Genomic DNA, 55,586 nt, shown 5'->3' with positions numbered 1-55,586 from the left:
GATCTGTCCGGCGCGGTCCGTGGCGATGGAGCCGCCTTCGGTCCGGACCGCCTTGGCGATGTTGGTCCGGTTCAGCGGCTCGTTCGCGGTCCGGAGCCGGTCCAGCGCGGTCCGTTCCAGGTCCGTGAGGGTGATGACCGTGCGGTCCGGACCGTTTTCCTCCTTCGGGTCCGGACCGCTTGCGCTGTCCGGGGCTGCTTCGCGGTCCGGTCCGGTCCGGTCCGGCTCCCGCGGTCCGGCAGTGGTGTCGGCGGTCCGGACCGTCACCCCGTGTGTGGCCGCCGTGTTCTGGGTGGCGGGCACGGTGCGAGGGCCCCGGTCCGGACCGGGGCCGGTCAGCAGGTCAGCGCTGTGCGGTCCGGCCGGACCGGACAGCAGGGCGAGCGCCGGTCCGCCGGTGCGGTCCGCGGCTCCTGCGGTCCGGACCGGGCCGTGGACCGCGTTGCGGTCGTCCGGACCGGAGCGGACCGCGTGCCCGCCGTACTGGACCGGGCGGACCGCAGCGGGGCTTTCCAGCGGTCCGTGCCGGTCCGGGCGGGTCAGGGTGAGGACGGCGGGGATGGCGGCCGGTCCGTGATCCTTGGCCGCGACCCGGGGGACGACGACCCGGTGCAGGGCCCGGCCGGTCCGGACCGCCTTGCGGTCCGCGAGCTGTGCACCGGCTGCGGTCCACGCCCGGTCCAGCGTGGTCAGGCGCGGGTCCGTGATCGCCAGGGACCAGGCGGCGAAGCTGTGGACCGGGTAGCGCAGCCAGCGGACCGCCCCGATGGACGGGCGGGCCTTGGCGACCCGGCCGTCCTCGCGGAGCTTGCGGCGGTGGATCAGGGAGGCGTACAGCTCCCACAGCACCATGCCCACGATCGACATCGCGGCGAACGCCACCGCCTTCGGGGTGAAGTGCCAGTAGGTGATCTGCTCCGTCCACGCCTGCGCCTTGTCGTCCCAGGCCCGGCTGCCGGGCACCGGCTCACCCGAGGCGTGCCAGAAGTTCATGGCCGCGGCGCCCAGGGCGAAGATCCAGGTGGAGATCCGGTAGAGGGTTCCGGCGTCGCCGCCCTGGCGGGCCTGGTGGTACATCCAGCCCACGAACGCCGTCGACAGCTCCCACGCGGCGGCGAACAGGATCGTGAACGGCGCGACCCAGCCGAGGATGTCCTCGGCGAACCCGGCCTGCCCGGTCCACGCGACGGCCATCGGCGCGGTGATCGGACCGACCACCATCAGGCGTTCCGCGTTGACCTTCACGAACCTCTTGACCCGGTCGGCCACAGCCGGCTTGCCGGCGCGGGACGCGGCCCGCAGCTCACGGGCCTTCACCTGCCGGGCCTCCTTCGCCTGCCTGCGCTCCTGGCTGGCCTGGAGCTTGAGGCGCTTGCGTTCCAGTGCCTGCTCGGTGCGGTCGGTGGCACGCTTCATCCGGGCGGCGGCCTCCGCCGCCATGCCGTCGGCGGCCTTCAGCGTGACCTGCGCATCCGCTTCCCGCAGCCGGGCCTCGGCCAGGGCCTGCTCGGCTTCCTTCAACTGCGTCTCCCGCTGGGTGCGGGCCGCGGCCAGGATCCGGTCGGCTTCCTCGCGCGCGGTGCGGGTCAGGCGTTCGGCGTCCTCGGCCGCCGTGGCCCGCAGCCGGCCGATGTCCTCCTTGGCCAGCGCCCGCGCACGGGCGGCATCCGCACGGGATGCCTCCCGATCACGGGCGGCGTCCTCCCGCAGCTCGGCGGCCGCCTTCTCCGCTGCGGCCCGTACCTGTGCGGCCTGGCCGTCCGCGCTCTCGCGCATCCGGCCGGCCTCACCCCGCGCCTGCTCCAGGAGCTGGTCGGCGTCGGTGGCGGCCCGGGTGCGGGTCTCAGCTGCGGTGCGCTCCGCACCGGCCAGCAGTTCCGTGCGCACACTCTCCGCGTCGGCGAGGACCTTCGCGGCGGCCTGCGCGGCCTCGGTGCGGACCTGCTCCGCCTGCGCGGCCGCCGTGGTAGTGACCTCCTGCGCCTGGCGGCGCGCGTCGGCGAGCAGCCGCTCACCAGCCGCCTTGGCCTGCGCGAGGACCTGCTCGGCCTCACCGGCCGCCGTCGCCGCGACGGTGCCGGCCTCAAGGCGCGCGGCGACGAGCAGCTGCTCCGCCTCCGCGTCAGCAGCGGCGCGGACCTGGCCGGCGTCGGCGGCCGCCGTGGTGGCGGCCGCCGTGCGGACCCGGTCGGCTTCCTCGATCGCGTCGGCGAGGATCTGTGCCTGCTCGGCGTTGCACGCCTCGGTGTACGAGGCGGCCTGCGTACGGGCGCCTTCCATCAGTTCGTCGGCGAATGCCTGGCCGTCGGCGAGGATGCGGGCCGCGTCGTCGACGGCCAGGTCCCTCAGGTCGGCGGCGCGGTCGGCGGCGTCGGCCAGGACCGGGTCGGCCTGCGGACACACCAGCGGCACGACGGTCTCGCGGGTCTGGGCGGGAAGGGAGGCCGGCGTCGCCGGTGCCTTGGCTCGCCCGGTGTTGCGGGGCTTGGTGTTCGCCGCGGACTGGCGCCTGCGGCGGGCGGCGGGCTTGGTGGCCACGGGGTTCCTCTCGTGCGGGCGCCTCCGTGCAAAGGGGCACCGTGGATCTACGGCGGTAGGTAAGGTCATGACCAGGCCCTCCGGGGCCCCGGCAGCTTGAATGCCGGGGGCTCGGAGGGCCGTCTGTGTGGAGCAGGTGGTCAGCGCGGGGCGGGCAGCGTGCTGCTGTCCTGGGCGAGGTGCTGGCGCAGCCAGGCGACGGCGGCCGGGGTCATCGCCCCGGTGTCCGGCTCGCTCAGCGGCGCGGTGTCGATGTCGTGCATCGCGTCGGCCGGCGGGAGCGGCCGCATGTAGTCGGGGTCGATCCCGGCGCGGTGGCGGTTGCTGCTCAGCTCGGTCAGGTCGTACAGGCGCTTGCCGTTGAGGACGTTCGTCCAGGACCGCTCCACCCGGCCGACGAAGGTGTGGCCGGGCAGCCCGAGCCAGAACCGCTCGACGTCGCGGAACAGGACCATGTCGCCCTTGGTGTAGGTCGTCTGCGGTCGTACCGCCTGTGCCTGCGGCTGCTGTGTCATGGGCTCTCCCTGGATCGCGTTGACCGGCGCGGGGCCGGCTGGTCCGGACTGTCCGGCCCCCCGCCGCCCTGCCCGCGCCGTCTGGTTCGACGGTCCGGGCAGGGGAGGCAGTCGGCAGGCGGCGCGTCAGTGCACCCAGCGGCCGTCCTTGATGACCTGGCGGCCGTCCTTGAGCGTGAGGTTGGTGATGAAGGCCGACGGGGTGGTGCCGTCCAGCGCGCGGCGGGTGTAGTCGGTCGCCCACACCTCTTCGCCGTCCCGGCGACCCATCAGGTGCACCCGGGTCTCATAGGCGGGCTCCAGCGCGGCGGCGGCGTTCTCGGCCCGGGACTGGCTGGGCAGCACGATCGAGCCGCAGCTGTCGTTGATCCCGATCAGGAACAAGTCGTGCAGCGCGAACCCTCGCACGTCGAGGATGCTCAGCACGGGTTCCAGCAAGCCGTGGGTGTGGACGTTGCCCGGGTGGGTCTTGACCCAGCGGCCGCCACCGAACTTGCTCATGTCGAAGGCCATCAAAAACTCCCGTCGTAAGGGTCGTCCGGGCTGTCCGGCTCCCCGTCACCGCCCGCCCCGACCGCCGTCATTCAGCAGTCGGGGCGGGCGGATCAGGCAGCCGCCAGTCAGGCCGTGGGGAGCGCCGCCGAATCCGCGATCGCGAAGCCACCGCCCGGACCGTCGCTGCCGCGTCCGCCAACCGACGCCGACGGCAACGCGGCGGGCCTGCGGGCCTCCAGGGCCCGGTAGTACGCCTCGATCGCCGCGGCCTGCGGCGGGTCCGGCAGCGGTGGCAGTGTGCGTGCCGCGTGCCACCAGCCGACGGTCGGGTCGGCGCCTTCCCGCGGCGTCCACGTCATCAGGTCCGGCACCGTGGGGTCGGCTTGGCGTACGGCCTGCCCGGCGGCCTTCTTCGAGCGGTGCACGCTGTGCAGACGCGCGTCACGGATCAGCATGTGCACGGGCTGGGCGACGGCAGCGGTGTAGTAGTCGAGCGCGCCCTCCAACAGGGTCCGGATACGGCGCAGCTCCCGGACCTCGGCCGCGGCACGGTCCAGGTCCGCGTCGAAGTGCTGCGCGCGGGCCTTCTCCGTGGCCAAGGCGCGCTCGAGCCGGTCGACGCGGTCGGCCAGCGAACCGGCGACGATGAGAGCGGCGGCAGCCGCGGCCGTCGTCCGGTCCCGGTCGCTCTTGACGCGGGCCAGCCGGCCCTGGACCGCCTGGACGCGCGCGGCGTGCTGGGCACGCTCGGCGTTCCGGCGCTTGCTGGACCAGAACATGAGAAACCCCCTGGTGCGATCGGTCCGGACTGTCCGGCTCCCGTCACCGCCCGACCCGGCCGCCGTCGTTCAGCGGCCGGGTCGGGCGGCTCAGGCAGCCGTCAGGCCGCGGTCGCGAGGGGCCGGTGCGGGGCGATGACCTGGCCGTCGGGGAGCAGCTCGCCGGTGTCCTCGAACAGCAGGACGGCGTTGCACAGCAGGCTCCAGCCCTGTTCCGGGTGGCTGGCCACGACGTGGGCGGCCTCGCGGTCCGGGCTGTCGGCGGTTGGGCACGGCGGCGTGTGCTGGCACAGCGACTCCGGGAGCCGCGGGGCCGTGCCGGGGGTGGTCGTGGTGTCGAACGAGGTGGTCGGCATGAGCTCTCCTGGCGGGAGGGGAAGCCCGGGGCGTGCCCGGGCCAAAGGCGTGCGGAAGGCTGGCCGCCCGTCGGGCGGCCAGCCTGGTGGAGCGGCGTGGCGCGGGCGGGGAGTTGGGGTCCGCCCCGCACCGCCGTCACGTACGCTGCTGTTTCTGCCAGCGGAGGTAGGCGTCCTGTAGTCGGATGAACGACTCGTGCAGACGCCGGCCGGAGTCGCACCGCGCGTCCGGCGAGCACCTGGTGCAGGTCTCGCCGTGCGCCCGGTGGGCGGCCGCGGCCTTCATGTAGCGGTCGTACAGGGACTCAGCCATGAGCACGGCGGCCGAAGTCGTGATCGGAGTTGGTCCGGCGCAACGCGTCCTCCAGGCGCTGCCGGTCCTGCTCGTTCACGTCGCCTTCGCCTTCTTGTTCGCGGCCCGGTTGCGGACGGCACGGCGTTTCATCGCCTGCCGTTCATCCTCCGAGAGCCCGCCCCAGACGCCGGAGTCCTGCCCGGCCTCCAGCGCCCACTGCAGGCACTGCTCCATGACCGGGCAGCGGCGGCACACGGTCTTGGCCTCCTCGATCTGCACCAGGGCCGGGCCGGTGTTGCCAACGGGGAAGAACAGCTCCGGGTCCTCTGCACGGCACACCGCGCGGTGACGCCAGTCCATCAGCGCGTCCCTCCCTCACGGACCAGGAAGTCCGACACCGTCCAGACCGACCCGACGGCGAACGGCTCCGCACCCGGGCGCAGCACGTCCTTCACGATCAGCGCCCACTGCGCGCAGCGGCGCTTGAGCAGCTCACGGGCCCGCTGCGGGTCACGGGTCAGCGCGATCACCTCGAAAGCGCCGTCGCCGTTCTGGTAGATCGCACCCGGCTTCCTCGGGCCGATCTGGTCGTCGACGACCCGGCGCAGCGCCTCCAGGGTCATCGCGTCGGGCACCACTGCCGGTGCGGCCGGCGGCTGTGCGATGCTGACAGTCATCAGGTCCTCCACTCAGGTCCTGGACAGCCCCGGGGATTGCGCCCCCGGGGCTGTCGCTCATACGGAGGGGCGGGCTGCCCGGCTCCCCGTCACCGCTCGCCCGGCATGCCGGGCGAGCGGTGACGGGGAGCCGTCAGACGTCACGCCGCTGCCGCGACCGGCCGCGGCACGGCAGCCGACGGCATAGCCGGGGACGGTTCGGCCGCGACCTGGCGCAGCAACGCCTGCTGCCCCTGGTCGGCGAGGATGCGGTGCCAGTGCTCCGGCCAGCTGCCGCTGGGGCCGAGCAACTGGGTCAGCCACTCCCCGTCGTCGGACCGGTCCGACGCTGCCTGCGGTGCGGTGTGGTGGTGAATGGCCAGCGCGGCGGCGCGGGCGATCCAGCCCGGCAGGCCCTCAGCGTCCGTTCCCTCCCGGCGCGTGGCGGGCTCCGACAGTGCCCGCAGCCACGTCTCCTGTGTCAGGTCCTCGACCGTGTGCTGGTCGGCGCCGGGCAGCCGGGCGGCGATGTAGTCGGTGAGCTGGGCCTGGTGGCCGATGAACAAAGACTCGATCAACGAGTAGCGGCGGGCGGCCGGTACAACGGTACGTGCGGGCATCGCGAACTCCTCTGAAGATGGGGCGGTGCAAGAAGGCGGACCCGGGCGAAAGCCCGGGGCCGCGGTCACGCAGACGAAGTGGTCCAGGTCAGGCGACTGCCAGGCCGGGTTCCTCGCGCGTACTGCTGTGCCAGTTCAGCCTGGCGCCGCGCGCGGGCAGTTCCGGGTGGGGGAACCAGCTGCCGTACGGACAGCCACAGCCCGGCCACCCCGATCGCAGGGTGGCCGGGCCGTGTTCGTTCGTCCGGAGCGAGTTAGCTCGCGCGGCGCTCGGGATGCAGCGTCTTCAGCGGTACCGGCGGCGCACCCAGCGGCGCGTCCCCCTCGGGCAGCTCCGCCCGCCGGGTGTCGGCGTCGCGGACCGCAGACTCAGTCGACGCCCACTTCATCTCGCGCAGCAGCCACAGGGGCCGGCCGTCGCCGGAGTCGTCGTCCGTCGCCGGAGTCTGCTTCTGCGCAGCGATCTGGCTGACGGCCGGGACAACCGTGACCTTGGGCTTGCGCCGCACGGTGGTCCGGCGGCGGTGCACGGTCTCCGAGTTGCCGTCCGTCAGGCGCTCCGCCCACTCCCTGACCGTGACGTCGACGGTGACCAGGCGGCTGCTGCCCAGGCGGCAGCGGACGCCGGTGTCCCTGCCCGCGCGGCCGGTGTCGTGCGGCACGAGCTTGGGCCTGTGGGTCTGGAGGCCGGTGATCGGCACCCAGGTCTCGCAATCAGGGCAGATCAGCGACGCACAGGCGGGGCGCAGGTCGTACTGGTGGAGCTTGAGGGTGGAGAGGGCGAGCGCCGGGCGGGCGTTGACGGTACGGGAGCGGGTCCGGCTCCGGCGGGTGCGGGCGGTGCGCTCAAGGGTCGAAGCGGACATCTGGACTCCTTACGGGCGGAGTGGGAGGGAGCGCGTCGCGATGCTCTCCCTGCCCTCCGGGCCGCACGGCATGAGGCCGGCGTCCCGCAGGACAGGCAGCGCACAGCGCTGCGACGTGCACGCAGTTGTCGTGGCCGTCAGGCTCCGGAGGAGTTCGATGGTGCTCTCGCGTCCTCAGTGAGCTGAGGACTACTCCGGCCGCCCCGAAGGGCGGACGACTACTGCGGTGGTGCTCCTGAGGGCCGACCACGCCGACCCCTCGTCCCACCCGTTACGGGTGGCGACGACTGCTAGCTTGAAGTCTTCTAGAAGACTTGTCAAGACTTCTAGAATGGAGTTCACTGGCTAGTGGGTACCCCTTACGAAGGAGCCGCCGTGCCTTCCTCGCCGCGCAAACGGCCACCCAAGTGGCGCCAGATCGCTGACGAGATCGCGTCTCAGATCACCGAGGGCATCTATGCGCCTGACGACCGCCTTCCGTCCGTGCAGACCTTGGTTGAACAGGGAAAGGGGGCAACGGCAACCGTCCATCGCGCGTACCAGGCACTGGAGGCTGAGGGGCTCGTGCGCACCACGCAGGGCAGCGGAACTGTGGTGCTGGGGCCCGACAACTCCCCGAACGTCCTGACTGGCGCAGCCCGCCTTGAACGTCTGCGTCGGACAGGTCGCCCTCTTGCTCCACGAGAGACTTACGTGAACACACGATCGCTGCTTCGCTCGTGCGCAGACGAGCAGATCGCGAGCCTCCTGGGGGTCGACCTCTACGATGAAATCGTCGTCAGGAGCCGAACTTTCTTGCGCGGAAGCAAGCCCACCGTCCTGGCCCTGAACTTCATTCACATGAGGGCGCTGGTTCCGCTCCCGGAATTGCTCCAGGACGAGCCGATGGAGAAGTTTCGCCACGATCTCTATGCCGAGCGCACAGGAAAGACTGTCACCGCGGGCCCCGAGCGAAGCACCGCCCGACTCGCGTCCGACAACGAGCTTGCTGAGTTCGGCATTGATGTACCGCCGGACGTGCCAGTCCCCGTACTCGTTCTGCGCACCCTTTACTCCGACGAGGACGGACCTCTGGAGGTATGGGAGGACATCCTCCGGCCAGGCATGTGGCATACCAGCTACGCCTAGCTGCCTTGAGTCTGGGACGGACCTTCTGCTCGCACGCACTGTGGCCCCCTTGTTGTTCAGGGGGCCATCACACCGGCAACGGTGGAATCGGGACATCACAGCGGCTTGTCGAAGCCCATACGCGCCCACGTTCACGTGTTTTCAACAACGACGTATACACGGGATTGGGGGCCCGGGTCCTAGGCTCGCGGCCATGACGATGACGGAGGCACAGAGGGTGGGAAAGCAGCGTGCGGGGTGGAGGCCGGATCGGCTGCGCGAGCAGCGGGAAGCCCACGGCCTGACTCTGGAGAAGGCCGGTGAGCGTCTCCGAGAGGTTGCGGAGCAGGCCAAGCTCAAGGGCATTCCTGCCGCGAATCCCCAGACTTTGTGGCAGCACGAACAAGGCGAGGTTTTCCCCGGCCCGCACTACCGGCGCGCGTACTGCCTCCTGTACCGGGCCACCGAGCCCGACCTCGGCTTCCGCACCGCTTTGCCAGGTGAGGAGACCTCTTTCAAGCTCACGCCGACGGACGATCGCCTCAACGGCGCGCATGTCCTGGCCGTTGAGCGGGCGATTCACCGCATCGCGCCCGGGTCAGGGGAAGCCCACCACTTCAATTTGCAGCAGCGCATCATTGACGCGTGGAAGCGCAGGCACACGGGCGGCGACCCACACCGTCCGGCGCTCATCCTGGTCGGTGGGTTCGCCGGCAGCGGGAAGACCGAGCTCGCCCGCTTCTTCGTCCAGCTCACCGGCTGGCCGCTGCTCGACAAGGACCCGCTCACCCGGCCGCTCGTGGAGCGCCTCCTGATCGCTCTGGGGGGCGACGCGAACGACAGGCACACCAATCTCTACCGGGAGAAGGTCCGACCGGTGGAGTACGACTGCCTGATGCAGTCGGCTATGGCCAACATCAAGTGCGGCATCTCCACGGTGTTGACCGCGCCGTTCATCGCGGAGATGACAGACCCGGCCTGGATGCAGCGCCTGGCCAACCGGGCTGGGTCGATGGGGGTCGACGTCTTTCCCGTGTGGGTTCGCTGCGACGAAGAATCGATGCGCGAATACATCGGGTTCCGCTCCGCGGCCCGGGACGCGTGGAAGCTCCAGCGGTGGGACGAGTACATGGCCACGATCGACCTGGAGCTGCGTCCCGCAGTGCCGCACCTCATCGTCGACAACCGGCTGGGGACCGCGGTGACACTCGCAGACCAGGCCCGGCAGGCCATGGGAGCGATGTACTCGTGAAAGCGAAGCAGGGGGTGATCCTGTACGGCCCGCCAGCGTCGGGCAAGGACACTGTCACCGCGGCGCTCGCCACGCTCGATGCCCGCTACGTGCAGTTCGCACGGCTAAAAGTCGGGACGGGAAAGTGCACCAGCTACCGGATGGGCACGGTGGAGCAGCTGCGCGAGCTGGAGGCCGCAGGCGATGTTGTCTACGCGAACACGCGGTACGACAACACGTACGTGATGGACCGGCCGGGGCTGGATGCGGCTTTCGCGGCCGGGGTGCCCGTGGTACACCTCGGGCAGGTCGACGGCATCCGGGCCCTGGTTGACGGCTACCCGGCGAGTTGGGCCGTGGTGCTGCTGTGGTGCCCCCGTGAGGCGACCGCAGAGCGATCGGTGAGCCGAGGTGACAGCGACACTGCGGCGCGCCTGGCGGCGTGGGACGCGACTCGCGAGGACTTGGACGCCCACCCGAGCGCGGTCTGGAACCTGACCGTGGACACCATGGCGATGTCGCCGTGGGAGTCGGCGCGGCTCATCGACCAGCTACTGGCGCAGCGGGCGGGGGCGGCGACGAAATGAGCGCGGGCTACGGCTGGGCGAGTCGGTCCAGGGCGTCGGTGAGCGTGAGCTCGCTGTCCTTGGCATCGTTCCACCGTGCCAGCGTGGACGCGGCCGCGCGCAGCATCTCTGGCGGAAGGCCGGCGGCCGCGAGCACGTCGGCAGCTTCCTCCAGCTCCGGGCCCCAGCGCCAAGCGCGGGAGGCCGTCTTGGCCACGTACTCGGGCTCTGCGAGGTACGAGTCGGTCCGCCGGGAAGCAACCTCAACGAGCTCCTGGTCGACGCCGTGCTCTCGCGCCATGCCGACCGCGAGCGCCACCAGCACGCGCGAGGTCTTCTGGAACGAGGCGTACGACAACTTGAGCGCGGAGGCCTTGCCGACCTCGGCGCCGAGCGTCTTCGTACGGAGCGCCGTGCCCGCGAAGAGCTCGGTGATCCGGGCGGTCGCGCCGGTCGGTCCGGACAGGAACAGCGTCGCGGCCTTGCCGTTTGCGGGCGGGGAGCCGACGACGCCTCCGTCCACGACGGTCGTGTCCGGTCCGAGCAGGTCGGCGAGCCGCACGGTCCGCTCGGGGTTGATGGCGTTCGCCTCCACATACACCCCGCCGTACCCGCACGCGGCGACGTCGCGGGCCAGGTCCTCGGCGGCGGCGGGCGGGCAGAGGCTGAGGACGATGTCGCTGCGGTCGAGCAACTCCCGCAGTGTGGCCACCGGCGTCAGCCCGGCCTGCTCGGCCCGGGCCTTCGATGCCGGGCTACGCCCTTCCGTGCACCACAGGACCTCGGCCGCATTCGTCACCGCGCAGGCGGCGACGGCGGCCCCCATGCTGCCCGGATGCAAGATGCCAACGGTGGTCCGGTTCGTGTCCATGGGGTTACTCCCGTTCGTTCAGCAGAATGGCGATGGCGTCGGTGATGTCATCGACGGTGTGGTCCGCCGCGGCGAGCTCCTCGGGCCAGGGACGGCCACGCAGCCAGATGGTGCGCAGTCCGGCCTGGTGGCCGCCGCCGATGTCCCCGACCGGATCGTCGCCGATCATCCACCCGCCATCAGCAAGCCTCCGGCCGCAGCGGTCGGAGGCGAGTGCGAGCAGGCGCCGATCCGGTTTGCGCACCCCGTGGTCGCCGGACACCGCCATGCCGTCGACCATGCCGGCGAGCCCGGTCGCAGCGACCTTGGCGCGCTGGACATCACCGGCGCCATTGGAAACGATGCCAATCGTCCACGCCGCAGCGCGAAGGCGCGCCAGGCCCTCGAGGACGTCTGGTCGGCATGTGGCAGCAGTGGCAATCAGATCGACATACTCCTGCCACAGCTGCCCGGCAAGCTCGCGCAGGCCGAAGCGGTTGCGCAGTCGGGTGAAGTCGTCGCGGTTAGCACGTTCGACCAGCTCGATGCGCAGCCACTGCTGGATGTGCGGGCCGAAGGCGTGGTTACGGCAGAGTTCGGTCACGGCGTCGCTGAACGCGGTCTGCCGGTCGATCAGCGTGCCGTCCAGGTCGAAGAGCACGAAATGGAGCACGGTCCTGGACTGTATCGGCCGCTGGTGCTGCGCTTCCGGCCAGCCAAGGACTTGGCGCTACGTCCGGCGCGGAAGCGCGGTGAAAGAATCGGTGAGGTGCGCGGGCCTCGGAATCCTCGTGCCCTCGGCCTCCTGAGGGTTTTCGCCTCCCAAGGCGTGGAGGGCGGCTTGCAGGGTGGGTTCGCTGGGCGACCAGTCTCTCGGGATGGTGAGGCGGAGTCGCTGGTGCGGGTCCTGTCCGATGCGTTTGGGGCGGCAGTCGAGGACGGGTACCAGGCCGTGTTCCATGCTGTGCAGGAGGACCGGGCGGCCGGCGCTGACCATGGTGATCAGTTCTTGGCGGGCGACGGGGCCGAGCGTCTGCTCGCGGGTGCGGCGTTCTTCTCGGCGGCGTCCGGTGAGGACCAGGCCGTCGAGGGTGTCGGCGAGCGGCGGCCACTGCGCGAAGTAGTCGCCGTCGGGGTCGAATGCGGTCTTGTAGTGGAGCAGTTCCACGCGGTTGGGCAGTTGCTGCTGGAGGACGCTGAGCCGTCGTTCCCAGTTGGGCCGGTCCGACAGCCCGGGTGGCGTGCTGAAGTACACCCGTACGGGGCCGTCCCTGCGCTCGGCGGCGATCTGGTGCATCGCCTTGATGAACCCGCGGCGCCGGGCCGGCGGCGCGTAGCTGGTGATCGGCTGGTCGGGCGCATCCATGGTGATCATCATGCCGTGTGGGAACGTGCGGTCGCCAAGGGGACTTCGCCTGCCTGTCGGTGTGTCAGGAGCGCTGGAAACGCTGGCGACACGATATGCGACGGGGTGCCTCCGGGAAGTGCCGCACGAGGTAGAGTGATCGCGAAATACCTCTATACAGATGTGACCCCCGCGAGGTGGCTCTCCGGGGGGAACGGCCGACGACCTACTTGGGAAGGTCTCGACATGATGCAGGGTACCCGTACCCGCCAACAGGCACACAACAAGGCACCCGCCGTAGCAGCGACGTCTCGCGCGTCGCTCCGGCTGGGTGCCTTCTTTGCTCTTCCGCACTGGTCCGGGTGCGGGCGCACCGCTTCCGCGGAGGTTGAGATGGATTAGCTCTGATCGCTGGGGCGGTTCTGCCCGCCCCGCGGCCGCTGGTGCGCCAACACCTGCGGCCTGATGCCACCGCTACCGAGCGCCAACTCGGTCGGCGGGCCTGATCCCGGCGCCAACCGGATCGATCAGGCGAAGTAACTGCCTCCCAGCAGTCGCCCCAGAGGGGCTTTGTCGTACCCGCTTCTCTCGAAGAAGGTAGACCCCATCATGCAGCATCGTGCTGCCTTCTGTCAGCTGTCCCATGCCCGGATGGCGTGTAATGTGCCACTCCAGCTGACACTGCGCCCGTTTTGTCCGCTCGTGTGGTCGGTTTTCGCTGCGGCTCCGCGCGTGGCAGCGGTACGGGCTGCGGCCGGGTTCCGTCGGCGTGGATGGTGCGGTCGATGCCTGCGGGCGGCGGCTCGGCCGGCCGGTCCGGCGGCGGCCCCGGTGTCGCGGTTTTCCCGCCTGACGGACCGGGTTCGCAAGGTGGTGGCTCGTAGGGCGGGAGCGGCGGCTCGCGGAAATCTATCCACAGGCGTTTCGGGTGAAGGTCGGCAGATGGCGATCTTCTTTCCTGCTCTGACCTTGTGCGCCGGGCATCGTCCGGCGGCCGTACGCCTGTCCGTTGTGGCGGGGGTGTGCCGGTGAGCGCGGCTGCGGCGGTGGCCGCGTTCGAGTTCCGTGTGCCGGAGCCGCGGCGTACGCGTCTGGGGCCTGTTCCGGCTCAGGGCAGGCCGGCATCGAAGCGTGAGGCGGGGCATCCGTTGGCGCTGGGCAGGCACGCGCGTGCGCGGCTGCGGGGCGCGGTACGCGCGCTGCTGGACGTGACCGGCCTGGAGGGTACGTCGGATGCGGTGCGCCTAGCGGTGCTGGTGCTGGCGTCGCGGACCCCGTCGGAGACCGGCGTGGTGGAGATCCGTACATCGGAGCTGGGCCGGTGGCTGGGGCTGTCCGCGTCGTACGTCGCCTCCGAGGTGCTGCCGGTGCTGCGCCGCTCAGGCGTGGTCTCCGTCGACACGGCGGAGGGCGAGTTCGGCCAGGACGACGGCTTGGAGTGCCGGGTGCTGCCGCTGTGGGCGGCGCAGGACGTGGTCGGGCATCCGCTGAACCTGTCGAAGAAGGAGTACGCGACGCTGCTGCGGCTGCTGGAGGCCGTGATGGCGCCGGGCTGGACACACCGGGACGGCCGGGTGACGCCGGCCGGGCTGCTCGGTTCGCGTACCGGCCGGGGCGCGGCGACGGACCGTCTGGCGCTGCTGCTGCTGGTGCTGGAGGCGCGGGAGACCGGGCGGGTGCGGCAGTGCGGCGGTGCGGTGGACACCCGGCGCGGCCGGGCGGCGGCGACGGTGGCGCGGCTGCTGGGCTGCACGGCGTCGGCGGGGGAGCGGGTGCTGGAGCGTCTGGAGGCCCGGGGGCTGGTGTGCCGGGTGCGGGTGCAGACCGCATCCGATCTCGCTCACCGTACGCGGCTGGTGGTGCCGGCGGTCGCCGCCGCGCACGGCCGCACGGCGGCCGGCGTCGTCCGGGAGGACCGTGCGGAGGCCCGGAAGTCCGACTCTTCAGACCCCGACGTTGCGGCAGGGGCAGGTGGGACACCGGAGACGGAGACGGATTCGCAGGTCAGCGGCGCGCCTGTGGTGGATGAGGCTGGTGTTGCAGAGCCCGACGCTGCGGCAACCCTTCACACTGACCACCCTGGTGTGGCTAGTGCGGTGGGGGAAAGTGCAGGTGTTGGTGGGTTTTCCGGCGAAGGCCGTGGTGGGTCCGGTGACCGGCCGGAGCGCGCGGGTGCGTGCGACGAGCCGCCGCCGTCGGCGGGTCTCCCTCGGCCTCGGTGCACGTCTCCCTCGGTGCGGGGGAGCGCGCTTCGCGCGGAACAGCCCACCCCTTCTTCTCGCCCTGTCCTTTTCCCGTGCTTGGGTCCGGTTCTCAGCCGCCGTGTCCCGCAGGTGGCCGGGTTGCTCGACAGCATCGTTCCGTCGCCCAACGGCTACCAGCGCGAGCGGCTGGCCCGTGTGGTGCGGGGTCTGCTGGCCGGGGGCGAGGACGACGCGATGATCGCGTTCCGCCTGCGGGAGCGGTTGGAACCGCTGGCCACCGGTGACGCGGACCGGCCCTACGCGTTTCGCCGTGACGGCCTGTCGTGGGCGCTGACCGTCGGCCTGCCCTACACGCCCGGCGGCCTGACGACGCTGCCGTGCTCCCGCCGCAGCTGCCAGGGCACGGTGAGGGCCAGGCCCGCCGACACCGTCCGGTGCGACGACTGCGAGCTGACGGCGGTGGAACGGGAGCGCGCCCGTGCCCGGCGGGAGGCAGCGGCAACGCCGCGGCCCAAGACGCCCTGCGACCGATGCGGCGAGCCGGCTTCCGCCGGGCTGTGCGGGGTGTGCTGGGCCAATGAGGAGACCGAGACCCTGATCACGCAGGCCGTCGCGCTCGCGGCCGCCGGCTGCGGTGATCCCGACGACCCCGCGATGACCGCGGCGTTGGCCGGCATGGCCGAGCAGGAGGCCCGTTCCCGTATCCAGGACGCCTGCGCCCGCCTCGCCTCCGCCGGCGGAACCGACGAGGTGGTCGCCCTTCAGGCCCGGCTGACCGCGCAGTCCGTCGTCCACGAATTCCGGGCGACCGCCCTGCTGGCCCTCGGCACCAGCAGCCCCCAGGCCGAAGCCGAGGCCCGCAGTGCCTGTGCCGCGCAGCTGCGGCGACGCCACCTTCACCCCAGCGCCGAAGCAGCCCGGCAGGCCGCCCAGGAGGCCGGGGAGGAGGCCCGCCACCGTACGGCCGAGTACCTGCTGACCCAGCGCAGCAATGCCTGGCTCGCCGTCCGCGCTTCAGCGGCCGCGGCGCCGGTGCCCGCGGCGCGTTGCGCCGCCTATGAAGCCGGTGCGGCCCGGGCCCGCGCCGCCGGCGCCCCGCGTCCGGCCCGGGACGGCCGTGCCGGACGGCCCGCGGGCGCCGGCCACCTCCTGGTCCGTCCGGAGGCGGATGCGCTGCAGGCTGCCGCCGACGCCGAGGAGACCGCCCGGCTGCGGGCGCAGATTGCCGCCGAGATGCCCGGCCTGGCCGCCGTCACCGTCGCCCACCACGGCACCGTCTACGACATGCCGCCCCGCCCGGGCACCGGCCAGCTTGTCCCTCAGGGGTGCCAGGATGAGGGCGATGCGCAGAGGGGAATGCCGGTATGAGACTGGAGCCTCTGCCAAGTCCTCGACGTCCTTCAGACCCTGCTCAGGTGCTGGACCGGCATCTGCACCACCTGCGGCCGCCCCCTGCCGACCAGCAGAACCAGAACCTAACGAAGCGCTACTAGCTATTCAGTCAGGTTAATTGGTTATCAGCCAATCTCAGTCCCACCCGTCCGGTTCTCAGCGTCACTTGGTAGAACTGAGCGCACATTCGGTCTGGTTCGTGGTGTATGCGACGGGGGGAGCGGCATGGACCCGCTGAGTTTTCCAGTCCTTACAGGGGCAGCGCTCACGCAAGCCTTCACCTTCCTGTACGGGCGGCTGAGCGCAGCGCTCGACCGACGAGCGGAGGCCCGAGACAGGGTTGCGGTCCCCGACGTACTTCAAGGCGAGCTCCGCTTCCCTCTGTCGCCTGACGAGCGGGAAGTCACCAACCGTGAAGAGGCGCTGATCGCGATACGTGACGCTCTGGAGGTCTTCAACGATCAGGGGCAGGCACATCTTCTCGACGGCAGCAACGAGGGTGTGCGCAGGAGCTTGGCGCGCCTACGAGGAGCCCTGGAGGCGGTTTACGGGCAACGCATCACCTTCGTAGGCGAAGAGCGACCCGCGACTGGCTCTCCGGTCGTGGACCAGCGCCTGGGCACCGTCAGGGGCAAGGTGACCGGAATGGACGCCGAGGAGGTCAGCGGTCGCGCTCAGGTGATCCAGGACGCCCGCACCGTTGAGGTCGATGCTGAAGTCATCGGTATCAAGAGCAAGCGCATCATCGGCGGTTGACTTCGGCCGTCCGCGTCTCCTGCGATCAATCCCGCGAACAAGCAGCAACGGCCGTACCCACAGGGGGAAGCACGAGCATGGATCAGCCAGACGCGACCGGCATGGGGAACCCGGAGAACGAGCCGGGCGGGCGCACCCCACCGGAGACAGCAGGCAAGCTCGAAGCAGTCACCGACCCACCTCCCACACCGGCCCCGGAGCCGAGTGAGGGAACGGCTGGTCCGTCCCACCCCGCCAGCACCGATACACCGGAGCAGGACCCGTCGCAGCTGGCAGACGAGCTTGTCGGTGACGAGGAGCTGGAGGACTGGGAAGACGAAGATGAAAGCGACGGCGCATCTCCCCGCGCGATCCAGCGCATAGGTACAAATCACGGCACCGTCATCGGTAATTTGCACCAGACGGTAAGCCGTCTCGTACAGGCCCGCACGCTGACGAACGAGTGGATCGACGAATGTCTGACCGGCTTTGTCGAGCCCAAGAATATCGATGCGGCGCGGCAGAAACTTGCCGAACATCGCATCGTCGTCCTGGTAGGGGAACGAGGAATCGGCAGGTACACGACTGCGGTATACCTGCTCCACCAACGCCCAGAGCTACGGCCTCGCCAGGTTCGGCGCGAACCGAATGACAGCTTCAATCTCGATCAACTGAAAGACCAGCGCGGTGCCTGGCTGCTGGACCTCCGAAGCGAGGAGCAAAAGGTCGGTGAAGACTTCGGCCAGAACCTGCTCGCTGATAAAGCAGTCTTGGAAGAGAGCCAGTCGATCCTTGTCGTGGCCGTGCGGCCCAGCTTGTGGCAGGTCGCAGGGCGCGGCGCGGATGATCTCGCGCTTCCTCTAGAACACCCGGAAGCAACTGCGATCGTCCGTGCTCGCCTGCAGCAACAACAACCCATTGTTCCGGCAGACGAATGGCTGACCGACGAAGGAATCATCAAAAAGCTCGGCGGGCGGAAGCCCGATGATGCGGTTCGCTGGGCGAACGCCATCCGGGCTGAACACTTCGCCCCAGCACTCGAAGAAGATCTCAAGGCGGCCGACAGTGGAAAGACAACTCCCGCCCAAATCAAGATAAATAACGTCCTGGAGGCCCTGGGTAGTTGGCGCACCCATTTGCGTGCGTGGCATATAGAGAATGCGGACAGCGATCGCCGGAATTTCCTCCTCGCTGCAGCATTGCTCGAGGGGTCACCCGTCGGAGATATTTTCGAGGCGGCCGCCAACCTCTCGCAGAAACTCAAAGACGAGACGAACCATCGCGGCGGGCAAAGTGGTCCGGGAATCATCGAATTGGCTTGGAGTATCGGCGCCACGCTGACGCGCCAGGATACGCTTCGATTTCAGCGGCCGGACTATGCCGACGCCGTCTTGGAATACTTCTGGGTCGACCGCATGCCTCTCACCGACATCGTCGTACCCTGGATGGTCAATCTTCCGGTTACCTACCCAGAGCATGCGGAACGAATCACCAACCGTCTCGGCCAGTATGTGCTGCGCTACAGCGCACACCATAAGTCCCTCAAGCTGCTTCAGGACGTGGCCACTCAATGGTCCAGCCGTAACTCCCTAAAGGATCATGCTCGGGACCTGATTACTGCTGGCGCTCTACACCCAGTGATCGGTCGAGCTATGCGCGACCGGCTGAAGAAGTGGGCGCAGGACGAGAAAGGCAAGTTCACCGAGGACTTGAAGGTAGCTGTCGCTCGTGCATGCGGTGGACCACTTGCGGGCGAGTACCCAAAAATGATGCTCTACCGTCTGAGCTTCCTTGCTGCGGCCCCCTCAGACAAAGTTGCCGAGGCAGTCGGTGAGTCGATGCAGAAGCTGTGGCATCAACCGAATGTACAGGGACAGGTACGCTCCAACTTGTCCACTTGGTGCGCCAGCGACAATCCGGCACTCCGGGAAGCCGGCCGCAGATCGTTCATGGCCTTGGCCCAAGAACGCAATACAGCAGGCACTCCACTGCTGCTCTCGGCTGCCCCCGGAGGAGATATCCCACCCAGTGATAAAACCTTCGTCATAGGCGGGTGGCGCTCTGGACTCGACTCCCCGCCCTCGGATGAGACCTCTGCATCCGCCTTCAAACTCTGGATGGACACCGCCCTCCAAATGCCGTCGCTAAGAAGGCCGGTCATTGAGGTCTTCACGTGTGCCGTCCACAACCCAGCAGCCGACCGCGGACAGTACATCGCGGATAGGTTCCTCAGGCTCGCGCACTTCGCATACAACTGGGCCCCGGCTGCACTGCCTGATCCGCAAGACGGCCGTAGCGCACTCCGTGAATCCCTCCTGGCTTCTGCGCGTGAGGCCGATCCTGCATACCAGCTCCGCACCCCCCACACCGAGAGCTGATGCGCAGATACCGCCACAAACCACGCACGGGTCGCGCTGGATTCTCCGCACAATTAGCCAGCGCGAACCCGGACTTCTTTTTCCATGTCGATCTAACCCTGGCCTGGGAGGAGATTTCACCGACTCCAACGCATCACGACCCACAGGCGATGGCGTGCGACTACGTGAGAGGCGTGGCCGAATCCGTGGCCGAAAAACGCCTGTTGAACCAAGCGGAAATAGTCGAACACCGAGTCAATACCCTCCTCGGCGTACCCCGCGACCTCGAAGATCAAGCGGTTCGGATTACATGGGGTCACGTGCAGATCACAGCGGATCCAACGGATATAGTTGACGCAACCGCAGAGCGACGCCGCCAACGTGAGTCGCGACTCAAGGCCGAGGAGCAAGAGCGGGAGATCGCTCGCGTCGAAGCCTTCCGATACCGCGTGCTCAGCGATCCCGGAATGGCACTCGCTCATTCATTCATGAGCAACCCTGGGAGTTGTGATAAGCAAGCAATCACCCGCATCGAAACCCTTGCCCGAAGGGTTGCCGTTTATGACCCGCAAAACGCGTGGGTAGTCATATCTCACATACTCCAAGAGTTCATATCTGAACTATCCCCTGATGTCCGCACGGAAATGATCAGTGCACTCCCTTGGTGGTTTGCTCGATACAGAAAATCAGAGTTCACGCAGCGCCTACGTAAAGAAATGGAGCTCCGCAACATCCCTCTCCATTTTGATGAGGCGGAAGAGGGCTGAGAGGTACGGCGCTGCCTTACGTCACGACTGCCAGTCATGCAGGCGCTGGAGCCTCTGGCGCCCGGTTGCCCGAACGGCCACCAGGGCGGCCAAGTTTGTTGCCGCCATGCATTGCTCCTGGTGGGCGACGCGCACGAGCGTCCGCTGGCGGCCCTGCTCGCCGCGTACGGGAAGCACACGCTCCAGCGCCTCCTGCGCGCCGCGTTCGGCATCAAGGCGACCACGACCCGCGACCCGACCGCATCTTCGCCTTCTCCCGGCAGCAGTAGGAGGAGAACGGCGAGCCCTCACTAAGGGTGATGGAGGCGCGGGCAGAGAAAGGGCCCTGGAGTACGCCCCGCTCTCCCGGATGACTGCCTGGCGCCTTCGAGGGCGGAAGCAGCCCGTGTCCTCGCTCAACCACCTATACGCCTACCTGACCGCATGCGATGTCGCAGAGGAAGGTTCGCGGCATGGGGCCAGACGTGTCACCGGGTCGGCTGTCATGAAGAGCCGGTGCTGTGGCGTACTGCGGCACCGGCTTCGGTTGACCGATACCATGGGACCTGGATGAGACGGCCCGCGACTCTGATTCGGAAGGCTGGGCTTGTGGCGGTCGCTCCCGTTCCTGGTCCGGAGGCGCCCTGGGCTGCTCGGTGCCGACCGTGCGGAAAGCTCAGCCGCTTCGTCTTCGCTGACGTGCTGGAAGGGGTAACCAGGTGCCCGGTCTGCCGACGCCCCTCATGGTCCCGGCGGTCGAGCAGGAGCCGTCCGGGTGACTGCCTCCGACAGGATTGGGCTTGAGGCCCAATCCTCGTAAGAGGCGTGGGGGTGGCGCACAATCCCCACTACCCCCGCTTGGTCTTTGCTCACCAACGGCCCTTCGTCTCCACGGCAGTTGCCCTCCGTCAGTAAGCAGTGGAGGACTCAGCCCTCGCAGCCGCATTCACCACGCTGTACAGCGGCGCCTTCCTCCGCATCAAAGGCGAAGACGGCTGGTGAGTGGCAGCTACCGGTCGCACAGCCACACCCGCTGCACTCGGAACAGATCTGTGACTCCGTCCACATGCATCCTCCGCAAACGATGGTGCGCTCCATCTCAAGCACCCGTTTTGCTACGGTGCTTGCGACGGTCACCGGGAGGTCAGGCTTCTCTGAGAGGAGCCTCTTGGCGATCTCAAGCTGCAGCGGATCATCGATCTTGTGCAGCTCGATGGCTTCGTGGCGCTTACCACGTCCGGCACGTTGACCCCTGAGCTCACGCTGGATGAGGTGCAGATCCGTCTTGCGTCCGTGATTCCTCGGCATGGCCCACCCTTCTGGCGCTGGCGATCCCATGACTCGCCGCGTGAAAAGGGACGGTGAAGTGGTGCGACAGACGGCCTGGCGCGCGATGCACCTGCGTGGTGGGTACCGGTCATGGGCCGGGTTTGCACGACCTGGGCGTGCGCGAGCAGCAGCGGCGCCAGTTCGTCGCCGGCGCCGTCGAATGGGCCGACCGGCTGCGTGAGGAGTTCGACCAGGCCTTCCCCGACGAGATCGCCCCCTCGGAGCGCACATCGGGAGCCGACGCCGCGTGATCCTGCACATCGACGTCTCCTGGCTCCTGGACGTCCAAGAACACGCCACCCCCGAAGACGTGAGCGTCGCGGACTACTCGGTCCTCGTGGCCGCCGTCGCCCGGCACAAAACCCGCCTGCCCACCCTGGCCGGCGCTGACCCCGACACGGCATGGCGCGCCGCAGCCCTGCTGCACACCATCGTCCGCCTCGAACCGCTGCCCCACCGCAACGCCCTGTTCGCGGCGATCGTCGCCGCGCAGTACATGGGCCAGTCCGGAGAAGGCATCGACCCGCCGTACGGCGCGCTGTCCGACCTGGTCCGCGAGGTCCGCGACGGACAGATCAAGTTGCCCGCGGTCGCGGACCGCCTGCGCTCCTGGCGCATCTGACCGGGCGAAACGAACGGTTCAGCGCCGACGGCCGAACGGCCACCAGTTCCGGCGCGCGCGTGGGGGCGGGGAAGCAGGCCGTGGCGGTGCCGAGGGCCGCGGCGGCACAGGCGGCGGGGCCAGACGTGCGGGCTCAGAAGCTGCCGTGTCCGGTACGGCCGGGCCGGACGAGGGGATCGATGTTGGCGGATCGAAGGAGACTGCAGGCGTCGGCACCGTGGTCGTCGGTGGGAGATCCGGAGATGAAGTGGCCGGTGGCGGTGCGGCGGACGTAGGCGGTGTGGTGGGGTGCGACGGCCCAGGCGGGCGTGCCGGGGGCACAACCTCATGAGGTACCGCGTCCGGTACGGCCGGACCAGGTGTGGGCCCCGGCGTCGACAATGCGGCAGGGGCTGCTGTCGTCGGCATCTCCGGCGCCTTCGGCGGCGGTGCCGGAGACGGGGCGGTTGGTGACGGCGCGGCGGGCTTCGGTGGGCCGCTGAGGCGCGGTTTGGGGGTGGTTCGTGTCGGCCGTCCGGGGTTGGGTTTGCGGGTGGCGGTCGCCGTACGGAACTCGTTGAGCGTGCGTTGTGCGAGAGAGAGCGGTGGCGGGCAGGCGGGCGGACCGCTCTGGCCTGTGACGGTGTCGTAGGTCCAGTGGGCGAGCTCCCAGTGCTCCTTGGCGAACATCCGCAGCTGGGGCACGCCGCCCCGTTCTGGTTCCCAGATGCGCCAGTTGCCGACGGCCAGGACGAAGGCGCCGGCTTGGAGCGGGGTGATGAGGCTGTCGTGCTCGGACCAGATGCGTACGGTGAAACCCCGCTCGTCGGCGAGCCGGAGGAACGGCCGATTGTTGTTGTTGCGTTCCGCAGCGACGATACGGCCGTAGACGGCTACTGGGCGCTGGGGCTTCGGTCCGCTGGTCAGGCGTGTATACAGCCGGGTGTAGTCGTGGGAGGTGGGGCCGTAGCAGAACTCGCTCCAGCCCACTGCTTTGGACTCGCCCGGGCGGCGCACCTTGAACTGGGCGACCACGTCGGTGTCGTAGTCGTGCTTTTGCAGGAAGCGGGCGATGACGACCGCGCTGTTGATCAAGGGGGGTAGCAGCGGCCGGACCGTGGAGATGTCCACACCGAACCGGTCGCCGGGGCCGGCGGAGCCGAGGTCGATGACGGGAGTCTCGACGCCGACCTGGCTCAGGTCATCGGGCAGCACCAGATGCAGTTCGTCGCCCTCGATGACGGCGACCCCCTGCGAGCCGCGCGCGATCTTCTGCAGGACTTCGGCCGGGTTCAGAGGACAGATGTCTTCGTGCTGGCCGTCGCGGGCGAGCCGGAACAGTGCGCCCCGCGGCGCGCGGCCCACCGTGGTGCGCTGGGAGACCACCGGCGTCTTGCAGAACGGACAGATCAGCGGGATCTTCTGGCGGCGCCACCAGGGTTCGTCGTCGATCTCCTGTGCGAGAACCGTCTTGCCGACCGTGCCGTGCTGGTACAGCCGCGCCTTGTCCACCGCCCCACCCCCTTGATCTACAAGTTCAGGGGACCATGAGTACCGGGTGCAGGGGAAGACGGGCTGGGGCCTGGAGGCCGCACATGTCACCTGCACTCACCGCGGCATGTCCGCAGCGGTCCTGGTGGAGCCGTTGCTGTGTGCAGCGCGGCAGAGGAGCGCGGCTGCTGGCGGCGGGCCGTGCAGGTCAGCCGCTGCCGGTGGCCCACTGTTCCATCGCGCTCGGCGGCTTTCCCGGCGCCTTGAGCAGGGCGTCGCGGCGGGACTGCGCGGTGGCCCGGGTGACACCCATCGCCTTCGCCAGGGCCCCGTACGTGCCGCCCTGTGCGGCGTGCCGGCGCACCGCCGCGTCCCGGACGCCGTCCAGCCGCTCGGTCAGGGAGACGACGTCCTCGATGACCGTGGCGAGGTCTTGCGCGCAGGCGCCGCCGGTACGCAGCAGGGCGACGCCGTGCAGCGCACCGGCGAGCAACCCGGCGAGCAGTTCGGCGTCGTCGCCCAGCGCCGCCGCGTCGGCGGCGGTGAGCGGGGCCGTGAGACCGGAGCTGGGGTCCGGGGCGGTGTGCTCGGGCTCGGTGGTCACCGGGCCTCCTCCTGGGGTGTGCTGGTCGTGCCGGGGCGGACTGGTGCTCAGCGCTTCACCGCATCCTTGTCGAGATCGCGGTGGTGGAGGACGACGGCCAGGCCGCGTCCCTCATACCGCTGGGCCAGGCCACCGGCCAGGTACGCGGCAGCGGTCGCGGTGTCGCCGCGGAGGACGGCGGCGAGCGCGGACGCCACGGTCGCAGAGCGATGGCGGCCGCCGGCGCATCCGAGCGTCACGGTCAGCGGCTCCTCCTGGCGCGGTTCGGCGAGGTAGGCGTCGACGGTGGCGGCCATGGCACCTACGAGCGGGCGGATGCCGCCGGTGCGCATGACCGTCTCGCGGACGGCGGCGTCCCGGTCTCGGATGACTGGCCGAACTTCTGAGCGGCCCGCAACCGACCGCGCACCGGCGCGCGGTCGGCGCGGACCGGCAGTGGCGGGAGCAGGCGGAAGCCAAGGCGCGGAAGCTGTCGATGACGGAGGTCGACGCGCTCTCCTGGCAGGATTTCGAGAAGTACGTCGCCAGTCTGTGCCGGCGGGACGGCTGCGCAAGCACGTTCACCAAGGCCGCCCTCGGCCTGGCGGTGCGCCAGGACATCGTGGCCCTGCACCGCGACCTGCTGGGCTCCTGGTTCAAGGGGCACCTGGAACGGCGCCCGCCCGCGTAGCGAATCGCGGACAACGGTGGCCGCCCTCTGGTCGCCCCACCGTTCCAGGCCGTCGTGTCAGCCTGGAAGACTGGGCGCGTGCTTTTGGAACCTGAGAAGACCCTGTTCGTCCGCGGGACCACCCCCGTACTCCTGATGTCCGACACCCCTGTGCATGGCGCCCTGCCGGCCCTGATCGCCCCCGACGGGGCGGTGCCTCAGTGCGACGGCTGGAGCATCGTCCCCAGACTCACCATGTGCGTCGTGGACGGGCCCGGAGAGACCGGTCTCATGATCCCCGCCCTGGTCGCACCGGTCATCGACGCGGTTGGTGAAAGTGCCGAGCCGAGCGAGATGGCCGACTGGTGCACGGACGCGGAACGCGCCGGTGGGGCCGTTGTGCTGTCCCTCGACACGCTCCCCGTGACCCTCGACTGGTCCCACTTGCTGAGCTCTGGCACGGCCCACGGCGGCTTCATGCCGGTCCTGGCCTGACCCGTTCTGTCGCCAGGTGCCCGCGGGCACCTGGTCCGTGACGGGGCAGGAACCGGCAGGTGGGAGACATGATCATCATGCCCCCCACCTTGCCAGGTTTACCTGATCGCTGACCGTGTCAGCGCGTTTCCCGAATTTCGCGTGCGACGTCTAGGCGAGCATTCAGACGCTGGACCCACATGTTGTCCGGGTCCTGCTCGTATCTTGCATGGTCGGACCCGGGCGCCGTTTCGATCAAATGCATTAGGGAAGCCGCCATCCCGAAACACCCGTCGGGGCCGAATGCCGTTGCCAGCCGCTGCGCTTCTTCGTCAGTTACTGGCGGAGTGATGCCGAGGAGGAGGCGCTCCGCCTTCTCGATGTCCTCCATCGAGTCTTCCTCCGACGGCATCCCCCAGCTGGCCAATTCTTCAACTTCTTGGCGAACCGACATTTTCCTCCTTCACATTTTACCGATCTTGCGGTAGTAGGTGAGCATATCCAAGATGCCCTTATTGTAGTACCCGGGATCACCGTATTGTTGTTGCCCTATTCGGCGAATATCCCAGATGTCTCTGGCGAGTACGGTGCGGAAGGGAAGGTGCGCCTCGGCCATAAGGGTGGCTTTACCTCTGGGCCCCCATGTGCGCGTGAGCTTATGATCAGCTTCCTTCATCGCAACTGCGCCGCCATCCGCATGCTTTGTATGCTTTAGGGCGGCTTGAGGCATATGGTGCGCTTCGATGGCGTCCCCCTTCGGACCGGGGCTCATATCTCCATACCTGCCCCCCTGCCCCTCGAAAACTGTCTTGCATTTCGCGTTATGCACCAGGACCGGGGTGGCACCCGCCAGTACATAGTAGGTGTGAATGCCGTCGACGGTGAGGTTGTAAGTGCGGGCCCGCTGGCCAAAGGAACGGTTGCTCTGTACCTTGACTTCGGTCCGAGCACTGGTCAGCAGGCTGGTACCAGGCTCGAGTTCCTCCGCTTTGAGCCAGCGGTGTTCCGACGGGCTCCAGAAGGGGTGCTCGAAGGTGGCGGTCAGCTTCTTCGCGCCGGCCGGAGTGGCGATGGTCAGTTCGTTGAAATGCTTGTCGTCGTCGGTGACGATGCGCCGAGCGACCTTCCGGGCTGTGGTTTTCCCTGTGAGGGGGTCGGTTGCCAGCACCGTGTCGTTCATTTTGACGTCTTCGATGTTCCGTGTGGAGCGGTCGGCCATGAGCACCTTGGTGCCGGCCGGGAAGCAGTTGCACCCGCCCCCCAGGAAGGTGCGGACCTTGCCTCCGAGCTTCTCGATGACGTCCGACTTCTTGACGAGCTTCACGCCGCCCTTGACGAACTTCCCGGCAGGCGTGAACTGGGCGATCGCCACCCCGCATCCGATGATCGAAGGGTCAGCGAAGCATTCCGCCACGTCTTTCGCGCCGATCAGGTCGAGGGCGGCTCCGAAGACTCCGTCATAGCATCGCGGGTCCCACCAGTGGCACTCTTTCTTTTTTCCGCTGGCCTGTTCCTCGACTTCCTTGGCCTTGCGGGCGGCAGCGGCCTGCTTGTCGGCCTCGTCCTTCTTGCGCTGCTCTTCCTTCTTCCGGGCCTGTTCTTCGCGGTATTCCTTGTCCTGCAGGTACTTGACGCGTGTCTTGACGTTCTCGGAGGCGGTGTTGGCGGCTTCGGCGTCCTTGCCGGCCTGCAGGGCCGAGGCCCGCGCGTCGTCGGCGGCCGCGTAGGCGCTGTCGGCGGAGGAGCGGGCCCACCTGGCTGACGCCTGGGCCTGCAAGGCGTACGCGTCAGCCGCGTCGGCGTCACGCTTGGCCGCGGTGGCGGCCTGGGCGGCGGTCTTCGCGGACTTCGCGGCCTGGCTGGCCGAGGACTCGGCGGCCTTGGCGAAGTCACGCGCAGCGGCTTCGAAGTCCTTGGCCTTGCCGGCTGACTTCTTGGCCTGATCAGCGGCCTTGGCGGCCTTGTCGGCGTCCTTGTCGGCCTTCGCCGCGATGACGGCGGCGTTCGCCGCGTCCTGGTGGGCGGTGGCCGCGGCTGCGGAGGCGTCGGCGATGAGCTGTTTGATGGCCGCGATGTGGGTGGCCGTCAGGTGGTCCAGGCGGGCCGCGGTGTACTGGCCGACCGTGACGAACTCGTGCAGGAGTTCGGGCGGGCTTTCCAGCGCGGCCTCGGCGGCCGCCTCGGTTTCGGGGCCGCCGCTGGCCGTCAGCTGGACGGCGCGGATGCGCTCGTCGGCCTCCCGGGCGGTGTACTGCTTGTCGCTGAGGAATTCGCGCAGCTTGCCGGCGGAATCGTCCAGCAGCGCCTTACCGGCGGCCTCCTGGACGTTCTTGCCGCCCGCGGCGGAGATCTGGACTACCCGCAGGCGGTAGTCCGCCAGGGCCGCGTCGTGCTGTCCGGTGCGCAGGAACTGCGCTATCTGCCGGGCGTCGCCCTTGAGCGCCTCGGTGGCCGCCTTGCGGACCGCTTCGAGTCCGCTGTCGTCGGCCAGACGCTGCACGCTGGCGCGCTCGTCCTCTTCGCGGGCCTTCTGCCAGCCGCTGCGCAGGTACTCGACCACCGTCTCATCGGTCCCGGCGAGTGCCAGCTTGGCTGCGGACTGGCTCCACGGCCCGCGGATCTTCAGGGTCTTCAGAGCCAGGTCGCGTCCTTGTGCGGCCAGTTGCTTGGTGTCGGCGCCGGCCTGGGATGCTTCGGCGGTCAGCCGCGCTGCCGTGTCGTCGAGGCTCTTGCTTTCCTTCGCTTCCCGGTCAGCTTCGGCCCGCTCCTGGTCGTCGGCCCTTCGCAGGGCCCGGGCCTGCTCGACCCGGGTGGCGGTGCGGGTCTGCAGTTCGGCGGCCTCGGCCTTGCGGGCGACTTCCTGCACCCGCTGGGCTGTCGCGACGGCCTTGGTCGCCTCGTCCGCTGCTTCTTGTGCGGCGGTGGCGTGTGCTTGGGATTGCGCGGCTGCTGTCTTGGCTTCGCCGGCGTGTTCGGCGGCTTCGTTGGCTGCCTTCGCGGCCTTGCGGGCGTGGTCGGCGGCCTGCCCGGCGGCCTGCCCGGCCTCGCGGGCCGCGGCGGCGGCCTGGTTGGCCAGGGCCTGGGACTGGCGTGCCGCGCGCGCGGCCGCGGCGGCCTGTCCGCGGGCGGTAGCGGCCCACTGCTTGGCCCGCGTGGCTTCCGCACCGGCCACGCCGGCGAGTCCGCCGGCCTGGCCCGCGGCGTCCGCCGCCGCGTTGGCGTTGCCGCTGGCCCGGGCCGCCGCTCCGGCGGCCTCGGAAGCGGCGTCCGCGGCGATTTCGACCTGTTCGGCGGCCTTCTTAGACTCCTGCGCGGCCTGGGCGGCGGTGTTGGCGTCCTCGGCGGCCTTGCGGGCGGCTGCGGCACCGCGGGCGTCGGTGGCCGCGTTCGCCGCAGCGTTGCGGGCCCGGGTAGCGGCGGCGGCGGCTCCAACGGCGGCGGCCGCCGCGTTCGCCGCGGCCCGCGAGGCCATCTTGGCCGCGTAGTTGGCTGCCTGTGCCGCGCCGATGGCGTCCTGAGCGGCCTTGGCGGCGCCTTGGGCTGCGTTGGCCGCCTTGCCGGCGGCGAGGGCCGCTTCAGCGGCGTTCTCCCCCGCCTTTTCGGTTTCCAGCGCTGCGTCTTTCGCTGCTTCTTGGGCGAGCTTCGAGGCGTCCTCGGCGCTCTTGCCCGCGGCCTTGGCGGCCTGGGCCTGGTGCTTGGCGACCTTTCCGGCCTCCTGCGCCTGCTGGGTCAGCTGCGCGACGGTGGCGCGCTCCTCGTCGCGGGCCCGGGCGATGTACTGGCCGACATTGAGGAACTCCCGGGCGTCCTGAGCGGTGCCCTGGAGGGCGATGTCAGCTGCGGCTTTGGTCGCCGGCCCCCCGGCACTCATGATCTGCACCACGCGCAGCCGCTCGTCGGATTCGCGGGCGGTGTACTGCGTCTTGTCCAGGAACTTGCGCAGATCCTCCGAGGTGCCCATCAGCGCGGCATCGCCGGCCTTCTGGATGGCCGGGCCCGCGCCGTCCATGATCTGGGTTACCTGAATCCGCTGGTCGGCTTCGAACGGGTTCTTCCAGCCGGACGTCAGGAAGTCCCGCAGGTCGTCATCGGTTCCCACCAGTGCCTTGTCGGCGGCTGCGCTGAGGTTCGGGCCGCCGACCCCGCCCATCTGCACGGCGTCGAGACGGTCGTCACCGGCCTCGGCGAGATCCTTGCCCGTGGCGATGAAACGGCGCACATCCTCGTCGCTGCCCCGCAGCGCCGCCTCGGCAGCGGCTTTGACACCGGGGCCGCCCTGGGCCCACAGCTCCACCACCAGGCCGCGGTCGGTCCCCGCGAGCTGGACCTGCATATCGGTGTCCTGATAAGACAGCGCCTCTTCCGCAGCAGCGGGATGCGCGCCAATCAGTCCGACCAGGAGTGCCACGGGCAGGATACTCCGGCACAATACACGTATGCCGAGCGCCCACCCGCCCCCGGGTCTGGTCAAGTATAGGTTGTCTCTCACCGCTCGTCTTTCTCTGTTCAGTTAACGCTTTCCGGTTTTCGGAAGCCGCGAGCATAGCGGCCTGAAACGGTTTCGGCGAAAGCGATCCGCCACTTTCTTGGCAGGTCACAGGCATGCTGGAAGGTTCCTCCACCTGACGGTTGGCGCGTGCACGTCATGAGATTCTGCGGGCAGGCCGGGCGCGTCACGACGCCCCTTCAGTCGACAGCAAATGGTCACAGAAAGGTTAAGGAGTGAGGGTGATATGTTACGTTTTGGACGCCGCCTTTATTTAGCCATTACATGTGCAGCGTCTGCTGTGCTTCCCTGAAAGGAAAACCTGGTGATATCTCGCGTGCGCCGGAGAATGCTCACTGCTCTCGTCGGCGTCGTTTCGTTCGTGGGGATCAGTGCTCCCATGAGTACCGCCGCAGCTGCCCCGGGGACCAGTGATGGTGCGTCCCTGCCGTACTCCGTGGAGACCTTCGACTACCCGAACGCAGCCAAGATCCTCAAGGAACGGGGCATCGCGCTGCGCAAGGGGGACGGCCACATCGTCCTTGCCAAGGACTGCTACGTCACCCAGGACATCATCGTCCTGTCCACCAACCTCGACAACCCGGACCGGGGCCGGTACTGCTTCAAGGTCACCGGCACCGGCAAGACCGGCTACCTCACCCTGGAAATCCCCAAGGTCGTCTACATCAAGACCAACGACTACCACGTCCAGGCCAGCCTCACCGCCGGGGGGCAGACCACCAGCGTCGACGTCCCCAAGAACCAAAAGAAGGAGGTGGGAGAAGGCAGCAACCCGTCGGGCGCCCCCACCACCCTCGTCGAAATCCGCGTCACCGGCTGACGCCGCGACAACCCCCGCTGCCCCGCGCGCTGCTGACAGCGGCCATCGTCGTCCCCTTTCGGCCAGCCAGGACGTCTCGCACAGACCGCACCCGCAGACACCTGACGTGCCCGCCACCGGTACGCCGTACGCGACATGCCCAGACCACAACACCAGGCCTGGCCCGGCAGCGAGCGCAACAGCTCGCTGACATCGCCGCCCCCGCTAGCGCCGGGTCCGCCCCAGTACTGCCGCACCACTTGCGCAGAAGAGCCGCTGAACACCCTGGACAGGAAGAACCTCATGTCTGCCAGACGCCCCCGCGTCGGCCTCGCCGCCGGCCTCGCGGCCGTTTCCGTCACCGCCGCCCTGATGACCGCTGCCCCCGCTGGCGCCGTCGTCGGCACCGCCACCAAGGACGGCTCCTACCCCTTCACCGCCAAGCTCGACATCGGCGGCCAGCGCAGCTGCTCGGCAGGCCTGATCGACGAGCAGTGGCTGATCACCGCCGCCAGTTGCTTCGCCGACAACCCCGCCCAGAGCCTCGAGATACCTGCCGGGGCCCCCAAACTGAAGACCATCGCCACCGTGGGCCGCACCGACCTGTCGCGCGAAACCGGCGGCACGGTCACCGACATTGAACGGCTCGTGCCCCGGGGCGACCGTGATCTGGTCCTGGCCAAGCTTGCCAAGCCCGTCACCGGCATCACCCCCGCCGAGATCACCGCCAAGGCCCCGCTGCCCGGCGAGGACGTCTTCGTCAGCGGCTACGGCCGCACCAACGACGAATGGGTCCCCGACCGCCTGCACTACGGACGCTTCACCACCGGCGCCGCGACCCAGACCACCGTCGCCATCCAGGGCGAGGACAACCGCGCCGCCGTCTGCGAAGGCGACACCGGCGCCCCCGTCTGGCGCGACATCGCCGGCCGCTACGAACTGGTCGGCGTCAGCAGCCAGTCGGCGTGGGGCGGGTGCTTCGGCCACGACGACGAGACCCGCACCGACGCCGTCGTCTCCCGCACCGACGACATCGCCGGCTGGATCCAGCAGGTCCGCCTGTCGACCCTGGTCCCGAACGTCACCTCGGTAATGACGACGGCCGACTTCAACGGCGACGGCCGCACCGATGTCGCCGCGGTGACCAAGGAAGGCAACCTGCACGCCTTCTACGGCCGCACCGACGGCACCTTCGAATACGGCCGCCCGCTGTGGACACTGGACGGCGGCTGGAGGGGCATCACCAAGATCATCGGCGGTGACTTCAACGGCGACGGGCATGCCGACATCGCCGCCGTGTGGGGCAACGGCTCCCTGCGCCTGTACACGGGCGACTCCAAGGGCACCCTGGCGCAGAACAAGCCGATGTGGGTGGACGAGAAGTTCAACTGGAACGAGATGGTCCAGCTGGTCCGCTTCAAGTCCGGCACCTCAAACCGCGACGGCCTGCTCGCCGTGTGGGGCGGCGGCCCCAAGGGCGCCCTGTACGCCTACGACGCCGGCCCCAGCGGCGCGCTGAACGGCACCAAGCGCAACATGTGGAGGGACGCCAGCTGGCAGAACATGAAGAAGATCGCTACCGGCGACTTCAACGGCGACGGCCGTGACGACATCGTCGCCGTCACCAACGTCGGCGGCCTCAGCCGCTACACCCGCTACGACAGCAAGGCCGGCGGCGGACTGAGCGAGGGCGTGTCGATGTGGCACGACAACGGCTGGGGCGGCACCCAGATCCTCCTGGCCGGTGACTTCGACGGCGACGGCAACACCGATGTCGGCTCGCTGTGGAGCGACCAGCAGCGCTTCAACTTCTACAAGGGCGACGGCAAGGGCAACATCACCGCCGGCACCCACGCCTGGCCCCGCACCCCCTGACGCGGCCGGGAACGCCGGTGGCACACGGTTCACCCCGTGTGCCACCGGCGCTTGACCCAATCACGCTCCGCGTCACAACGAGCCCTGCGAAGCCATACCGCCTTCGCCCCCGGCCACGGGTCGGCGCCGATGGCAGAGACAGCAGCGCCGAGAACTAGTTCTGGAACCGTCTACTGCTTGCCGGACCAGGTTCTGGAGCTGCAGTCCCCGGCCCGGCAATCGCAGGCTGGGAGCCCGTCCTACACCTGTTGGTACTCGACGTGGGTATGGCCGCAGCCCGCGGCCAGGCGGCGCAGGGCATCCCGCTCGGTGCGGTCGACGGTCAGTGACCAGCGGAGTTTGGTGCTGACCCAGTCGGCGGCGTACGTGCAGCGAGCGTCGGCCAGCGGCGGCAGCCAGGTTGAGGGGTCCTGGTCGGCCTTGGACCGGTTGGTCTTGGCGGTGACCGCGACGAGGGAGCGCTCGGCTCCGAGGTCGTTGGCGTACGCCTCACGGCGTGCCGCGCTCCACTGCGAGGCGCCGGAGTCCCATGCCTCGGCGAGGGGGACCATGTGGTCGATGTCCAGGCCCTTGGGGTCCGTGACGGTCACGGCGTCGTAGTACGAGTACCAGCGGCCGGAGAGGATCTTGCACTTCGGTCCGATCTCGGGGCGCTCGCGGGATTCGGCGATCAGCACTTCGGCGCGGGTGTTGCAGCTGTCGTGGTCGGCGTCGGTCCAGTGCTTGAAGCTGGTGCGCTGGTAGCCGGTGCGGGACTCGGCGGCCAGCGGCAGCGCTTCGATGCCGTCGTGCAGGCTCGCGTACCGGACGGGCGTATCGGGTTCGCCGGCCTGGGCCGGGGAGGCGGTGGTCAGGGGCAGCAGGGCGAGGGCGGCGCCGGCGAGGGCGCGCGCAGTCATCTTGATCACGGACATGGTGATACCGGCGCTTCTGCCGGCTCGCGGCCCGATCGGCCCACGACAACCTGCGCGAGTGAAGTCTCAAACGCGCTTCCTCTTTCGGCGCGGAGCGGGCGCGGGTGGCGCTTTGGAGTCGGAGCGAACGCAGCGCCCGGCAGGAGGCGGCTCGCGCGGGTTCGACGCGGTGACACCAGTGGGTAGATTCATGGCACCTGACGTCGTTTCACCTGGCCCGGGAGCCCTGCTTGCACCCCCTCCGCCGCGCCGCGGCCTTCTCCTGCCCTGTCCTGCTGCTGTCCGTGGCGGCCTGCTCGAACCATGCCGCCGGTGAGGACCCGAAGCCGCCGCGGGCGGCCGCTCCGGCGGCGCCGGGCCAGCTGGCGCTGGACAAGGCGGTCGGCCATCTCAAGGTCGCCCGCGAAAACCGCAGCGGGTACACCCGCGATGCGTTCAAGCTGTGGGTCGACGCCGACCGCAACGGCTGTGATGCCCGCGAGGAGGTGCTCCTGGCGGAGGCGGTCAAGAAGCCCCGCAAGGGCAAGGGCTGCAAGCTGACCGGCGGTCAGTGGAAGTCGTACTACGACGGCAAGACCGTCTCCAGTGCGGCGAAGCTGGACATCGACCATGTTGTCCCCTTGGCGGAGGCCTGGGACTCGGGGGCCTCGAAGTGGAGCGCCAAGCGCCGCGAGGCGTACGCCAACGACCTCGGTGCCGACAGGTCGCTGGTGGCGGTCAGCTCCGGCCCGAACCGCGCCAAGGGCGACAAGGACCCCGCCGAATGGCTCCCGCCCGCCAAGGACGCCTACTGCACCTACGCCGCCGACTGGGTCTCCACCAAACTCCGCTGGTCGCTGACCGTCGACACCGCCGAGCGCGTCGCCCTGCGCAAGCTCGCCGCCGGCTGCCCGACGACGAAGGTGGCCTCCACCCCGGCACCGTAGTCAGCCCTGCCCGCGGGACCCCGTGTCGGGGCCCGTCTGCCCCCGCGCCGCGGCCCGGCCGCCCGGGGCAGTCGCCCCGGCCGATGTCGACGGTCACCTACCCGGTGCACTTCGAGGGCTGGGGCGGTCCAGGCTCTTGCCGGGGCCGAGGAGCCTGTCCTGGCCGGCCCGGACAGGCCACGGGAGCTGGCGTGCGCTGACGCTAAGCGTCCGGGCCGTCGGTCAGGTGCGTGAGGATGTCGCGGGCGAGAGCGGGCAGAGGGCGTCCGGTGGCGAAGGCGCGGGCGCGCAGGCGGGCCAGGGCTTCGTGGACCGGGACCTCCAGGACGCCGGCGAAGGCGCCGGCCGCACGGTAGGTGGAGGTCCAGTGCTCGTCGATCAGCGCGGCCGGGTGCCAGGGCAGCTCGGCGGTGGCGCCCAGGTGGGGCAGGCACCGGTCGGCGACGGCTTCGGCTGCCGCGGCGGCCACCTCCGCGGCCTCGGCGAGCTGGTCCGGGCCGAGGAACAGGGGGCCGTAGCGCAGGCAGACGGCGGTGCCGAGCACATGCCGGCCGAGCGTGAGGGGGAAGGCGTACAGGGCGCCGAGGGGGCCGAGTTCTTCGCGCAGCCGGGGTCCGAAGAAGGGGTACGGCGTCGGGTTCTTCGCCAGGTTCGGATACAGCACCGGGCGGCCGGTGGCGGCGGCCTCGATGCCGGGGCCTTCCGCGGTCTCGTACTGCACCTCCTCCACCCGCAAGATGGCCGCCTCGGAGACCGCGAGGACCTGACAGCGGGCCTGCCCGGTGAACAGGCACAACGACACCTCGTCCCCCGGCAGGCCACGGCCGAGCGCGGCGCACAGCTGCTGCGGGACAGCGGCCTCGTCCCGCCCGCGCGCGGCCTCACGGATGCACCTCACCGCCTTCCGGCCCGGCACGTCACCACCCTGCCCCGGTCGAGGACTGCCCCGTGCCGAGTCCCCCGTTGCGCCAAGCTCAACGTGCCCCCGCAATCGAAGAAGCCTTCGATCGCTCACCTGGTCCGGCCGGGGCGCGGTCCGCTGCTCGGCCGGACCGCGGGCTGGCTCTGGCTCCACTAAGGTGGCCGCCTCGATACGGAGGGGGAGAGTGTGCAGGACCGGGCAGTGGCCACACGGCGCACCATCCTGACGGCGGCCGCCGAGGTGATCATCGAGCGCGGGTACGGCGGCGCCTCCATCTCGCAGATCACCGCACGGGCCGGGGTGGCGGCCGGGGCGGTGTACTTCCACTTCCGCAGCAAGGAAGGCCTCGCCCACGCGCTGCTCGGCCTCCTGGACGGCTTGCCCCCGCGCTGCAGGAGTGGAGCGATCTCGCGCTGCTGCTGGCCCGCCGCCTCGATACGGATGCGAAGGTCCGGGCCGCGCCGTACCTGGCCGCGCTCGCCGACAGCCAGGACGGCTGGACCTCGCCCTGGCCCGCCTGGCGGGCCACGGTGGCCCGCCCGCTGCACGCCGCCGCCCGGCAGGGCGAGCTCCAGGCGCACGTGCAGCCCGACGCGGTGGCCGAGCTGCTGATCAGCGCGTGGGCCGGGATGGCCGGCCACCGCACCCCCGGCACCGCGGAGCAGCAGATGCGCACCTTCCTCACCTGCTGCCTGCCCGGCATCACCATCCCGGCGCTCGCGGTACGGCTGAAACCGACGCCACGGCCTGCACCGCGTTCCGGCACCAGCCCGGCCGGGACTGCGGCCTGACCGCTTGCGTCAGTGCCGGAACCGGCTACCAGCCACCGGCGGGCCTCTGGAACAATCGGTACGGCACACCACGGCCGCGCCGCAGTTTCCGGGAGTTTTCATGGCAGAGGATCCGATCGCCCAGGGCGAGGCGGCCGCGCTGACCCGCCGCGTCGAGGCGACCGCGCAGAAGAACGACCGCGAGTTCGGCATCGTCAAGAGCGACCTGACCGCGCTGCGCCTCCAGGTGGGCAACCTGGACCAGAAGCTGGACAACTTCATCGAGGAGTCCCGCAGGGAGACTCAGGAGCTGCGCCAGACGATGGAGAGCAGCCAGGCCCAGATCGTCGAGTTGCGGCAGGAGATGAACCGCAACCAGGCCCAGATCGTCGAGCTGCTCACTGGCCTGGTGGGCAAGAACCCCGACGCGAGCTGAAGGTCTTCCGGCTCCGGTCGGAAGTGCTCCGAGGTCCGGCAGGGCGCCCATCACGAAGCCGATGCTGTCCTGCCGGGCCTCGCTGCTGGTGGCCCGGCAGGCACAGCAGCCGCTCTGCGGCACAGCATCACCGTCGGCCCGCAGAACCTGTCCGGCTCACGTGTAGCACGCGCACCACGCGCTCGATTTCCTGTTATCGGCCTTCCCAGTGGGTGAGGGCGGGGATCGGGGCGGGCCGCGGCCGTCGGTGGGCCGTGCTGGTGACCGGGGCCGGGGCAGGCGGGGGCGAAGTCCCGGTCTCGGTGGTGCTGAGGTGCTGCAGGGGAGCGGTGAGCGTGTCGCTGAAGGCTGTCAGCAAGTCGTCCAGCCGTTGGGTCGGCAGCGGCGCTGCCTGGCCGCGGGCGGGCGGTTCGGCGAGTTCGGGCTCCGGACCGGGGCTGCGGGTGAGGGCGTGCTCCCACAGAGGGGCGAAGTAGTCCGGAACGCCGTCGAGGACCAGGACGATGCGCAGGACGACGTCCCAGTCGGGGACCGTCTCACCGCCCAGGACGGCGGCGACCTGGTCCTGGTCTAAGGTGTTTCCGCTGGTGACGGCCATGGCCCAGGGGCTGGGGGAGCCGGCGCGCTGGTGCAGGTAGCGCAGGGCGGAGACCAGGGTGTGGCCGGTGCGGCCTTTGCCGCGGCGGGCCTGGGCGTCTTCCCAGATCTTGCGCAGGGCCGCGGGGTCGGCGCCGCAGGCGCGGGCGAGGCGGGCGGTTGCGTCCCAGGAGGGGAAGCGTTCGCCGCTCATGATGCGGGAGAGGTAGCTGGAGGACAGGCGGGTGGCTTCGCCCAGGCTGCGCAGGCTCAGCCGGGAGGCCCGCTGGAGTTTGCTCAGGACGGGGGCGAGCTGGCCTGGTGGTCCGGCCGGTTCCGGTAGTGGGGGCGGTTCGGCGGCGGAGGGGTCGTCCGGTGAGGGGCTGAGGCCGTCTGTGGCAGGGCGGTCGTCGTCGGTCGCCGGCGGGGGCGGCGCCGGGCGGGTGCGCGGGGTGCGGGCGGGGGGCCGGTCGCACCCCTCGCCGTACTTGTGCCGTGCGGTGTCTTTGTTCAGGTTCAGCACGGCGCCGATGCCGGCCCAGTCGATGCCGCGGCGGCGGTCACGCTGGACGGCCGCCGGCAGCATCTTCTCGGCCAGGCGCTGGATTCGCACCAGAGACTGCAGAACGTGGTCGGTGGCGCTGGGTGCCATCAACTGCTGCCGCAGGCGCACCGTTTCTTCTTCAAGCATTTCCGCCTGTGCGGCGAGTTTCCCGTCGAGCTCCGCGGTGTCGACCTCGGCCTGACCCTGCTGGCGTTTGCGGTGAGCGGCCTGACGGCACCGCGTGCCGCAGTACTGCCCAGGACGTCCCGTGGACTGTTCCCTGAGCCGGCTTCCGCAGTTCTCACAGGTTGCTGGGGGAAAATATCCCGGCATCGTGCCGTGTCCTTGTCTTAAGTCGTGGCCCCGCGGGCGACGAAAGGGATTTCGTCGCCCGCGAAGCGTGACGGAATGCGGAGATGTTCGTCCGTTCCGTAGGGAACGCAGGTGCGGAAAGCGCACCGGGAGCCATCACGGGGCCGGCTCCCGGGCCAGGCGGATCAGCCGCCGGTGCGCGTGCGCCGCCAGGCCGTGTAGGCCCACAGAGCGGCGGTGACAAGGAGGACCGCCAGGGTTACCGGCTCCTCAGGGGGATCGATGACCACGAGCGGGGGAGCTGTCAGCCACCCGTCCGGTGCGGCCGGGCCGGTGTTGCCCGGTGCATGCCCGGCGCTGCCCCTCGTGTCCACACGGAAGTCGGCACTGTTACTGTCATCGGCAGGTCGGCGCCTTCGGTGTTTGACCCGAAAGCGATCGGGGAATTCGCGCATTGAACCTCCTGGAAGGTCGCGATTGCGGTAGGGACGCGAGCCCGGGTCCGTGGAAAGAATCGGGCTCGCGTTCCGTTTGCCGTGACACTAACGACACGGTTTGCCCAGCGCCATTCGGTCAAATGCGCCCACCAGTAGCCCATATTCGGGCCTAACGGACACTTTCGTAGCGCGCCAGCGGGGAAATACATCGGAATCAAGAAACAACCCTTCACAGGATGCGGATCTTGGTATATGCGAACATCCCCCACCTCTGCGATTGAGTAAATGCCCAGGTGGCAGCGCATAACCGGACGCCCAGCACAAGGCACCTTCCGCCCATTCGCGCAAAGAACCGAATTCACCGCTCACGCCAGGCCCGGCGTCGGTGCCTGGCCAGCACGGCGCGGCCCGACGGGCTGACGCCTGCCCAGGTATGCATCCGCAACCTTCAAGCGGGCGCACGCAGCCGCGGCACACCCGCACCCTGCCGCCCCTACAGGAGCACACCCGGCACCCTGGCCGAAGCTGACGCCATCCGAGCAAGCGCCCTCCGGCGGCCCCGGAACCCGATCGGGAATTCAGCACAGACGGTGTTGCCCGTACCCCGTGCCCTGCGACGGCCATGCCGCCGTACCGATGCGTTCCCAGGCCGAGACTGCGCCGCGTGACGCATCTGGTCGCCCTGGACGAGGACAGCCGCCTGCCCCCGGCGGCGACAGCCCCGCAGACGGCAGCGTGCGCGCTTCCCATGAACCATGATTGAGGTAATGATAGGGGTTAGGTATCATTCCTCTTATGCTGTATCTGACGCCCCGCCTCGACACGGACGACCGCCGAGTCCTGGAGGAGATCGATTCCCTGCAGGAGCAGATGCGCCATGCGGTGCTGCAGGTGCCGACGAAGTGGACGCAGGATCTGCGCAAGGCGCTGACGGCCAGTGCGATCGCCGCGTCCAACACCATCGAGGGCTACCGGGTCGATGCGAAGGATGTCGCGGACCTGATGGACGGCGAGCGCGATGCGGTCGATGCCAGCGAGGAGAACAAGGCCGAGACGCTGGCTTACCAGCAGGCGATGACCTACATCCAGTCCCTGCACGACGCGCGCGACTTCCGCTACAGCAAGGAGCTGCTCAACGCGCTGCACTGGATGCTGCAGGGCCAGCACCACCCGCTGCGGCTGGCGGGCCAGTGGCGGCGCACCGCGATCCGTATCACCGCCCCCGGCGACGAGCTGGCCACCGACTACGAAGGCCCCGACGCCGACCTGCTGCCCGGCCTGATGGGCGAGCTGGTGGACTGGCTCAACGACGGCGACCTGGACACCCACGTTCTGGTGCGGGCGGCGATGGCCCACCTGAACCTGGTCAAGATCCACCCCTGGTCGGACGGGAACGGCCGGATGTCCCGCTCCCTGCAGACGCTGGTCATCGCCCGCGGCGGGATGCTGGCGCCCGAATTCTCCTCCATCGAGGAGTGGCTGGGCATGCCGGGCAACACCTGGGAGTACTACAAGGTGCTGCGCGAGGTCGGCGGCCCCGTCTACTCGCCCGAGCGCGACACCGGGCCGTGGATCCGGTTCAACCTGCTCGCCTACCACCAGCAGACCCAGCGGGTGCAGCGCCGCGTCGACCGCTCCAACGACTGCTGGATGCAGCTGCTGGAGGCCGCCGACACCTTCGGGGTGAGCGAACGGCAGATCACCGCGCTGCACGAGGTGGCGATGGTCGGGCGGGTGCGGCGCTCGCGGTACGAGAAGGCCGAGGCCATCAACACCCAGCAGGCCACCCGGGACCTGCAGGCCCTGACCAAGGCAGGGCTGCTGACCGCGGTGGGGCAGACCAAGGGCCGCCACTACGTCGCCGGCCCCCGCTTCCCCGAAAACGTCCGGGCCACCGCCCGGCGCCCGCACACCATCACCGACCCCTACGCCCGCTGACCCTCGGGCGCGCCGCTCCCGGTCGTTCCGCACGCCGTGTCCCACACCGTGATCCGCTCGTGGAGGAGTACGTGAGCTCGCTGTCCCAGTCCTCGCCGCCGGCACCGGCATCGCCGGACGGTCCGGCCGACGACAGGTCCCGGTCGGTCCTGACGGAGCAGGTGCTCCCCGACGCCGTACGCGGCGCGGCCGGGCAGCAGCATCCGGTGGTGGTGTTTGTTGCGGGGCAGGCCGGCAGCGGCAAGGCGCTGGTGGTCGACTTGGTGCATGCGGCGCTGGCGCGGCGGGGCGGCGCGGTGCGGGTGGACCGCGACGCGTACAAGAGCGTGCACCCCCACTACGCCAGCTACCTCGCCGAGGACGTACGGACCGCCGGCGTACGGGTACGGCCGGAGACCTATGCCTGGCAGGCCGAGGTGGAGGCGCACGCCCGGGCGCACCGCTACGACGTGGTGGCGGAGGAGGCCCTGGCCGACCCGGTCCGGTGGCGGGCCGCGGTGGCCGCCTACCGTCAGGCCGGATACCTGATCGAGGTCGTGGCCCTGGCCGTGCCGGAGGCGGTCAGCCAGCTCGGTGTGCTGGACCGGTACTTACGGCTGGCCGAGGAGTCCCGGGCCCGGTACGTGTCCTTCGACAACCACGACGCCTGCGCGGCCGCGCTGCCTGCGACCCTGGCCGCCATCGAGGCGGAGCACCTGGCCGACCGGATCGTCATCGTGCGGCGCGGCGCCCAGGTGCTGTACGCCAACGAACGCGCGGCCGACGGGCGGTGGGCCCGCCGGCCGGGTGCGTGCGAGGCGCTGCTGGCCGAGCGGTCGCGGCAGTGGAGCGCGGCGGAGACCGGCGCGTTCCGCCGCCAGCTCGCCGACGCCGACCGGCGCGCCCACGATCCGCGGCTGCCCGAGGACTGGTCTCTGGCCGTACGGCGCGACGCCGAGCGTGCTGCCGCGCTCGCGGAGCCCGTCCGGCGCATCGCCCAGCTGCGGCGGGAAGCGCCCGGGGTCGACTACCACCGGCTCTCCGCCGAGGAACACCGGGCCATCTTCGACGAGCTGATCGTGCCGGACCTCCTGGCGCGCAGCACCGCGCAGGAGCGGCCCATCGTGGTGTACGTCATGGGCCAGCCCGGCGCGGGCAAGACCGCGATGACCCCCATGATCCGGCGCACCCTGCGGGGGCGGGCGGTACGTATCAGCGGCGACGACTTCAAGACCGCCCACCCCGACTACCTCCAGCTGCTGCGCGAGGAGCCCCGTACGGCCGGCGCCCGCATCCGCGCCGACTACCGGGCCTGGCAGGCGATGGCCGAAGCGTACGTACGCGAGCGGCGCAGTGACGCGGTCGTCGAGATTGCCCCCGCCAGCGCCGCCGCCTTCGTCAACGCCGCGAACCTCTACCAGCAGGCGGGCTACCAGGTCGAGATCGTCGTCCTGGCGGTGCGCGCGGCCGACTCCCTCCAGGGCACCGCCGCCCGCTACGCGCAGGTCAGCCAGTACGGTGGGCCCGCCAGGTTCACCACCACCGACGGGCACGACACCCACTTCACCGCCCTCGCCGACGCCGTCACCGCCGCGGAGCACACGCCTGTGGCCGACGCGGTCACCGTGCTGCGGCGGGATGCCACCGTCGTCTACCGCAACGTACACTCCCGTACGGGACACTGGACGCGCCCGGCCGGCGCCGCCACTGCCCTGCTCCTCGAGCAGACCCGCCCCTACACCACCGCCGAGGCCGCGCGTTTCTGGGCCACGCACCGCTGGCTGCGCTCCGCGATGCCGCACTACCGCGACGCGCTGCGCCACATCGCCGACCTCACCCGGCCGCTAATGCCGCCTCACCTGCAGCCGCACCGGCTGCCCGGACCCGGGCCCGTGGCCGCCCTGCCCTTGCCCCGCCCCGGCTACTACGGCCCGGGGGCCTCCAGCTCCTTCAGGCGGGCCGCGTAGAGCGCAGTGATCCGCGCCACCTCCTCGGGGCCGGCCTCCTCCAGGCGGTGACGGTCCTCCACGCACGCCTGCCGCCGGGCGACCAGGTCCCCAAGGCGCTGCGGAGCTGCCCCGGCTCGGCGTTCCTCCCGGATCCGCTGGCTGTACCAGGCGATCACCCGCCCCACCACCTCCTCGGCAACCGCGTAGCTGACGCCGTCCGGCGGTTGGGCCCCGGCCGGATCCGGGGCGGAGTGCGGGTCAGGGCCGGGGGTCGCGGGGTCGTGCACGGCAGCCACCAAACAAGACAGGGGATGAGAAGGGCTCATTCCAGCACAGCGGGCCACCTCAGCACGTCGCACCGTCTTGCCGAACAGCGCGGCACGGCCGGGATCCGGCCGCGGCCGGGCCCAGCGGCCCGTCGGCGCTGTTGACCCCGGCCCGTACGGGGCATAAGAGGGCCGTGGGTCAGAACCAGTCCGTCACCGGCGCCTCTCGGCCCGCGTCCCCGCCCGGCCTGCCGCCGCGTACGGTCCGCGGCATAGATTGGCCCTGCAGGTGATCACTTCTGGTGGGGGATACGACACGCTCATGGCTGACCTTCGTGCGCTGTTCAGCTCGAACGACCCCGTGGGGGAGCGTGAGGCGTTCACCAACCGCCAGGCCCAGTGGACCGTGGCGGCCACCGCCGTCGAGGAGCACCTGCGCCACATCGCCGCCCCGGCCTTCGACGTCGAGGACCTCGAAGCACCCCGCAACAACGTGATCACGTTCTTTGGGGTGGGCGGCATCGGCAAGTCCACCCTACTGCGCAAGCTCGAAGCCTCCCTCACCGAAGCCGAGCAACGCCCCCAGCAGTGGGGCGCCCCGGCATGGGCGGGGGAGAAGATCCTGCCCATCCGGATCGACCTCGCGCGCAGCCGGACCGCGACCGGGTCGGTCTTCGAAAATGTCGTCCTGACCGTCCGGATCGCTCTGGCCGCCGCCGTCGGCCGGCCGCTGCCCAGCTTCGACCTGGCGCTGCGCCGCTACTGGGACGCCCAGCACCCCGGCGAGCCGCTGGAGGAGTACGTACGGCGCACCGGCCTGGCCGGGCGGTTCGGGCAGTTGCTGCCGCAGCAGATGCAGGCCGCGGTCAGCGAGGCCATTGGCGCCCTGCAGTTACCCGGCCTGGTCGGGTCGGCGGCCGGGCAGGTCACCACCGCGCTCGTCAAAGCTCTGCGCGAGCGCCGGGACCGGGCACGGGCGTTGGCCGGCTGCGCCCGTACCGAGGCGCTGCTGGAGGCCGATCCTGACCTGGAGGCCCTCTCCTTCTACCCGCACCTGCTGGCGTGGGAGATCAGCCGCCTGCCCGCGAAGAAGCAGGTGGTGCCGGTCATCCTGCTCGACACCTTTGAGGACACCGAGGACCGCCACCGCGACACCGAGCGGCTGCTGCAGCGCCTGGTGTGGCTTATGCCGAACTGCCTGTTCATCATCAGCGGCCGCAACCGCCTGCGGTGGGCCGACGAGGCCCTCCAGGGCCAGCTCGACTACACCGGACCCCACGCCTGGCCGGGCCTTTCGCCCCACAACGGGCTGGCCGCCGGGGCGGCAGGTGCTGGCGGCGCCCGCCAGCACCTGATCGGTGATTTCTCGCCGCAGGACTGCGACACCTACCTCGCCGGGCGCCTCACCCACGACGACGGCCAGCCGCTGATCGGCCCCGGCATCCGGACCGTCGTCACCCAGCGCTCACACGGTCTGCCGCTGCACCTGGACCTGGCCGTCGCCCGCTTCCTGGAGATCCGCCGCACCGGCCGCACCCCCACCCCCGGCGACTTCAACCACACCTTCCCCGCCCTGATCGCCCGCACCCTGTCCGACCTCACCGGCGACGAGCGCCACGTCCTGCGCAGCGCCAGCCTGCTGGACGCCTTCGACCTGGACCTGGCCACCCGCGCCGCGGGCCTGGCCCACCAGGCCGCGGCCCGCCGGCTGACCGAACGCCCCATGGTCACCGAAGACCCGTACGCGATCTGGCCCTACCACCTGCACGGCGCCATCCGCACCGCGCTGCGCGCCACCGACACCCACACCGAAGACGGCTGGACCCCGGCCGACTGGCACCGGGCCGCCGACCGCGCCCTGGACGCGGTCGGCCGGCAGTGGCGAGACGCCCATACCCGCCTGCCCGGCCGGACCCTGCTGGTCGCCTGCCTGCGCCAGGGGCTGCGCCTGGCCCGCGACCACCGCCTGGACGACCTGGCCTGGCTCACCGACGCCGCCTTCGCCTACACCGACGACTCCGTCTGGGAGCCTCTCGCCCCACCCACTGCCCCCGCCGTCGGCGAGGCCCCGGTGGACACCCCCGCCGACGCGCTGGCCGAGGTGCTCACCGCCATCGCGCGCCGCCAGCACGAGCATCGGGAACGCACCGCCGAGCGTTTGACCGCCGTCCTGGACACCGGTCTGCTGCCCGGCGAACTCACCGAGCTGGCCCTGTACTACCGGGCCAAGGCGCACAAGGACCTCGGCCGCACCGACGACGCCCTGACCGGCATGCGCCACGTCGCCGACGCCGGCGGCCGGCTCGCCCCGCGCGCCCGCCGCGGCATGGCCAACCTCGCACGCATCCGCGGCGACTTCCCCACCGCCCTGGCCGCCATCCCCTCCCTGGGCTGGGAAGGCCGCCACCACCGCGTCCTGGCCCACATCCACTTCCCCCACGGCGACATCGACCGCGCCGCCGCCGCCTTCGAAGCCGCCCGCACCGAAGCCGAAGAGCACAACGCCCCGGGCGAGCGGGCCATCGCCCAGACCCTCCTCGCCCTGGTCACCGCCTTCACCGACCCGGTACGCGCCGACGACGAGCTCGCCCTCGCCCACCAGCTCCTCGACCAGCTCGACCAGCGCGCCACCGTCCTGTACGCGCAGGTCGCTGCCCTCGTACGCGACGCCGGCACCGACCGCGACGTCACCGACCGCGCCACCGTGCTGCGCACTGAGGCCACCACCGCCGGCCTGCCCTGGATCATCCCGCTGCTGGAGACCGCCCTCGCCTTCCACCACGCCGTACGCGACGCCCACGACCACTTGGCCGCCACCCTCGACCGGCTCCGCGAAGCCACCGCCAACGGCGACTTCGCCTACTACGTCAACATCGCCGCCGCCATGGGCGACCTGCCCCAGCCCACGGGCCCTGCCGTCCAGTGGCTCGACAGCGAAATCGCCGTCCGTGCCCGCTGGCGCGCCCTGGTCACCGCCCGCCAGCTGTGGCGGACAGCGTCTGCACATCGTCGACCGCCACAACCCTCGGCGTAGGGGGCGTCCGGCTCACGGTCCTTGGGAAGTGTCGCGAGCCGTACCGCCTCCTCGAGAACCGCCTGCCCTCTTTCTGAGCCACCGTGCAGCCGGCCAGGGCCCGTGTAGCCGGCGCGCGTGGCCCTGCCGCTGAAGCGGTCTGGTGGATCGACGGTCCCGGTGCCGCAGTCAGCCCGCCCGGCGGCCGCCGGACGCCTTCTTCCTCGCCGCGGCCTTCTTCGCCGGTGCCTTGGCGGTGGTCTTCTTGCCGCCTGTTTCCTTCGGCGTACGGGCGCTCTTGCGCGCGGAGGAGCGTTTGGCGGTTCCGGTGACCTTGTCCTCGATGGCTCGCAGCGGCGTCACCGACGCCTGCGTACCGCCGGCGTCTTCCCCGCGGGCGCTCCTGGCGGCGCGGACGCTGTCCTCCAGGGCGGCCATCAGGTCCAGGACCTGTCCGCGCGGCTGGGGAGCCTTGCCGGGGGCTTCGATGTCGCGGTTCTCCAGTTTGGCCGTCACGATCTCCTCGACCTGCTCGCGGTAGTGGTCGCGCAGGTCCTCCTCGTCCAGTGGGCCGTAGCTGGCCATCAGCTCCTCGGCTGCGGCGAGTTCGTCCTCGCTGATGTCGACCGGCCGGTCGGGGACCACGCCGGCGGGGGTGCGGATCTGGTCGGGCCAGCGCAGCGAGTGCAGCACCAGCACATCCCCCATCGGCCGCACCAGCGCCAGGGTCTCCTTGCTGCGCAGGGCGATCTTGCCGATGGCGACCGAGCCGTGGTCCTCCATAGCGTCGCGCAGCAGGACGTACGGTTTGTTGGCGGCAGGCCCGTTGGGCGCGACGTAGTACCCTCGCTCGACCTGCAGCGGGTCGATGTCGCCGGCTGGCACGAAGGCGAGGATCGTGAGGGTCTTGGCGGTCGGCAGCGGAAGCTGGGCCAGGTCGTCGTCGGTGAGCGGGACGACGCGCTCGCCGGTCGCATAGCCGCGGCCGATTTCATCGGTCGGCACCTCGGTCTCCTCCAGAGAGCACTCGGGCCGGCTGCGTACGCGCCCGCCGTCGGCCTTGTGCACGCGCACGAAGGAGACGGACGGTCCGCTGTCGGTGGCGGCGTGCAGGGAAATCGGCACGGTGACCAGCCCGAAGCTCAGAGCCCCCTGCCAGAGCGAGTGCGGCATAGCTGACCTGCCCTTTCCTGGGCTTTTCAGCGTAAGACGGGACTGACGTGGGGGCACTTCAGCCAGCTCACGACTCCTGCTCACCAATGTCCTCAAAACAGGGCCCGTACGCAATTTGTACGCGGTTCGTACGGTAAAAGGGCGCCATGCGTGCGGTTTGTGGGATAGAGTGTGGGCCAGGAGGTGTTCCATGTCCGAGTTGTTTGATGCGGTCGACGCGCTGGTCGCATCCCGCTCCCCGCTGCCGTCGGCGGAGGAACGCAAGCGGCTGCGTCAGGCGCACGGCCTGACGCTGGACGAAGTCGCCGCCGCGCTGAAGGTGCGCCGCGCCACGGTGTCCGCCTGGGAGTCGACGAAGAAGCCGACCGAGCCGCGCGGCCCGGAACGCGAGGCGTACGCGCGGCTGCTCAAGCAGCTGGCGGAGCTCTACCCCGCACCGCAGGAGCGGACCGCCCCGGTCCCCGCCACGTTCACCGGCACATCCGAGCCGGCGGAAGCCGGGACTCTGTCCGCAGCCCCGGCGCCCGAGGCTGCGGCCGTAACTGATCACGAGAACACCCAGGCCCCTACTCCCGTCACCTCCGCTCCGGCGGCCGCGCCGCGTCCGGCACGCACCACCAGACCAGCGTCGACGTCGCGCCGTCCGGGCGCGCGGAAGGCGGCCCCGGCCGGAAACCCGGCGGGCTCCGTCGACCCGCGGTTCGAGAACGGTCCGCTGGCCGTCATCGACGTCCAGGACGGACAGGTGCTGGCGTACTGCACCGGCGGCCTGGTCCTGGACGTGCCCGCCAAGTCCCTGCCGTCCCTGGTGGACTGGACGCTCAAGGAGGCCACGCTCGGGCAGCCGAAGCTCTCCGGCCCCGGCAAGGACGCCGACCCGCTGCTCGTGCTCACCGAGGCCGCGCTGGAGCGCTACGGCCTCCCGGCCACCCTCACGGAGCAAGACCGGGTCGCCGGGCGGATTCCGGAGGGCCACAAGGTCATCAAGCAGCTGACCCGCGCGCAGTGGCAGCTGACCAAGCGCGGATTCGGGCCTTGGGCGCGGATCTACCGCCCCGCGACCGGCTCGGAGCGGACCTGCGTGCAGCTGTGCATCCCGTCGTGGAACGCGCTGGACACCCGCCACTGGGGCCCGGCCGGGCAGCTCCCGCCAGCCGAACTCGCCCGCGTCCTGGGCGTGTACGCCTCAAGGGTGATGACGCCGCGCGGCTCGACGGCCGTGACCGGCCTGGAGTTGATGACCGCGCTGCACCCGCCGACCCGCGCCACCGCGCCGGATGAACATGGCAAGCGCACCTCGGAGCACAACCCCGGCTCGCTGGGCAAGGACCCGATCGACCCGATGAACTGGCCACCGTGCGAGGTCCCCGACGGGCACCCGGTCCTCAAGGACCTGCCGCGCTTCCACGTGCGCGGCCCGGACGAGAAGCTGTTCGAGGAGTCGTTCGACTGGGCGCGACCGCTGACGGATGCCGAGTGCACCCTGCGCCATCTGATCGGCCTGGATGTGAACCTCGCCTTCGGCGCCGGCGCGAACGGCTTGACCGTCGGCCTGGGCGCGCCCACGCACGTCAAGGCTCCGGCGTTCGACCCCAAGCTGCCCGGCTCGTGGCTGGTCGACCTCTCCCACATCGACCTGTCCCGCGTGAAGGCCGGCAAGGAGTGGGTGGAGCTGGACGGCGGCCTGCTGCCGAGCCCGTTCACGCCGAAGGGTGGGCGGCCCGAGGGACCGGCCTGGTACGCGACGCCGACCGTGGCGTACGCGGTGGAGCTCGGCTACGAGGTACGCCCGCTGGAGGCGTGGGTGCGGTATGAGAACGGCCGCTACCTGGACGGCTGGTACACCCGCCTGCGCGACGCCTACCTCGCCACGATGGCCGACCTCGGCGTCGACGCCGACCTGGCGCCGGCCGACTTCCTCGCGGCGATGGACGGCTACAAGGACCGCGACCCGCAGCTGGCGATCCTCGTCTCCGCGATCAAGGCAACGGTCAAGGGCGGCATCGGCAAGCTCCGCGAACGGCCCCGGGGCGAGGGCTGGCGGCCCGGCGAGCCGTGGCGCGCCCTGTCCCGCCCGACCTGGCGGCCCGATATCCGCGCGGCGGTCATCTCCCGCACCCGGATCAACCTGCACCGCAAGATCGTCAAGCACGCGGCATTCACCGGCCAGTACCCGGTCGCCGTCAACCACGACTGCGTCGTCTACGCGGTCGACGGCGACAGCCCGCTGGACTTCCTGCCCTACCGGGAGGGCAAGCCGCTGCCCGGCGGCTTCAAGCTCGGCATCAACCCCGGCCTGGTCAAGCACGAGGGCACCCAGACCGTCCTGTGGGGCGAGGAGGTCCGGGACCGGTTCGACGCGCCGGAGCTCAACTTGGCCCGGTACATCAAGGACGGCACCGTCACCGACGTCGACCATGGAGAGTAGGAGAGGGCCACGATGAGCAGGTTCGGGGACGGCCTGGACGCCGCGGTGCACAAGGCGTTCACGCGTCCGGCGCCCAAGAGTGCGGGCGCGCAGATGCGGTACCTGGTCAAGCAGCTGAAGGGCACCAAGGCGGTCGCCCAGCTGCTGCGGATCTCCCAGCGCACCGTCGAGCGGTACGTCAAGGACCAGATCAAAAAGCCGCGAGCGGACCTGGCCGCGCGCCTGGAGCGCGAGACGAAGGCCCGGTGGCAGCCGCAGATTAGGGCCAAGGCCCGGCAGAAGGCGGCGACGACCGACGGCATCGTCGTCGACGTCCACGCCCGCCTCGGCTACACCGCGCCCATCGGAACGACGGACCAGGACCGCATCCGCCACCTGACCGTCGCCCTCCCGCCCCGGCACGCCGCGCGTCTCTTCGACGCCCAGCAGCAGGGCGCCGGCGACGACCGGCTGCGCGAGCTGACCGCCGAAGCCCTCAAGGAGGTCTACTTCCAAGACGGCGGCAGCCGCGCCGGCTCCCTGCAGGACGTGCAGATCAACGACGTGATCCACCTGGACTTCGAGCTGTAGAAGCCGCGACCCGAACAGCGAGCGGGCCCGGACCGACTCGGTCCGGGCCCGCTCACGTTTCCGCGGGGTGGTCGTTCCTGCACGCGATGTCGTGCTCAACGACCTCGCGACGCGCCGGTCACCCCGCGCCCGGCGTGGTACCGGGCTTGCTCACAGCGAGCCATCACTCAAGCCGTAGCGGTCTGTCACGTCACCCCGTCGCAGGGGGCGCGGCAAGGCCCTGGACGCCCTCGTACGGGCGGAGCGCAAGGTCTTCACCCGGCCCGCACCGAAATCGGCAAAGGCTCAGGTGAAATTCCTTCTCACGCGGGTGAAGGGGTCGACCAAGGCCCTGGCGGAGCGCCTGGGCGTCTCGCGCCGGACGGTGGAGCGCTACCGGGCGGGGACGCTGACCACACCCCAGAAGCGCCTCCAGGCCGCACTGGTGGAGGAGACCGAATCAGCGTGGCAACCGCAGGTCAGAGCACAGGCACGTGAGCAGGCAGCCACCTCCGGCGGCATGATGGTGGACGTGACGGCGCACTTCGGATTCACCTGCAAGGGCAGCTCGGACGACGGTCGCGAGCGCACCATCACCACGGCGATCTCCCCCACCTACGCCGCTCAGATCCTCCAGCTCCAGGAGGCCGGTGCGACGGAGGAGGACCTGCATCCGATCGTCGCGAAGGCCATCACCGAGTCCTATTTCACGGAATGGGGCACCCGCGCCGCTGGCCTGCGAGCAGATTTCACGGACGTGAAATCAATAGAATTCCGGTTCTGACCCGGCCGAAACCAGAGCCTGCTATAAACCGAATTCAGCGGGCCGCCGTCCAGCACTCTGGCGGTGGCCAGCTCCCGAATCCGCACCACGAATACGAGGCCGAAGATGACCACGCCCTGGCCGCCCCGGCGCACCGCACGGAGTCCGTACGCCCCGCACGTCGCCGCGCCCCGCGAGCCGGTCGACCCCGCCCGCATCGGCCGCCGTGTCGTACGGCGCCGGGCGAAGGGCATGGACGCCGGCGCCGTCGCGGCGGCCCTCGAGGACGCCCTGTTCGACGCCCGGCAGGACTCGTGGCACGAGGACCTGGCCGACGACGTCCGCGGCCGCGCGGAGCGGGCGGAGTGGGAACGCATCGACCAACTGCTCGCCGCCGTCCCGGGCACGGTCTACGACCCGGACACCGACGATGTCGTCCAGGCCGAGCTCGCCGCCGACGCCGCGGCCGCCGCCGCCCGGGAAGCCGAGCTGCGCGAAGCCGCCCGGATCGCGGCCCGCGCCGACGAGCTCCAGGCGCTGCGCAGGTCGGCACTCTGGAGCAGGCCCAGCCCCGCGACGGGGACGAAGCCGTACGCGCGGAGCTCACCCGGCGAGCCGGCGGGTACGTCCAGGCCGATGTCGACGCCTGGCTCGCCCGCGCCTTGGCCGCGCGCCTCGGGCACTACCGCGCCCCGGCCGCCCGCGAAGCCGCCGCCGGCCTTCTGCCTCAGCCGGTCCTCGCCCACGCCGCGCTGCTCGCCGAACTCGCCCGCCTGGTCCCCGGCACCGACGCCGACCAGCTGGCGTTCGCGGCCCGGCTCGCCACCACCGTCCCCGAAGCCACCGGCGCCCTGGCCGCGTTCCTCGCCCGCGCCCGGTCGTAGCGCAGCATTTGCACGGCCTGCTCCGACACCTCCGGTCACGCTCCGCTGTCCCCTGCCCCCCCAGTACCTGGGGGACGGACCTGTGAGGACTGGGGGATTGGGGCCTGAAATGCCTGGAATGACTGTGATGCCTGGGGGGTTGGGGGACTGTTTGCCCAGGCAGGCATGTTCCTGAGGGGTGGCTAGTGAGCTGGGAGGTAGCTGGGGGACAGCCATACCCGTGATCACTAAGAGTGACTGTCACGCCTGGGGTGTCACGCGCCCCCGATCCGGCTGTCACGCTGAGGTGTCACGCTCTCCGTTCGGCCCGGAATCACGGGCCTGAACCCCCGGCTTCGGGCCTCGCGCCGATCAACGTGACACCCCTCCCGAACCGACTACAGTGCGCAGCGGCAAGCCGATTCGGGTTGTCCCGTGGTACCACGCCTCGGCTGGTTACCACGGAAGGCTGACCAACGGCGATCCAGAGCTCTACCGCATCGTGTAGGTGACGGAGCGCGACCCGGATTGCACCTGTGCCCCGGACCCGGAGGGCAGTGCGCCGGCAAGCCCTGGTGCCTCAAGGTGGAAGGAGCCGCGGCCGCCAGCCCCGGACCTGGGTGAGCGGAGCGGCCCCACGGCCGCCGCGCGGCCGATACCGTGGTGACACACGCCCGTTCGCGCCCTGGAGGCCCCGATGAGCGATCAGCCGGCTCCCGCCGTCACCTCCCGGCAGCAACTGGAACCCGCCGCTGCCGCCGCGGTCCGCGCGTACGCGGCCAAGACCCGCGCCGATGCCGACCGGTTCGCCGCCGTGCTGGAGGACATCGCTACCAACGGCCTGCCCTCGGTGGAGAACTGCACGCCGTGGGAGGAGCTGCGCGAGGCCCACCTCGCCCGCCTCGCTCGCCAGCGCCCGGCCGTCGCCTGATGGCCTCACAGCACGGTCCACGCCGCGCCCGGATCGCGTTCTCCGAATCTGCCGCCAAGCAGCTGGAGAACATCACCAGCGAGACGGAGATCCACGCCCTGGACCGCGCCCTGGTCGTCATCTCCGTCGACCCCGACATCGGCGAACCGATCCCCGGCGACACCGCCGGCCCCCAGCTGCGCGAGTACGCCGACGAAGTCGAGCGCGTACGCCTCTTGTACTGGATCACGGCGCTTCGCACGGTGGTCGTCGTCGCATACCTCGAGGTCTGACCCGCGAAGGAGCCGGCTGTGTCGTCGATCGCCCAGAAGCTCTCCGGGCATCGCGATCTCGGAGGGCTCCGCACCATGGTGGAGTGCCCGTTCAAGGCCACTGTGCTCCGCGAAGGCCCAGCGCAAAACGCCGGGACGGGCGGGGCCTGGCTCGCGTTCCTGTGCCCGGTGCACACCGTGGATCTGGACGGGTGGCCCGGCACTGAGGACCACCCGGATGCCAGCGCGATGCCGTGCGGCACCGTGCTCGACTACCGCTCACCCGAGGAACGGCTCCAGTCGCACGCCGACCTATGGCTGACACCGCTGACCGGCGTCGACCCGGCAGCATATGGCGCCGCGTGGTCTGACGTCCTGGACCAGGCCGACTGCGTGCTGCTCGCCCGGGCTGAAGCGGCTGAGGCCGCCGACGAGGACAGTCCGCTGCAGAACATGCTGGCGGTCATGGGCGTGGCACGGCGATCCGCAGCCGAAGGTGATCTCGGGGTGGCGGCGACCGCCCTCGGGTACTGCGAGATCCTCGCCCAGAGCCTATGGCCTCACTCGACACCCGCCTTGCACCGCCCATGGCTCCGGGGGCCGTGACCAGTGGAGCGCGTGGACGGTTCCGCAGATGGCCTTGCACCCCATTGGTAGGTAGTACAGGTAGTACCTACCTACGGGTTAGAGATCTCCCCCTGAGAGCGAAGCTCGCCGCGCGGGCGCACGCCACCCGCCGCCACCTGTACCGCGCTGTTCGTTCCCGCCCGCACGGCGCACATGTTCCTTCTCGGCCCTGTGTGGCCGCCTGCGGCGCTCTGACGCCACCCGGGCCCCGAACTGCGATCAAGGTCCCCACAGGCGCCCACAGTGGCGTACAGCCCCTTTGCCGCTCGTGCGGCGTCGCCGATTGGAGAGGCCACCACGGCAGACCGCGCATGGCCACCTCCCGCTGTTCCCGGCCCGAGCTCGGCTCACGCCTGCTGTGCCGCCCGGCCTGCGGGTGCAGCAACCATTGCTGCACCGGCTGCTGCACCTGGTGGTGAAGGGTGCAAGGCCACCTACTGCTCCGTCGTGCAGCAGCTGCTGGCTGCCCGAGGAGGTGCTGCTTGCAGCCGGCGTCTGCTGCTCCGGCAACGGCAGGAGCCTCGAGCTGCTGCATAACAGCGCAGATCTGCGCTGTTCCACGCGAGATATATGCACGGATGCTGCATACGGCGCCCCGAGCGGGCCGCCGCGTTTGTTCTGCTGCTCCAGAACAAGCCGGTTCACCTGGTGCTACCACCCCTCGCTGCTTGCACAGCAGCACGACGCCTCCGGAGCACGTCGCGTTGTTCTGCTCCCCCAGAACAAGCCGGTTTACCTAGTGCTACCGGCAGGTGCACGAAGAAGGCGCTGCACCAGGGGTGCAGCGCCATGGGGGCCAGGATCTCGGTGGGCGGGCTGGCGGAAGTTCAGCCGGCAGCGGCGAGGTTGGCCAGCTGCGCGGCGAACCGGGCCCGTCGTTGCTCGGTGAAGCTCTCGGGGTCTGCGGCCTTGATCTCGGGCACGGCCATGGGGGAGGAGACCGCGCCGCCGGTCAGCAGCGGGTGGAGCTGGTACAAGCCGTCTTCCAGGGCCCAGGCGAGTCCGCACTCGCGCAGCTCCTTGAAGCCGCGGTTCACGGTCGGCTTGCTCGCGCCCAGTTCGCGTGCCATCTCGTTCTGACTGATCGAGGCAGTGCCGGTCTCCGGGTCGCTGAGGTACAGCAACTGGTCCAGGACGCGGCGGCCGGCGGTGGAGACGTCGACCAGGGCCAGGAGGCGCAGCACGTCACGGGAGATCGTGACGGGGGCCTCTGTGGGAGGGCTGGGGACGTAAGAGCTGCTCACGGAGCCTCACCACTTCCGATCAGGTCGAGACGCTGTAAAGAGGATATGCCGCGCGAGCGCGAGGTCATGCGCTCGCCTTGCGTACGGGCCGCCGCTGCCGCAGCGTGACGACCTTCTCCTTGCGGCGGGCGGCCTCCGCGGCCTTCTTCTCCGCCTCCCGCGCCCGGCGCCACTCGGTGGGGTAGTCGGGGTGCGGGATGATGCAGGCCGGGCCCTTGGCGTCGTTCCAGAGCTTCTGCCACTTCTCCTGCTCGCCGGAGGTGCCGGCCACCGTGAGCCACGGGTTCAGCTGGAGGATGCCGCGCTTGGCGGTGCGCATCCAGCCGATGTGCGCGAAGAACTGGCTGGCCTCGTTCACGGAGGCCGCCGAGAGGTTGCACCGGGCCTGGAGGGCGCGCTGGTTGGTCTTCACGAAGCCGCGGGGCGCCGCGCGCTCCTTGTCGTCGGCCCGGTTGGCACTCTGCAGCGCCATGAGCTGGCACCACACCTGAAACCAGCTCCCGGGCATCTTCAGGCTGCCGAGCACGTTCAGCAGCAGCCGGGCATCCAGCACGTAGCCGCTGACCTCCGCGCTCGCGGCGAACTCGCGGCCCTGGATCTTCTCCACGCCCAGGATCAAGCCGCCCTTGCCGTCCGACCGCGCGACCACGCGCTCGCCGGGGCGGACGATCGGCAGCTGTTCCATCAGCACAGTCCTCCAGAGATGATCAATGTTTCAGGAAGCACGGTAGCACTAGGTAAACCGGCTTGTTCTGGAGGGGCAGAACAAACGGTGGCTCACAGTCACCTGACGGTACGTCAGCTACGGGGGGTGTTTGTTCTGGGTTTCCAGAACGCCCGGGACGCGTTTGTTCTGGAAACCCAGAACAAACGCTTTCACATCGCCGCAGGTCAGGGCCCGTTTCGGCACGGAACGCTCTTATGTGTCACTAGAGCTCAACCACCACGCGAACCTCGTTCGACACGCCACGCTGCGTACGGGGCAAACGGCTGGCAGCGGCGGGCGTGTCGTCGTCGGCAACCACCGGATCGTGGGCGCCGGCCAATGTGGTTGAGCTCGCTTCGCGTGCGGCACCATGCCCAAGTGCGGGTCGTGGACAGCAGCAGCGGCTCTGCGTCTCGGGTGGTACCGACCGTGACGCTCAAAAGCACGGAGGCGTGGCCGGTGCCGGTGGGCGGTTCCGCCGCCCGGCCCAGGGGGCCGTTCGGCTCCGGTACCTCCGTATGCCGGAACTCCGGATTTCCGATATCCGGGGTACTGTTTTGTGGCTGAGGTTCGAAGCGTCCCAAGTCGTAATTCCTCGCCTGAGTGGGGAAGCGAAATGCCGGCGCTAACCGCTCATCAAATTGCGTGCCCTGCCCGGCGGCTCCGGGGGTGTCCCGTGTTTTCGCCAACGCTACATTCTGCATCAGCCTGATGCACGCGCTATACTGAAACCCGACCCGAACGAGCGACCCCCACCCCTCACAGCCAGCCGGACCCGCGGAGCGGGTCTTCGGGTAGTGAAGGCGCAGCCGTAACGGACCGACCGTCAGGGCGGGGGAGCGCAGCGGACCCGCCCCGGAGTACACAGCACTCCGCAACACCCCCACGGGAGGCCCCACACAAGCCGCACCAGGCACACTCGATCAATCGGGCCGCGCAGCGGCCGGCCCCACCGATCCCCGAAGCGCAGCGCAGGGGATCAGCCCGTGCTCCGCACGGGCAGCGGGAGCACGGCGACCGCTCGGCACCCGCGGAGCGGGTGCCTTCGCTTGCACATCGCGCAGCGATGTGGTACCCGCTCCGCGGG

Annotated in this window: 55 protein-coding genes (1 of these 55 running past the window's edge); 28 read left to right on the top strand and 27 right to left on the bottom strand. The window is 70.1% G+C overall.

Annotated features, from left to right (window positions below; all coding sequences use genetic code 11):
- The 10 genes from ACZ4QV_RS34770 to ACZ4QV_RS34725 form a co-directional block, all read right to left on the bottom strand.
- A protein-coding gene (locus ACZ4QV_RS34770; protein ID WP_467763909.1) for a hypothetical protein crosses the window boundary here: on the bottom strand, positions 1–2,538 show its 5' portion. Its footprint begins 54 nt before the window's first position; the window shows 2,538 of its 2,592 coding nt (coding positions 1–2,538); it begins with the start codon at positions 2,536–2,538; the stop codon falls past the left edge of the window.
- 140 nt (positions 2,539–2,678) lie between these two features.
- On the bottom strand, positions 2,679–3,053 hold the full coding sequence (locus ACZ4QV_RS34765; protein WP_467763908.1) for a hypothetical protein: 375 nt from the start codon (positions 3,051–3,053) through the stop codon (positions 2,679–2,681).
- A gap of 126 nt (positions 3,054–3,179) precedes the next feature.
- Positions 3,180–3,566, bottom strand: coding sequence for a hypothetical protein (locus tag ACZ4QV_RS34760; protein WP_467763907.1), 387 nt, complete (start codon positions 3,564–3,566; stop codon positions 3,180–3,182).
- 107 nt (positions 3,567–3,673) lie between these two features.
- Positions 3,674–4,327, bottom strand: coding sequence for a hypothetical protein (locus ACZ4QV_RS34755; RefSeq protein WP_467763906.1), 654 nt, complete (start codon positions 4,325–4,327; stop codon positions 3,674–3,676).
- 101 nt (positions 4,328–4,428) lie between these two features.
- Entirely contained in the window at positions 4,429–4,620 is a 192-nt protein-coding gene (locus ACZ4QV_RS34750; RefSeq protein ID WP_467763977.1) for a DUF5999 family protein, read from the bottom strand.
- Between the two features lie 199 nt (positions 4,621–4,819).
- The gene (locus ACZ4QV_RS34745) at positions 4,820–4,996 is read right to left on the bottom strand and encodes a hypothetical protein (protein WP_467763905.1); all 177 of its coding nucleotides are present in this window, start codon (positions 4,994–4,996) and stop codon (positions 4,820–4,822) included.
- A 75-nt stretch (positions 4,997–5,071) separates the two neighbouring features.
- Entirely contained in the window at positions 5,072–5,338 is a 267-nt protein-coding gene (locus ACZ4QV_RS34740; RefSeq protein WP_467763904.1) for a WhiB family transcriptional regulator, read from the bottom strand.
- Positions 5,338–5,655: a hypothetical protein gene (locus ACZ4QV_RS34735; RefSeq protein ID WP_467763903.1), complete on the bottom strand. Its 318-nt coding sequence runs from the start codon at positions 5,653–5,655 to the stop codon at positions 5,338–5,340. The genes ACZ4QV_RS34740 and ACZ4QV_RS34735 overlap by 1 nt, the downstream gene beginning before the upstream one ends.
- 140 nt (positions 5,656–5,795) lie before the next feature.
- Positions 5,796–6,254, bottom strand: a complete 459-nt coding sequence (locus tag ACZ4QV_RS34730; protein WP_467763902.1) for an RNA polymerase sigma factor — start codon at positions 6,252–6,254, stop codon at positions 5,796–5,798.
- Positions 6,255–6,508: 254 nt separating this feature from the next.
- Positions 6,509–7,120, bottom strand: a complete 612-nt coding sequence (locus tag ACZ4QV_RS34725; RefSeq protein WP_467763901.1) for a hypothetical protein — start codon at positions 7,118–7,120, stop codon at positions 6,509–6,511.
- A 375-nt stretch (positions 7,121–7,495) separates the two neighbouring features.
- On the opposite strand from ACZ4QV_RS34725, the gene ACZ4QV_RS34720 reads away from it, so the two are divergent.
- The 3 genes from ACZ4QV_RS34720 (at position 7,496) to ACZ4QV_RS34710 (ending at position 10,045) form a co-directional block, all read left to right on the top strand.
- On the top strand, positions 7,496–8,248 hold the full coding sequence (locus ACZ4QV_RS34720; RefSeq protein ID WP_467763900.1) for a GntR family transcriptional regulator: 753 nt from the start codon (positions 7,496–7,498) through the stop codon (positions 8,246–8,248).
- 193 nt (positions 8,249–8,441) lie between these two features.
- A complete protein-coding gene (locus tag ACZ4QV_RS34715; RefSeq protein WP_467763899.1) occupies positions 8,442–9,479 on the top strand; it encodes an AAA family ATPase in 1,038 nt (345 codons plus the stop codon).
- Positions 9,476–10,045: a phosphotransferase-like protein gene (locus ACZ4QV_RS34710; RefSeq protein WP_467763898.1), complete on the top strand. Its 570-nt coding sequence runs from the start codon at positions 9,476–9,478 to the stop codon at positions 10,043–10,045. The genes ACZ4QV_RS34715 and ACZ4QV_RS34710 overlap by 4 nt, the downstream gene beginning before the upstream one ends.
- 7 nt (positions 10,046–10,052) lie before the next feature.
- Here ACZ4QV_RS34710 and ACZ4QV_RS34705 read toward each other — a convergent pair whose 3' ends face one another.
- From ACZ4QV_RS34705 to ACZ4QV_RS34695, 3 genes are read right to left on the bottom strand one after another with little or no spacing between them, the layout of a single operon-like run.
- Entirely contained in the window at positions 10,053–10,895 is an 843-nt protein-coding gene (locus ACZ4QV_RS34705; RefSeq protein ID WP_467763897.1) for an NAD(P)-dependent oxidoreductase, read from the bottom strand.
- A gap of 4 nt (positions 10,896–10,899) precedes the next feature.
- A complete protein-coding gene (locus tag ACZ4QV_RS34700) occupies positions 10,900–11,547 on the bottom strand; it encodes an HAD family hydrolase (protein WP_467763896.1) in 648 nt (215 codons plus the stop codon).
- A gap of 57 nt (positions 11,548–11,604) precedes the next feature.
- The gene (locus ACZ4QV_RS34695; protein WP_467763895.1) at positions 11,605–12,240 is read right to left on the bottom strand and encodes a hypothetical protein; all 636 of its coding nucleotides are present in this window, start codon (positions 12,238–12,240) and stop codon (positions 11,605–11,607) included.
- A gap of 1,127 nt (positions 12,241–13,367) precedes the next feature.
- On the opposite strand from ACZ4QV_RS34695, the gene ACZ4QV_RS34690 reads away from it, so the two are divergent.
- The 5 genes from ACZ4QV_RS34690 to ACZ4QV_RS34670 all read left to right on the top strand — a co-directional run bounded on the left by ACZ4QV_RS34690 (position 13,368) and on the right by ACZ4QV_RS34670 (position 19,968).
- Positions 13,368–15,791, top strand: coding sequence for a hypothetical protein (locus tag ACZ4QV_RS34690; RefSeq protein ID WP_467763894.1), 2,424 nt, complete (start codon positions 13,368–13,370; stop codon positions 15,789–15,791).
- 249 nt (positions 15,792–16,040) lie between these two features.
- A complete protein-coding gene (locus ACZ4QV_RS34685; RefSeq protein WP_467763893.1) occupies positions 16,041–16,571 on the top strand; it encodes a hypothetical protein in 531 nt (176 codons plus the stop codon).
- 77 nt (positions 16,572–16,648) lie between these two features.
- On the top strand, positions 16,649–18,928 hold the full coding sequence (locus ACZ4QV_RS34680) for a hypothetical protein (protein WP_467763892.1): 2,280 nt from the start codon (positions 16,649–16,651) through the stop codon (positions 18,926–18,928).
- Positions 18,928–19,674 (top strand): hypothetical protein, encoded by a 747-nt coding sequence (locus ACZ4QV_RS34675; protein WP_467763891.1) that lies wholly within the window; start codon positions 18,928–18,930, stop codon positions 19,672–19,674. Before ACZ4QV_RS34680 ends, ACZ4QV_RS34675 begins: the two co-directional genes overlap by 1 nt.
- Before the next feature lie 120 nt (positions 19,675–19,794).
- Complete coding sequence (locus tag ACZ4QV_RS34670) at positions 19,795–19,968, top strand: hypothetical protein (protein WP_467763890.1); 174 nt, start codon at positions 19,795–19,797, stop codon at positions 19,966–19,968.
- Positions 19,969–20,580: 612 nt separating this feature from the next.
- Here ACZ4QV_RS34670 and ACZ4QV_RS34665 read toward each other — a convergent pair.
- Complete coding sequence (locus ACZ4QV_RS34665) at positions 20,581–20,961, bottom strand: hypothetical protein (protein ID WP_467763889.1); 381 nt, start codon at positions 20,959–20,961, stop codon at positions 20,581–20,583.
- Positions 20,962–21,098: 137 nt separating this feature from the next.
- Between ACZ4QV_RS34665 and ACZ4QV_RS34660 the strand changes: the two genes are divergently transcribed.
- On the top strand, positions 21,099–21,233 hold the full coding sequence (locus tag ACZ4QV_RS34660) for a hypothetical protein (protein WP_467763980.1): 135 nt from the start codon (positions 21,099–21,101) through the stop codon (positions 21,231–21,233).
- On the top strand, positions 21,230–21,604 hold the full coding sequence (locus ACZ4QV_RS34655; RefSeq protein WP_467763888.1) for a toxin Doc: 375 nt from the start codon (positions 21,230–21,232) through the stop codon (positions 21,602–21,604). The genes ACZ4QV_RS34660 and ACZ4QV_RS34655 overlap by 4 nt, the downstream gene beginning before the upstream one ends.
- 18 nt (positions 21,605–21,622) lie before the next feature.
- Here ACZ4QV_RS34655 and ACZ4QV_RS34650 read toward each other — a convergent pair whose 3' ends face one another.
- The 3 genes from ACZ4QV_RS34650 to ACZ4QV_RS34640 all read right to left on the bottom strand — a co-directional run bounded on the left by ACZ4QV_RS34650 (position 21,623) and on the right by ACZ4QV_RS34640 (position 24,232).
- Positions 21,623–23,095: a hypothetical protein gene (locus ACZ4QV_RS34650; protein WP_467763887.1), complete on the bottom strand. Its 1,473-nt coding sequence runs from the start codon at positions 23,093–23,095 to the stop codon at positions 21,623–21,625.
- A gap of 187 nt (positions 23,096–23,282) precedes the next feature.
- Positions 23,283–23,678, bottom strand: a complete 396-nt coding sequence (locus ACZ4QV_RS34645; RefSeq protein WP_467763886.1) for a hypothetical protein — start codon at positions 23,676–23,678, stop codon at positions 23,283–23,285.
- A gap of 47 nt (positions 23,679–23,725) precedes the next feature.
- Complete coding sequence (locus ACZ4QV_RS34640) at positions 23,726–24,232, bottom strand: RapZ C-terminal domain-containing protein (RefSeq protein WP_467763885.1); 507 nt, start codon at positions 24,230–24,232, stop codon at positions 23,726–23,728.
- Between ACZ4QV_RS34640 and ACZ4QV_RS34635 the strand changes: the two genes are divergently transcribed.
- Both ACZ4QV_RS34635 and ACZ4QV_RS34630 read left to right on the top strand, forming a co-directional pair.
- The gene (locus ACZ4QV_RS34635) at positions 24,154–24,348 is read left to right on the top strand and encodes a hypothetical protein (protein WP_467763979.1); all 195 of its coding nucleotides are present in this window, start codon (positions 24,154–24,156) and stop codon (positions 24,346–24,348) included. The two genes, ACZ4QV_RS34640 and ACZ4QV_RS34635, sit on opposite strands and share 79 nt — an antisense overlap.
- 78 nt (positions 24,349–24,426) lie before the next feature.
- The gene (locus tag ACZ4QV_RS34630; protein ID WP_467763884.1) at positions 24,427–24,822 is read left to right on the top strand and encodes a hypothetical protein; all 396 of its coding nucleotides are present in this window, start codon (positions 24,427–24,429) and stop codon (positions 24,820–24,822) included.
- Positions 24,823–24,940: 118 nt separating this feature from the next.
- Here the strand turns inward: ACZ4QV_RS34630 and ACZ4QV_RS34625 are convergent, their stop codons facing one another.
- Both ACZ4QV_RS34625 and ACZ4QV_RS34620 read right to left on the bottom strand, forming a co-directional pair.
- The gene (locus ACZ4QV_RS34625; protein ID WP_467763883.1) at positions 24,941–25,255 is read right to left on the bottom strand and encodes a hypothetical protein; all 315 of its coding nucleotides are present in this window, start codon (positions 25,253–25,255) and stop codon (positions 24,941–24,943) included.
- A 9-nt stretch (positions 25,256–25,264) separates the two neighbouring features.
- Entirely contained in the window at positions 25,265–29,209 is a 3,945-nt protein-coding gene (locus ACZ4QV_RS34620; protein ID WP_467763882.1) for a polymorphic toxin-type HINT domain-containing protein, read from the bottom strand.
- 478 nt (positions 29,210–29,687) lie between these two features.
- On the opposite strand from ACZ4QV_RS34620, the gene ACZ4QV_RS34615 reads away from it, so the two are divergent.
- Together ACZ4QV_RS34615 and ACZ4QV_RS34610 are read left to right on the top strand one after the other, a co-directional pair.
- Positions 29,688–30,128 carry a hypothetical protein gene (locus ACZ4QV_RS34615; protein ID WP_467763881.1) on the top strand — a complete coding sequence of 147 codons (441 nt, stop codon included), beginning with the start codon at positions 29,688–29,690 and terminating at the stop codon, positions 30,126–30,128.
- 282 nt (positions 30,129–30,410) lie between these two features.
- Positions 30,411–31,982 (top strand): FG-GAP-like repeat-containing protein, encoded by a 1,572-nt coding sequence (locus ACZ4QV_RS34610; protein WP_467763880.1) that lies wholly within the window; start codon positions 30,411–30,413, stop codon positions 31,980–31,982.
- A gap of 239 nt (positions 31,983–32,221) precedes the next feature.
- Here ACZ4QV_RS34610 and ACZ4QV_RS34605 read toward each other — a convergent pair whose 3' ends face one another.
- On the bottom strand, positions 32,222–32,890 hold the full coding sequence (locus tag ACZ4QV_RS34605; RefSeq protein WP_467763879.1) for an HNH endonuclease family protein: 669 nt from the start codon (positions 32,888–32,890) through the stop codon (positions 32,222–32,224).
- A 236-nt stretch (positions 32,891–33,126) separates the two neighbouring features.
- On the opposite strand from ACZ4QV_RS34605, the gene ACZ4QV_RS34600 reads away from it, so the two are divergent.
- On the top strand, positions 33,127–33,822 hold the full coding sequence (locus ACZ4QV_RS34600) for an HNH endonuclease family protein (RefSeq protein ID WP_467763878.1): 696 nt from the start codon (positions 33,127–33,129) through the stop codon (positions 33,820–33,822).
- Between the two features lie 202 nt (positions 33,823–34,024).
- Here ACZ4QV_RS34600 and ACZ4QV_RS34595 read toward each other — a convergent pair whose 3' ends face one another.
- Complete coding sequence (locus tag ACZ4QV_RS34595) at positions 34,025–34,720, bottom strand: GAF domain-containing protein (protein ID WP_467763877.1); 696 nt, start codon at positions 34,718–34,720, stop codon at positions 34,025–34,027.
- Positions 34,721–34,930: 210 nt separating this feature from the next.
- Here ACZ4QV_RS34595 and ACZ4QV_RS34590 point away from each other — a divergent pair, with 210 nt between their 5' ends.
- The 3 genes from ACZ4QV_RS34590 (at position 34,931) to ACZ4QV_RS34580 (ending at position 35,950) form a co-directional block, all read left to right on the top strand.
- Complete coding sequence (locus tag ACZ4QV_RS34590; RefSeq protein ID WP_467763876.1) at positions 34,931–35,356, top strand: TetR family transcriptional regulator; 426 nt, start codon at positions 34,931–34,933, stop codon at positions 35,354–35,356.
- A complete protein-coding gene (locus tag ACZ4QV_RS34585; RefSeq protein WP_361883584.1) occupies positions 35,275–35,535 on the top strand; it encodes a hypothetical protein in 261 nt (86 codons plus the stop codon). Before ACZ4QV_RS34590 ends, ACZ4QV_RS34585 begins: the two co-directional genes overlap by 82 nt.
- Positions 35,536–35,635: 100 nt before the next feature.
- On the top strand, positions 35,636–35,950 hold the full coding sequence (locus tag ACZ4QV_RS34580; protein WP_361883523.1) for a hypothetical protein: 315 nt from the start codon (positions 35,636–35,638) through the stop codon (positions 35,948–35,950).
- Between the two features lie 193 nt (positions 35,951–36,143).
- On the opposite strand, the gene ACZ4QV_RS34575 is transcribed toward ACZ4QV_RS34580, so the two are convergent.
- Complete coding sequence (locus ACZ4QV_RS34575) at positions 36,144–37,217, bottom strand: helix-turn-helix domain-containing protein (RefSeq protein WP_361883526.1); 1,074 nt, start codon at positions 37,215–37,217, stop codon at positions 36,144–36,146.
- A gap of 1,397 nt (positions 37,218–38,614) precedes the next feature.
- Here ACZ4QV_RS34575 and ACZ4QV_RS34570 point away from each other — a divergent pair.
- Positions 38,615–39,757, top strand: coding sequence for a Fic family protein (locus ACZ4QV_RS34570; protein WP_361883529.1), 1,143 nt, complete (start codon positions 38,615–38,617; stop codon positions 39,755–39,757).
- Positions 39,758–39,828: 71 nt separating this feature from the next.
- Positions 39,829–41,703 (top strand): zeta toxin family protein, encoded by a 1,875-nt coding sequence (locus ACZ4QV_RS34565; RefSeq protein WP_467763875.1) that lies wholly within the window; start codon positions 39,829–39,831, stop codon positions 41,701–41,703.
- On the opposite strand, the gene ACZ4QV_RS34560 is transcribed toward ACZ4QV_RS34565, so the two are convergent.
- Positions 41,661–41,972 carry a hypothetical protein gene (locus ACZ4QV_RS34560; RefSeq protein ID WP_467763874.1) on the bottom strand — a complete coding sequence of 104 codons (312 nt, stop codon included), beginning with the start codon at positions 41,970–41,972 and terminating at the stop codon, positions 41,661–41,663. The genes ACZ4QV_RS34565 and ACZ4QV_RS34560 overlap by 43 nt on opposite strands.
- Positions 41,973–42,273: 301 nt before the next feature.
- On the opposite strand from ACZ4QV_RS34560, the gene ACZ4QV_RS34555 reads away from it, so the two are divergent.
- Positions 42,274–44,985, top strand: coding sequence for an ATP/GTP-binding protein (locus ACZ4QV_RS34555; protein ID WP_467763873.1), 2,712 nt, complete (start codon positions 42,274–42,276; stop codon positions 44,983–44,985).
- A 168-nt stretch (positions 44,986–45,153) separates the two neighbouring features.
- Here ACZ4QV_RS34555 and ku read toward each other — a convergent pair whose 3' ends face one another.
- Positions 45,154–46,137: a non-homologous end joining protein Ku gene (ku, locus tag ACZ4QV_RS34550; RefSeq protein ID WP_467763872.1), complete on the bottom strand. Its 984-nt coding sequence runs from the start codon at positions 46,135–46,137 to the stop codon at positions 45,154–45,156.
- A 190-nt stretch (positions 46,138–46,327) separates the two neighbouring features.
- Between ku and tap the strand changes: the two genes are divergently transcribed.
- From tap to tpg (ACZ4QV_RS34535), 3 genes are all read left to right on the top strand, one after another.
- Entirely contained in the window at positions 46,328–48,565 is a 2,238-nt protein-coding gene (tap, locus tag ACZ4QV_RS34545) for a telomere-associated protein Tap (RefSeq protein WP_467763871.1), read from the top strand.
- 12 nt (positions 48,566–48,577) lie between these two features.
- Complete coding sequence (gene tpg / locus ACZ4QV_RS34540; protein WP_361883552.1) at positions 48,578–49,135, top strand: telomere-protecting terminal protein Tpg; 558 nt, start codon at positions 48,578–48,580, stop codon at positions 49,133–49,135.
- A gap of 220 nt (positions 49,136–49,355) precedes the next feature.
- Entirely contained in the window at positions 49,356–49,898 is a 543-nt protein-coding gene (gene tpg / locus ACZ4QV_RS34535; RefSeq protein ID WP_467763976.1) for a telomere-protecting terminal protein Tpg, read from the top strand.
- A 389-nt stretch (positions 49,899–50,287) separates the two neighbouring features.
- On the opposite strand, the gene ACZ4QV_RS34530 is transcribed toward tpg (ACZ4QV_RS34535), so the two are convergent.
- Positions 50,288–50,560: a hypothetical protein gene (locus tag ACZ4QV_RS34530; RefSeq protein WP_467763870.1), complete on the bottom strand. Its 273-nt coding sequence runs from the start codon at positions 50,558–50,560 to the stop codon at positions 50,288–50,290.
- Between ACZ4QV_RS34530 and ACZ4QV_RS34525 the strand changes: the two genes are divergently transcribed.
- The 4 genes from ACZ4QV_RS34525 to ACZ4QV_RS34510 all read left to right on the top strand — a co-directional run bounded on the left by ACZ4QV_RS34525 (position 50,540) and on the right by ACZ4QV_RS34510 (position 52,528).
- Complete coding sequence (locus tag ACZ4QV_RS34525) at positions 50,540–50,761, top strand: hypothetical protein (protein WP_467763869.1); 222 nt, start codon at positions 50,540–50,542, stop codon at positions 50,759–50,761. The genes ACZ4QV_RS34530 and ACZ4QV_RS34525 overlap by 21 nt on opposite strands.
- 676 nt (positions 50,762–51,437) lie before the next feature.
- Entirely contained in the window at positions 51,438–51,671 is a 234-nt protein-coding gene (locus ACZ4QV_RS34520; protein ID WP_467763868.1) for a hypothetical protein, read from the top strand.
- Positions 51,671–51,943, top strand: coding sequence for a hypothetical protein (locus ACZ4QV_RS34515; protein ID WP_467763867.1), 273 nt, complete (start codon positions 51,671–51,673; stop codon positions 51,941–51,943). Before ACZ4QV_RS34520 ends, ACZ4QV_RS34515 begins: the two co-directional genes overlap by 1 nt.
- Positions 51,944–51,961: 18 nt before the next feature.
- Positions 51,962–52,528 carry a hypothetical protein gene (locus tag ACZ4QV_RS34510; protein ID WP_467763866.1) on the top strand — a complete coding sequence of 189 codons (567 nt, stop codon included), beginning with the start codon at positions 51,962–51,964 and terminating at the stop codon, positions 52,526–52,528.
- Positions 52,529–53,376: 848 nt separating this feature from the next.
- Here ACZ4QV_RS34510 and ACZ4QV_RS34505 read toward each other — a convergent pair.
- Together ACZ4QV_RS34505 and ACZ4QV_RS34500 are read right to left on the bottom strand one after the other, a co-directional pair.
- The gene (locus ACZ4QV_RS34505; protein ID WP_361883575.1) at positions 53,377–53,793 is read right to left on the bottom strand and encodes a helix-turn-helix domain-containing protein; all 417 of its coding nucleotides are present in this window, start codon (positions 53,791–53,793) and stop codon (positions 53,377–53,379) included.
- Positions 53,794–53,857: 64 nt separating this feature from the next.
- Positions 53,858–54,478, bottom strand: a complete 621-nt coding sequence (locus ACZ4QV_RS34500; RefSeq protein ID WP_467763865.1) for a hypothetical protein — start codon at positions 54,476–54,478, stop codon at positions 53,858–53,860.
- Positions 54,479–55,586 lie beyond the last annotated feature (1,108 nt).

Source organism: Streptomyces sp. NPDC026394 (genome assembly GCF_055567735.1).
Note: the sequence above shows the minus strand (reverse complement) of the source record. Positions and strands in the feature narration are given on the sequence as shown.

Bases quoted from the DNA above. Each gene is read 5' to 3' on its own strand.
- ACZ4QV_RS34765 (WP_467763908.1), bottom strand. From the start codon at position 3,053: ATGACACAGCAGCCGCAGGCACAGGCGGTACGACCGCAGACGACCTAC.
- ACZ4QV_RS34760 (WP_467763907.1), bottom strand. From the start codon at position 3,566: ATGGCCTTCGACATGAGCAAGTTCGGTGGCGGCCGCTGGGTCAAGACC.
- ACZ4QV_RS34755 (WP_467763906.1), bottom strand. From the start codon at position 4,327: ATGTTCTGGTCCAGCAAGCGCCGGAACGCCGAGCGTGCCCAGCACGCC.
- ACZ4QV_RS34745 (WP_467763905.1), bottom strand. From the start codon at position 4,996: ATGGCTGAGTCCCTGTACGACCGCTACATGAAGGCCGCGGCCGCCCAC.
- ACZ4QV_RS34740 (WP_467763904.1), bottom strand. From the start codon at position 5,338: ATGGACTGGCGTCACCGCGCGGTGTGCCGTGCAGAGGACCCGGAGCTG.
- ACZ4QV_RS34735 (WP_467763903.1), bottom strand. From the start codon at position 5,655: ATGACTGTCAGCATCGCACAGCCGCCGGCCGCACCGGCAGTGGTGCCC.
- ACZ4QV_RS34730 (WP_467763902.1), bottom strand. From the start codon at position 6,254: ATGCCCGCACGTACCGTTGTACCGGCCGCCCGCCGCTACTCGTTGATC.
- ACZ4QV_RS34725 (WP_467763901.1), bottom strand. From the start codon at position 7,120: ATGTCCGCTTCGACCCTTGAGCGCACCGCCCGCACCCGCCGGAGCCGG.
- ACZ4QV_RS34715 (WP_467763899.1), top strand. From the start codon at position 8,442: ATGACGATGACGGAGGCACAGAGGGTGGGAAAGCAGCGTGCGGGGTGG.
- ACZ4QV_RS34705 (WP_467763897.1), bottom strand. From the start codon at position 10,895: ATGGACACGAACCGGACCACCGTTGGCATCTTGCATCCGGGCAGCATG.
- ACZ4QV_RS34695 (WP_467763895.1), bottom strand. From the start codon at position 12,240: ATGGATGCGCCCGACCAGCCGATCACCAGCTACGCGCCGCCGGCCCGG.
- ACZ4QV_RS34685 (WP_467763893.1), top strand. From the start codon at position 16,041: ATGGACCCGCTGAGTTTTCCAGTCCTTACAGGGGCAGCGCTCACGCAA.
- ACZ4QV_RS34680 (WP_467763892.1), top strand. From the start codon at position 16,649: ATGGATCAGCCAGACGCGACCGGCATGGGGAACCCGGAGAACGAGCCG.
- ACZ4QV_RS34675 (WP_467763891.1), top strand. From the start codon at position 18,928: ATGCGCAGATACCGCCACAAACCACGCACGGGTCGCGCTGGATTCTCC.
- ACZ4QV_RS34665 (WP_467763889.1), bottom strand. From the start codon at position 20,961: ATGCCGAGGAATCACGGACGCAAGACGGATCTGCACCTCATCCAGCGT.
- ACZ4QV_RS34635 (WP_467763979.1), top strand. From the start codon at position 24,154: ATGACGGAGGTCGACGCGCTCTCCTGGCAGGATTTCGAGAAGTACGTC.
- ACZ4QV_RS34625 (WP_467763883.1), bottom strand. From the start codon at position 25,255: ATGTCGGTTCGCCAAGAAGTTGAAGAATTGGCCAGCTGGGGGATGCCG.
- ACZ4QV_RS34615 (WP_467763881.1), top strand. From the start codon at position 29,688: ATGAGTACCGCCGCAGCTGCCCCGGGGACCAGTGATGGTGCGTCCCTG.
- ACZ4QV_RS34610 (WP_467763880.1), top strand. From the start codon at position 30,411: ATGTCTGCCAGACGCCCCCGCGTCGGCCTCGCCGCCGGCCTCGCGGCC.
- ACZ4QV_RS34580 (WP_361883523.1), top strand. From the start codon at position 35,636: ATGGCAGAGGATCCGATCGCCCAGGGCGAGGCGGCCGCGCTGACCCGC.
- ACZ4QV_RS34575 (WP_361883526.1), bottom strand. From the start codon at position 37,217: ATGCTTGAAGAAGAAACGGTGCGCCTGCGGCAGCAGTTGATGGCACCC.
- ACZ4QV_RS34570 (WP_361883529.1), top strand. From the start codon at position 38,615: ATGCTGTATCTGACGCCCCGCCTCGACACGGACGACCGCCGAGTCCTG.
- ACZ4QV_RS34555 (WP_467763873.1), top strand. From the start codon at position 42,274: ATGGCTGACCTTCGTGCGCTGTTCAGCTCGAACGACCCCGTGGGGGAG.
- ku (WP_467763872.1), bottom strand. From the start codon at position 46,137: ATGCCGCACTCGCTCTGGCAGGGGGCTCTGAGCTTCGGGCTGGTCACC.
- tap (WP_467763871.1), top strand. From the start codon at position 46,328: ATGTCCGAGTTGTTTGATGCGGTCGACGCGCTGGTCGCATCCCGCTCC.
- tpg (WP_361883552.1), top strand. From the start codon at position 48,578: ATGAGCAGGTTCGGGGACGGCCTGGACGCCGCGGTGCACAAGGCGTTC.
- ACZ4QV_RS34520 (WP_467763868.1), top strand. From the start codon at position 51,438: ATGAGCGATCAGCCGGCTCCCGCCGTCACCTCCCGGCAGCAACTGGAA.
- ACZ4QV_RS34515 (WP_467763867.1), top strand. From the start codon at position 51,671: ATGGCCTCACAGCACGGTCCACGCCGCGCCCGGATCGCGTTCTCCGAA.
- ACZ4QV_RS34500 (WP_467763865.1), bottom strand. From the start codon at position 54,478: ATGGAACAGCTGCCGATCGTCCGCCCCGGCGAGCGCGTGGTCGCGCGG.